The sequence below is a fragment of the Aminobacter sp. BE322 genome (genome assembly GCF_050433525.1).
Taxonomy (GTDB): Bacteria; Pseudomonadota; Alphaproteobacteria; order Rhizobiales; family Rhizobiaceae; genus Aminobacter.
In genome coordinates this window covers 281,448-338,700 of record NZ_JBNPXB010000002.1, presented here as the reverse complement: position 1 = coordinate 338,700, position 57,253 = coordinate 281,448, and the positions used below count along the sequence as shown (strand labels likewise).

The 57,253-nt window shown below is 66.0% G+C and carries 51 protein-coding genes (1 of these 51 running past the window's edge); 35 read left to right on the top strand and 16 right to left on the bottom strand.

The window, feature by feature from the left end:
• The 3 genes from J2X50_RS05640 to J2X50_RS05630 form a co-directional block, all read right to left on the bottom strand.
• On the bottom strand, positions 1-627 hold the beginning of the coding sequence (locus J2X50_RS05640) for a TRAP transporter large permease (RefSeq protein ID WP_429092616.1). Its footprint begins 1,119 nt before the window's first position; 627 of the gene's 1,746 nt are visible here — the first part of the coding sequence; the start codon lies at positions 625-627; its stop codon lies beyond the left edge, outside the window.
• The gene (locus J2X50_RS05635) at positions 624-1,208 is read right to left on the bottom strand and encodes a TRAP transporter small permease subunit (protein ID WP_429092613.1); all 585 of its coding nucleotides are present in this window, start codon (positions 1,206-1,208) and stop codon (positions 624-626) included. The genes J2X50_RS05640 and J2X50_RS05635 overlap by 4 nt, the downstream gene beginning before the upstream one ends.
• 208 nt (positions 1,209-1,416) lie before the next feature.
• Positions 1,417-2,322, bottom strand: a complete 906-nt coding sequence (locus J2X50_RS05630; RefSeq protein ID WP_429092843.1) for a branched-chain amino acid ABC transporter permease — start codon at positions 2,320-2,322, stop codon at positions 1,417-1,419.
• 93 nt (positions 2,323-2,415) lie between these two features.
• Here J2X50_RS05630 and J2X50_RS05625 point away from each other — a divergent pair, with 93 nt between their 5' ends.
• The 17 genes from J2X50_RS05625 (at position 2,416) to J2X50_RS05545 (ending at position 23,126) form a co-directional block, all read left to right on the top strand.
• Positions 2,416-3,018 carry a CGNR zinc finger domain-containing protein gene (locus J2X50_RS05625; RefSeq protein ID WP_429092610.1) on the top strand — a complete coding sequence of 201 codons (603 nt, stop codon included), beginning with the start codon at positions 2,416-2,418 and terminating at the stop codon, positions 3,016-3,018.
• The gene (locus J2X50_RS05620) at positions 3,011-3,535 is read left to right on the top strand and encodes a hypothetical protein (RefSeq protein ID WP_429092608.1); all 525 of its coding nucleotides are present in this window, start codon (positions 3,011-3,013) and stop codon (positions 3,533-3,535) included. Before J2X50_RS05625 ends, J2X50_RS05620 begins: the two co-directional genes overlap by 8 nt.
• Positions 3,536-3,737: 202 nt before the next feature.
• Complete coding sequence (locus J2X50_RS05615) at positions 3,738-7,214, top strand: indolepyruvate ferredoxin oxidoreductase family protein (RefSeq protein WP_429092606.1); 3,477 nt, start codon at positions 3,738-3,740, stop codon at positions 7,212-7,214.
• Between the two features lie 127 nt (positions 7,215-7,341).
• Positions 7,342-9,666 carry a putative bifunctional diguanylate cyclase/phosphodiesterase gene (locus J2X50_RS05610; protein ID WP_429092603.1) on the top strand — a complete coding sequence of 775 codons (2,325 nt, stop codon included), beginning with the start codon at positions 7,342-7,344 and terminating at the stop codon, positions 9,664-9,666.
• Between the two features lie 155 nt (positions 9,667-9,821).
• Positions 9,822-10,601, top strand: coding sequence for an N-acyl amino acid synthase FeeM domain-containing protein (locus tag J2X50_RS05605; protein ID WP_429092600.1), 780 nt, complete (start codon positions 9,822-9,824; stop codon positions 10,599-10,601).
• A gap of 92 nt (positions 10,602-10,693) precedes the next feature.
• Positions 10,694-11,368 carry a Crp/Fnr family transcriptional regulator gene (locus tag J2X50_RS05600; protein WP_429092597.1) on the top strand — a complete coding sequence of 225 codons (675 nt, stop codon included), beginning with the start codon at positions 10,694-10,696 and terminating at the stop codon, positions 11,366-11,368.
• A 360-nt stretch (positions 11,369-11,728) separates the two neighbouring features.
• Complete coding sequence (locus J2X50_RS05595) at positions 11,729-13,711, top strand: AMP-dependent synthetase/ligase (RefSeq protein WP_429092595.1); 1,983 nt, start codon at positions 11,729-11,731, stop codon at positions 13,709-13,711.
• Positions 13,708-14,532 carry an ABC transporter ATP-binding protein gene (locus J2X50_RS05590; RefSeq protein ID WP_429092592.1) on the top strand — a complete coding sequence of 275 codons (825 nt, stop codon included), beginning with the start codon at positions 13,708-13,710 and terminating at the stop codon, positions 14,530-14,532. The genes J2X50_RS05595 and J2X50_RS05590 overlap by 4 nt, the downstream gene beginning before the upstream one ends.
• Before the next feature lie 10 nt (positions 14,533-14,542).
• Positions 14,543-14,683 (top strand): DUF3096 domain-containing protein, encoded by a 141-nt coding sequence (locus tag J2X50_RS05585; RefSeq protein ID WP_429092591.1) that lies wholly within the window; start codon positions 14,543-14,545, stop codon positions 14,681-14,683.
• A 188-nt stretch (positions 14,684-14,871) separates the two neighbouring features.
• Positions 14,872-15,831 (top strand): branched-chain amino acid ABC transporter permease, encoded by a 960-nt coding sequence (locus J2X50_RS05580; RefSeq protein WP_429092589.1) that lies wholly within the window; start codon positions 14,872-14,874, stop codon positions 15,829-15,831.
• Positions 15,832-15,835: 4 nt separating this feature from the next.
• Positions 15,836-16,912: a branched-chain amino acid ABC transporter permease gene (locus tag J2X50_RS05575; protein WP_429092586.1), complete on the top strand. Its 1,077-nt coding sequence runs from the start codon at positions 15,836-15,838 to the stop codon at positions 16,910-16,912.
• 74 nt (positions 16,913-16,986) lie between these two features.
• A complete protein-coding gene (locus J2X50_RS05570) occupies positions 16,987-18,300 on the top strand; it encodes an ABC transporter substrate-binding protein (RefSeq protein WP_429092584.1) in 1,314 nt (437 codons plus the stop codon).
• A 169-nt stretch (positions 18,301-18,469) separates the two neighbouring features.
• Positions 18,470-19,315, top strand: a complete 846-nt coding sequence (locus tag J2X50_RS05565; protein ID WP_429092581.1) for an ABC transporter ATP-binding protein — start codon at positions 18,470-18,472, stop codon at positions 19,313-19,315.
• 138 nt (positions 19,316-19,453) lie between these two features.
• Complete coding sequence (locus J2X50_RS05560) at positions 19,454-19,702, top strand: aa3-type cytochrome c oxidase subunit IV (RefSeq protein WP_429092579.1); 249 nt, start codon at positions 19,454-19,456, stop codon at positions 19,700-19,702.
• Positions 19,703-19,973: 271 nt separating this feature from the next.
• The gene (locus J2X50_RS05555) at positions 19,974-21,299 is read left to right on the top strand and encodes a Re/Si-specific NAD(P)(+) transhydrogenase subunit alpha (RefSeq protein ID WP_429092576.1); all 1,326 of its coding nucleotides are present in this window, start codon (positions 19,974-19,976) and stop codon (positions 21,297-21,299) included.
• Positions 21,299-21,727, top strand: coding sequence for an NAD(P) transhydrogenase subunit alpha (locus J2X50_RS05550; RefSeq protein WP_429092573.1), 429 nt, complete (start codon positions 21,299-21,301; stop codon positions 21,725-21,727). The genes J2X50_RS05555 and J2X50_RS05550 overlap by 1 nt, the downstream gene beginning before the upstream one ends.
• Before the next feature lies 1 nt (position 21,728).
• On the top strand, positions 21,729-23,126 hold the full coding sequence (locus J2X50_RS05545; RefSeq protein ID WP_429092570.1) for an NAD(P)(+) transhydrogenase (Re/Si-specific) subunit beta: 1,398 nt from the start codon (positions 21,729-21,731) through the stop codon (positions 23,124-23,126).
• A gap of 287 nt (positions 23,127-23,413) precedes the next feature.
• Here the strand turns inward: J2X50_RS05545 and J2X50_RS05540 are convergent, their stop codons facing one another.
• From J2X50_RS05540 to rpsU, 5 genes are all read right to left on the bottom strand, one after another.
• Complete coding sequence (locus J2X50_RS05540; protein WP_429092567.1) at positions 23,414-24,046, bottom strand: LysE family translocator; 633 nt, start codon at positions 24,044-24,046, stop codon at positions 23,414-23,416.
• A 112-nt stretch (positions 24,047-24,158) separates the two neighbouring features.
• Entirely contained in the window at positions 24,159-24,362 is a 204-nt protein-coding gene (locus J2X50_RS05535) for a hypothetical protein (RefSeq protein WP_340036573.1), read from the bottom strand.
• Positions 24,363-24,580: 218 nt separating this feature from the next.
• A complete protein-coding gene (locus tag J2X50_RS05530) occupies positions 24,581-25,060 on the bottom strand; it encodes a DUF992 domain-containing protein (protein WP_429092565.1) in 480 nt (159 codons plus the stop codon).
• Between the two features lie 109 nt (positions 25,061-25,169).
• Positions 25,170-26,021 carry a tetratricopeptide repeat protein gene (locus tag J2X50_RS05525; protein WP_429092562.1) on the bottom strand — a complete coding sequence of 284 codons (852 nt, stop codon included), beginning with the start codon at positions 26,019-26,021 and terminating at the stop codon, positions 25,170-25,172.
• 135 nt (positions 26,022-26,156) lie between these two features.
• On the bottom strand, positions 26,157-26,411 hold the full coding sequence (rpsU, locus tag J2X50_RS05520) for a 30S ribosomal protein S21 (protein ID WP_340036576.1): 255 nt from the start codon (positions 26,409-26,411) through the stop codon (positions 26,157-26,159).
• Between the two features lie 490 nt (positions 26,412-26,901).
• Here rpsU and J2X50_RS05515 point away from each other — a divergent pair, with 490 nt between their 5' ends.
• The 6 genes from J2X50_RS05515 (at position 26,902) to J2X50_RS05490 (ending at position 33,845) form a co-directional block, all read left to right on the top strand.
• Positions 26,902-28,116, top strand: coding sequence for an MFS transporter (locus tag J2X50_RS05515; RefSeq protein ID WP_429092560.1), 1,215 nt, complete (start codon positions 26,902-26,904; stop codon positions 28,114-28,116).
• A 202-nt stretch (positions 28,117-28,318) separates the two neighbouring features.
• Complete coding sequence (locus J2X50_RS05510; RefSeq protein ID WP_340036578.1) at positions 28,319-29,572, top strand: sarcosine oxidase subunit beta; 1,254 nt, start codon at positions 28,319-28,321, stop codon at positions 29,570-29,572.
• Positions 29,573-29,588: 16 nt separating this feature from the next.
• Positions 29,589-29,969: a sarcosine oxidase subunit delta gene (locus J2X50_RS05505; protein WP_429092558.1), complete on the top strand. Its 381-nt coding sequence runs from the start codon at positions 29,589-29,591 to the stop codon at positions 29,967-29,969.
• Complete coding sequence (locus J2X50_RS05500; RefSeq protein WP_429092555.1) at positions 29,969-32,962, top strand: sarcosine oxidase subunit alpha; 2,994 nt, start codon at positions 29,969-29,971, stop codon at positions 32,960-32,962. The genes J2X50_RS05505 and J2X50_RS05500 overlap by 1 nt, the downstream gene beginning before the upstream one ends.
• Positions 32,955-33,506, top strand: coding sequence for a sarcosine oxidase subunit gamma (locus tag J2X50_RS05495; protein ID WP_429092552.1), 552 nt, complete (start codon positions 32,955-32,957; stop codon positions 33,504-33,506). The genes J2X50_RS05500 and J2X50_RS05495 overlap by 8 nt, the downstream gene beginning before the upstream one ends.
• A gap of 108 nt (positions 33,507-33,614) precedes the next feature.
• Entirely contained in the window at positions 33,615-33,845 is a 231-nt protein-coding gene (locus J2X50_RS05490; protein ID WP_429092549.1) for a hypothetical protein, read from the top strand.
• Positions 33,846-34,143: 298 nt separating this feature from the next.
• Here the strand turns inward: J2X50_RS05490 and J2X50_RS05485 are convergent, their stop codons facing one another.
• From J2X50_RS05485 to J2X50_RS05460, 6 genes are all read right to left on the bottom strand, one after another.
• Positions 34,144-34,389: a DUF680 domain-containing protein gene (locus tag J2X50_RS05485; protein ID WP_429092546.1), complete on the bottom strand. Its 246-nt coding sequence runs from the start codon at positions 34,387-34,389 to the stop codon at positions 34,144-34,146.
• Positions 34,390-34,546: 157 nt separating this feature from the next.
• Positions 34,547-35,206, bottom strand: coding sequence for a TetR/AcrR family transcriptional regulator (locus J2X50_RS05480; RefSeq protein WP_429092543.1), 660 nt, complete (start codon positions 35,204-35,206; stop codon positions 34,547-34,549).
• A gap of 107 nt (positions 35,207-35,313) precedes the next feature.
• Positions 35,314-35,799 carry a MaoC family dehydratase gene (locus J2X50_RS05475; RefSeq protein WP_429092540.1) on the bottom strand — a complete coding sequence of 162 codons (486 nt, stop codon included), beginning with the start codon at positions 35,797-35,799 and terminating at the stop codon, positions 35,314-35,316.
• A gap of 126 nt (positions 35,800-35,925) precedes the next feature.
• The gene (locus tag J2X50_RS05470) at positions 35,926-39,054 is read right to left on the bottom strand and encodes an efflux RND transporter permease subunit (RefSeq protein WP_429092537.1); all 3,129 of its coding nucleotides are present in this window, start codon (positions 39,052-39,054) and stop codon (positions 35,926-35,928) included.
• Between the two features lie 16 nt (positions 39,055-39,070).
• Positions 39,071-40,219, bottom strand: coding sequence for an efflux RND transporter periplasmic adaptor subunit (locus tag J2X50_RS05465; protein WP_429092535.1), 1,149 nt, complete (start codon positions 40,217-40,219; stop codon positions 39,071-39,073).
• A gap of 222 nt (positions 40,220-40,441) precedes the next feature.
• Complete coding sequence (locus tag J2X50_RS05460; protein ID WP_429092532.1) at positions 40,442-41,269, bottom strand: MurR/RpiR family transcriptional regulator; 828 nt, start codon at positions 41,267-41,269, stop codon at positions 40,442-40,444.
• A gap of 171 nt (positions 41,270-41,440) precedes the next feature.
• On the opposite strand from J2X50_RS05460, the gene J2X50_RS05455 reads away from it, so the two are divergent.
• The 12 genes from J2X50_RS05455 to J2X50_RS05400 all read left to right on the top strand — a co-directional run bounded on the left by J2X50_RS05455 (position 41,441) and on the right by J2X50_RS05400 (position 53,649).
• On the top strand, positions 41,441-42,259 hold the full coding sequence (locus J2X50_RS05455) for an N-formylglutamate amidohydrolase (RefSeq protein ID WP_429092529.1): 819 nt from the start codon (positions 41,441-41,443) through the stop codon (positions 42,257-42,259).
• An 18-nt stretch (positions 42,260-42,277) separates the two neighbouring features.
• Positions 42,278-43,837: an amino acid permease gene (locus tag J2X50_RS05450; protein WP_429092526.1), complete on the top strand. Its 1,560-nt coding sequence runs from the start codon at positions 42,278-42,280 to the stop codon at positions 43,835-43,837.
• Positions 43,838-43,939: 102 nt separating this feature from the next.
• Positions 43,940-45,310 (top strand): glutamine synthetase family protein, encoded by a 1,371-nt coding sequence (locus J2X50_RS05445; protein WP_429092524.1) that lies wholly within the window; start codon positions 43,940-43,942, stop codon positions 45,308-45,310.
• A 52-nt stretch (positions 45,311-45,362) separates the two neighbouring features.
• Positions 45,363-45,920, top strand: a complete 558-nt coding sequence (locus J2X50_RS05440; protein ID WP_429092521.1) for a helix-turn-helix domain-containing protein — start codon at positions 45,363-45,365, stop codon at positions 45,918-45,920.
• 19 nt (positions 45,921-45,939) lie between these two features.
• The gene (locus tag J2X50_RS05435; protein ID WP_429092518.1) at positions 45,940-46,341 is read left to right on the top strand and encodes a type II toxin-antitoxin system VapC family toxin; all 402 of its coding nucleotides are present in this window, start codon (positions 45,940-45,942) and stop codon (positions 46,339-46,341) included.
• Positions 46,342-46,357: 16 nt separating this feature from the next.
• Positions 46,358-47,746: an aldehyde dehydrogenase family protein gene (locus J2X50_RS05430; RefSeq protein WP_429092515.1), complete on the top strand. Its 1,389-nt coding sequence runs from the start codon at positions 46,358-46,360 to the stop codon at positions 47,744-47,746.
• A 20-nt stretch (positions 47,747-47,766) separates the two neighbouring features.
• Positions 47,767-48,261 carry a DUF2569 family protein gene (locus J2X50_RS05425; RefSeq protein WP_429092512.1) on the top strand — a complete coding sequence of 165 codons (495 nt, stop codon included), beginning with the start codon at positions 47,767-47,769 and terminating at the stop codon, positions 48,259-48,261.
• A 20-nt stretch (positions 48,262-48,281) separates the two neighbouring features.
• Positions 48,282-49,454: an iron-containing alcohol dehydrogenase gene (locus J2X50_RS05420; protein WP_429092510.1), complete on the top strand. Its 1,173-nt coding sequence runs from the start codon at positions 48,282-48,284 to the stop codon at positions 49,452-49,454.
• Positions 49,455-49,693: 239 nt separating this feature from the next.
• Complete coding sequence (locus J2X50_RS05415) at positions 49,694-50,800, top strand: ABC transporter substrate-binding protein (protein ID WP_429092507.1); 1,107 nt, start codon at positions 49,694-49,696, stop codon at positions 50,798-50,800.
• A 187-nt stretch (positions 50,801-50,987) separates the two neighbouring features.
• On the top strand, positions 50,988-51,782 hold the full coding sequence (locus tag J2X50_RS05410) for an ABC transporter permease (protein WP_429092841.1): 795 nt from the start codon (positions 50,988-50,990) through the stop codon (positions 51,780-51,782).
• Complete coding sequence (locus J2X50_RS05405) at positions 51,779-52,570, top strand: ABC transporter permease (RefSeq protein WP_429092504.1); 792 nt, start codon at positions 51,779-51,781, stop codon at positions 52,568-52,570. The genes J2X50_RS05410 and J2X50_RS05405 overlap by 4 nt, the downstream gene beginning before the upstream one ends.
• A gap of 14 nt (positions 52,571-52,584) precedes the next feature.
• A complete protein-coding gene (locus J2X50_RS05400; RefSeq protein WP_429092501.1) occupies positions 52,585-53,649 on the top strand; it encodes an ABC transporter ATP-binding protein in 1,065 nt (354 codons plus the stop codon).
• A gap of 1,234 nt (positions 53,650-54,883) precedes the next feature.
• Here the strand turns inward: J2X50_RS05400 and J2X50_RS05395 are convergent.
• Complete coding sequence (locus tag J2X50_RS05395) at positions 54,884-56,311, bottom strand: gamma-aminobutyraldehyde dehydrogenase (RefSeq protein WP_429092498.1); 1,428 nt, start codon at positions 56,309-56,311, stop codon at positions 54,884-54,886.
• Between the two features lie 21 nt (positions 56,312-56,332).
• Entirely contained in the window at positions 56,333-57,148 is an 816-nt protein-coding gene (locus J2X50_RS05390; RefSeq protein ID WP_340036600.1) for an ABC transporter permease, read from the bottom strand.
• Between the last annotated feature and the right edge of the window lie 105 nt (positions 57,149-57,253).

Below are 57,253 nucleotides of genomic sequence, written 5' to 3'. Positions count from 1 at the left end.
GATGTAGCCCATGTAGAGCCCGGTCAGCACGAGGCCGGGGATGAGCGCGCCCTTGTACATGTCGCCGACGGAACGGCCGAGCTGGTCGGCCAGGACGATCAGCACCAGCGAGGGGGGGATGATCTGGGCGAGCGTGCCGGACGCCGCGATGACGCCCGAGGCGAGGCGGCGGTCATAGCCGTAGCGCAGCATGATCGGCAGCGAGATCAGGCCCATGGCGATGACCGAGGCCGCGACCACGCCGGTGGTGGCGGCAAGGAGCGCGCCGACGAAGATGACCGCATAGGCGAGGCCGCCGCGGATCGGACCGAACAGCTGGCCGATCGTGTCGAGCAGGTCCTCGGCCATGCCCGAGCGTTCGAGCACGATGCCCATGAATGTGAAGAACGGGATGGCGAGCAGCGTCTCGTTCGACATCACCCCCCAGAAGCGTTCGGGGAGGGCGTAGAGAAGCGGCCAGGACAGGTTGATGGTGCCGTTGGACAGCGGCGCAAGCTCGACGCCGATAAGGAAGAACAGGAGCCCGTTCGCTGCGAGCGAGAAGGCGACCGGATAGCCGAGGAGCAGGAAGATGACGAGCGAAAAGAACATGATCGGCGCCATGTTCTGGGCGATGAACTCCATCATGAGCGCACCTCGTCGGCAATGGCCTTGCCCTCGAGTTCGGCCGCTTCATGGGCGGAGACGAAGGGGTTGGGGTCGTCCATGTCGCCGCGCATGACGGCGATCTTCTTGATGATCTCGGATACGCCCTGGAGGCCAAGCTGGAGGAAGCCGATCAGGAGCAGCGCCTTGGCCGGCCAGATGATCAGGCCGCCGGCGCTGGCCGATACTTCGCCCGAGCGGACCGACAGGCTCACATAGGGGATGAAGTAGAAGATCATCAGGACGACGAAGGGCATGAGGAAGAACAGGTGCCCGAGCAGGTCGATCCAGTGCTGCACCCTGCGAGAGAACATGCCGTAGACGATGTCGATGCGGATGTGTTCGTTCTGCTTCAGCGTGTAGGCGGCCGCCAGCATGAAGGCCGCGCCGAACAGATACCACTGCAGCTCCAGCCAGGCGTTGGAGGACATGTTGAAGGTCTTGCGGATGACCGCGTTGCCGGCGCTGACCAGGATGGCGAGCAGGATCGCCCACGCCACCGTCTTGCCGATCGCCTCGTTGATACGGTCTATCAGTCTGGATAGAGCCAGAAGCCCTGCCATGCCTTCCTCCCTTGTTGTGTTCTTGGGGTGGCCGTGTTCCCCGAATTTCTTGTTCGGCGCTCCCCTTGTGTTCATGGGTATGCCGGCCAAGGGTGCCGCGTCAACATAACGGCCGTGCGGCGTCAACCGCGGCAGCCCGCGCAAAACCTGGAAATTGTGGAATGATCCGGCGGCATTCAACCAAAGTTGAATCGGCCGGCGCGCCTGGTCAGCCCGATGCCCGCTGGTCCCTGCGATCGCCGGTGAGCACCAGCATGGCGGCAAGCAGCGCATACATCCACGCGTCGCGCCATTCGATGGGGAAATACCCCGCCCACAGCGACTCGGCCATGCCGAAGGCGGCGGCCCCGAGTGCTGCGCGGGTCGGCGCATGGTAGCTGCCGACGGCGGTGACGAAGAGAATCTTCAGCCCATAGACGAGCCCGGCGCCGAAGCCGAGATTGCCGTAGTAGAGTGCCGCCAGCACGCCGGCCAAGGCGGCGCAGAGGCCGCCCAGCAGGACCGTCCGGTTGAAGACGCGCGCGGTGTCGACGCCGCACAGCCTGGCGGCGAGGGGGTCGTCGGCGATGGCGCGCCAGTCCCTGCCGAAGCGCGACCGCGCGAGATGGAAGGCGCCGCCTGCGACAACCGCGGACGCAAGCGCGACGTTGACCAGCTGGATCACCGTCAGGGTCGCGGCAAAGCCGCCGCCGGAGGCGAAGGCGACCGGCGTCGCCAGCATCGGCGGCAGCCAGAAGTCGTGTGTGTCGGCGGAGATGCGGGTCAGTTCCATCAGCACGATGAGCACGCCGAGCGTCGCGGCGACGATCGTGTTCGGCGAGTGACCGGCGAGCGGCGCAAACACGAGGCGCGACAGCAGGCGACTGATGAGACCGGCATAGGCGAATGCGACCGCGATGCCGAAGGCGACGGTCGCCGGCAGCGTCAGCCACAGCACCTGGTAGCCGTAGACCGCGGCCAGGATCATCGTCTGGCCGCAGAAGGCGAAGATCGCGCCATGCGCCAGGTTGGTGCGCTTGAGCAGTCCGTTTGCCAGCGCATAGCCGAAGGCGAGCAGCGCATAGATCGCAGCCGAATGCAGGCCATTGAGGAGCTGTTGCAGGAAATAGAGCATGCGCGGACCGGCGCGCGGGCTCATCCCGCGCCGGTTGACGTTGCGCCTTGAAATCTAACTTGTCAAACGACGTTTACCAGTTAGATTTGGACCATGGCAGTTTCCTGGACACGGCATCGCTTCTCCGGCGGCGCGCTCGCGCTCGACGCGGCCAACACGGTCGTCCTGCGTGGCGACGCGGAGCGGAGTTTCGACCGCTTCGCCGAGCCGGCCGAGATCGCGCGTTTTGCCACGGCGGCGAGCGAGTACCGGGCGGACGAGCTTCGGGGCAGGGCGGTGGCGGTGTCAGACACTTTCGCAGTTGCGGGCAAGGTCCTCGCCATCCGCGAGGCGGCGGACAGGCTGTTCCGGCGAGGGGTGGTCGATGGCGCATTTGCCGCCCCGGACATGGCCCCGCTGCTGGTCGCCTGTGCCGAGGGGCTTGCCGGCATCACCGAGACGTTCAGCGCGGCCGCGCCCTTCGGGAAGGGCGCGCAACCGCTGGCGCTCGAGGCGGCGCTCGCCGTGTCGGCGCTCTCACTGCTCGCGTCCGAAAATCTCGGCCGCTTGCGTATCTGCCCGAACTGCAACTGGCTGTTCCTCGACCGCAGCCGCAACGGCAGCCGGCTCTGGTGCGACATGGCGGTGTGCGGCAACCGCCAGAAGGCCAGGCGGCACTATCGCCGCCGCAGCAAGGGGGAGGCGGTCGATGCCTAGTCGGTGCAGGATAGCGCTTGGCCTCGCGGCATTGGCGCTGCTCGGCCTGGCCGGCTGCCGCGAAAGCGGCGGCGAGGGCGAGCACTTCGAGCTTTCCGGCCGCCTGTTCGTGTTCAACTATCGGGTGGCGACCGTGCGTTACATGGTGACGCTGAGGCCGCTGCGGCCGATCGGCGATGGCGAGGTCGCCGTGGCGAGCTTCGAAAATCCCGCCGGAGGCGACCGGATCGTCGTGCGGCAGAAGATCTGGCCGATGAGCCAGAAGGTGACGATCGAGAGCCCGCCGCTGGAATGCGTCGCCAGGGACCGGCCCTACAAGGTGACGATCCGCATCGAGGATGCGGCGGGCGCGCCGATGCAGACCATCGAGACGACGATGGCCTCGTCGCAGGACCAGTCGGCGCTTCCCGACCAGCCGCTGGTGGTGGGGCCGTTCTACGATCCCAACCCGGCGCTGGCCGGACGTCCCGACGGGCGGCTTCCCGGCGGCCGCGGCGTGACCTGCCCGGCATCGTGACCGGCGGCAAGGGCGGCGCACGCGCCCCGGAAACGCGCGGCTGGCGAAGCCAACGGGCGAGTGTCCACGCCGTTCGGGCGCAAGAACATTTGCGCTGGAAAGCCATTGGTTTGACGCGACAGCTGGCCATGGAAAGGCTATCCCTAGACTACCCAAGGTCAGCTGCGCCGAATCCCGGGCGGTTCGGGCACAGGAAATGCGCATGACGCTCCACGACGTCGCCCTCGACGACAAGTTCGATCTCGGCAAGGAGCGCATCTTCCTGTCCGGCGCCCAGGCCGTCATCCGCATGCTGCTCATGCAACGCGAACGCGACCGGCTCGCCGGCCTCGACACCGCTGGCTTCGTCTCCGGCTATCGCGGCTCGCCGCTCGGCGGCCTCGACATGCAGCTGTGGCGGGCCAAGCAGCAGCTGGCCCGGTCGAACATCGTGTTCCAGCCCGGCCTCAACGAGGAACTGGCGGCCACCGCCTGCTGGGGCTCGCAGCAGACGGAGCTTTTGGGCGAGGGCAAGCACGACGGTGTCTTCTCGGTCTGGTACGGCAAGGGGCCCGGCGTCGACCGTTCCGGCGACGTGTTCCGCCACGCCAACCTGGCAGGCTCCTCCCGGCACGGCGGCGTGCTGGCGCTGATGGGCGACGACCATACGGCCGAATCCTCCACCAACGCGCATGCGACCGAGTTCCTGTTCGTCGACACGATGATCCCGATCCTCAACCCTGCAGGGGTGCAGGAGCTGATCGACTACGGCCTCTACGGTTTCGCCCTGTCGCGTTTCGCCGGCACCTGGGCGGCGATCAAATGCGTCAAGGACAACATCGAATCGACCGCCTCGGTCGACGCCTCGCTCGGCCGGCTGAACATCGTCCTGCCCGAGTTCGACATGCCGCCCGGCGGGCTCAACATCCGCCACGAGCTCGACCAGCTCGGCCAGGAGGCGCGGCTGCACGAATACAAGCGTGCCGCGGCCGCTGCCTTCATCCGTGTCAACGACATCAACCGCATCGTCTATTCCGGCGGCCGCAAGCCAAAGCTCGGCATCATCACGGTCGGCAAGAGCTTCCTCGACGTCCGCCAGGCGCTCGACGATCTCGGCATCGACGAGAAACGCGCCGGCCAGCTCGGCATCCGCCTGTTCAAGGTCGGCTGCCCGTGGCCGCTCGACCTCGAGCATATTCGCGATTTCGCCCGCGGGCTTGAGACGATCATCGTCGTCGAGGAGAAGCGCTCGCTCATCGAGACGCAGCTGCGCGAAGACCTCTACGGCACCTCCATGCAGCCCAAGGTGGTGGGCAAGAAGGACGAACGCGGCGACTGGCTGTTTCCGGCCAAGGGTGCGCTCGACCCCAACGACATCGCCATTGCCATCGGCGAGCGCGTGCTCAAGGTCATCGGCCCGTCTGAGGAAATCGCCGCCCGCGTCGGCCGGCTGCGCCAGTACCAGGCGATGCTGGCCGACACCAAGGATGTCGCAGGCCGTACCCCCTTCTTCTGCTCGGGCTGCCCGCACAATACCTCGACCAACGTGCCGGAAGGGTCGATCGCCGGGGCCGGCATCGGCTGCCACTTCATGGCGCTGTGGATGGATCGCAGCACGCTCGGCTTCACCGCGATGGGGGGCGAAGGGGCGCAGTGGATCGGCCAGGCGCCGTTCTCCAGGCGCGAGCACATCTTCCAGAATCTCGGCGACGGCACCTACAACCACTCCGGCACGCTGGCGATCCGCTTCGCGCTTGCGTCCGAGGCCAACATCACCTTCAAGATCCTCTACAACGACGCGGTCGCCATGACCGGCGGCCAGCCGCACGAAGGCAGCCTCACCGTCGACATGATCGCCCGCCAGGTGCGGGCCGAGGGGGTCGAGCGCATCGCCGTCGTCACCGACGAGCCGGGCAAGTATGGCGGGCGCGGCCAGTTCCCGGCGGGCACGACGTTCCACCACCGCGACGACCTCGACTTCGTCCAGCGCCAGCTGCGCGACATTTCGGGCGTGACGGTCCTGCTCTACGACCAGACCTGTGCCGCGGAAAAACGCCGCCGGCGCAAGCGCGGCACCTTCCCCGATCCCGACAAGCGGGTGTTCGTCAACGAACTCGTCTGCGAGGGCTGCGGCGATTGCGGCGTCAAATCCAACTGCGTGTCGATCCAGCCGGTCGAGACCGAGTTCGGGCGCAAGCGCAGGATCGACCAGTCGAGCTGCAACAAGGATTTTTCGTGCCTCAGCGGCTTCTGCCCGTCCTTCGTGACCGTGCATGGGGCTAAGCTGCGCAAGGCGGAGGGCATCGCGGGCGCCAGCGATCCGCTCGAAGGCGTGCCCGAACCGAAGCAGTTCCGGCTCGACCGCGACGGCTGGGCGGCGATCATCGACGGCGTCGGCGGCACGGGCGTGGTCACCATCGGCGCGATCCTCGGCATGGCCGCCCATCTCGAAGGCAAGGGCTGCGGCATGATCGACATGGCCGGCCTCGCCCAGAAGGGCGGCTCGGTGTTCAGCCACGTGCGGATCGCGCCCACGCCTTCAGACATCAACGCCATCCGCGTTTCGGCCGGCAAGGCCGACCTGATCCTCGGCTGCGACCTCGTCGTGTCGGGCGCCAAGAAGGTGCTGGCCGCGGCGCGGGAGGGCCACACCATCTTCGTCGCCAATACGGCCGAGATCATGCCCGGCGAATTCGCGCGCCTGGCGGACTTCTCGCTGCCGACGGAGCGGCTGAAGAAGTCGATCCGCGCGGCGGCGGGCGACGCCAACGCGCATTTCTTCGACGCCACGCGCACCGCCTCGGCGCTCTTCGGCAATTCGCTCGGCGCCAACATGTTCATGCTCGGCTTCGCCTACCAGCACGGCGGCCTGCCGCTCTCGGCCGAGGCGGTCGAGCGCGCCATCGAGCTCAACGGCGAGGCGGTGGCGATGAATGTCACCGCCTTCCGCTGGGGGCGCCGCGCCGCGCATGAGCCCGGCTTCGTCCGCGCCATGGTCGAGCGATCCGGCCATGGCGAGGAACCTGCCGTGGCGCAAACCGTCGACGAGGTGATTGCGCGTCGCGCGGAATTCCTGGCCGCCTATCAGGACGCCGCCTATGCGGATCGCTACAGGACCCGTGTCGCAGCCATCCGCGCGGCGGAATCAGGCGCCGTGCCGGGCTCGACCGCGGTCACCGAAGCTGCGGCGCGCAGCCTGTTCAAGCTGATGGCGATCAAGGACGAATACGAGGTCGCGCGGCTCTACACAGACGGGTCCTTCCAGCGCGAGCTGTCGAAGCAGTTCCAGGATTACGACCGGCTGGAGTTCCACCTCGCGCCGCCGATCCTCGGCAGGAAGGGTGCGGACGGCAGTCCGCGCAAGTCGAGCTTCGGCCCCTGGATGATGAAGGCGTTCAGGCTGCTGGCGGCGATGAAGGGCCTGCGCGGGACGATGTTCGACGTCTTCGGCTACACCGCCGAACGGCGCTCGGAGCGCGAGCTGCTCGCCGCCTACGAGGCCGACCTCGACCTCATCCGCGCCTCGCTCGGTCCTGGCAACGTCGAGGCAGCTGCGGCGCTCGCCTCGGTGCCGCAGCTCGTCCGCGGCTACGGCCATGTCAAGCATGCGAGCATGGGCAAGGCGGCGGGCGAACGCGCCCGGCTGGTCGCGCGCCTGCGGCAGGCGCCGCGGCGCGAGGATCTGCAGGCCGCCGAATAGCCGATACGACTTGTTTACCTGAACTCGAGATTACAGCTCCTGGCAGGTTTTCCGGAAGCTGCCGAACCCGCCGGAAGCGGGCTTTCTAAGCCTTTCTTAAGGCGCATGTGCCAGTGCTTGGTCAGCCATGCGGGCTCCGGACGTGCGCAGAAAAAACAACGAGATACCAGTCGACGTCTACATACCATTCGTGGAAACGCTTTTCCGCGATGGCTCGACGCTTGCCGTTGGTATCGTCGCGCAGACGTTCCTGATCGTTCTTGTGTGGTGGAAGACAGGCCACCCGCTCTACCTGGCCGTGGCGCTGTTCATGGTGCTGGTCGGCACGCTGCGGATGCGCAATTTCCGCAAGTACAACAGCCTCCCGTCCCCGACTACCTGGGAGGAGGCGCGCAAGCGCGAGAACGACTACATCCTGTATGGCACATTGCACGGCGGTGCCTTGGGCGCCTTCTGTCTGGCGGGCATCTATTTTGCCCATGATACGTTCGCCGAGATCGCTGCCGTTTGCGTGACGCTGGCCACGGCGACGTCGATTGCCGGTCGCAACTATGGTTCGCCGCGGATGGTCATCATCCTGATCATCGCGCTGACCTGGCCGATCTCGCTCGGCTTCCTTTTGCGCGGCGACCCCTACCATGTCCTGCTCGGACTGCTGTCGATTCCGTTCCTCTATGCGATCCGCAAGTTTGCCGACACCGTGCGTGACGTGCTTTTCACCGCCGTGTCGGAGGAGAAGAAGGCAAACCGGATCGCCCAGCGCTTCAATCGCGCGCTCAACACCATGTCGCACGGCCTGGTGATGCTCGGCCCTGACGGCCGCGTTGCCGTCGCCAATGCCGAGGCCGCGCATCTGATGTCGGTGCGCGCGCCGGAGGCGCTGCTCGGGCGGTCGATCCACGGCCTGCTCATGCGCGGCGTCGCCGCCGGCCAACTGGCGCTGAAGGATTGCCGCTACATCGAGGCGCAGCTGACACGGGCGCTGCGCGAGGGCAGGGACCGCAAGGTGCTGGTGTCGCTGTCGAACGGGCGGTTCCTCGAGTTTTCGGCCCGCGAGGGCAGTCAGGAACTCGGCGTCATCACCTTCGAGGACGTGACCGCGCGCGTCGCCGCCGAGGAGAAGATCCGCTTCATGGCGCGCTACGACAGCCTCACCGGCCTGCCCAACCGCGCCTATTTCCACGAGGTCGTGGACGAATGCATGTTCGCCGGCGACCGCGACCGGCTTTGTGCGCTCGCGGTGCTCGACCTGGACGACTTCAAGAGCGTCAACGACACGCTCGGACACCCCGTGGGCGACGGCCTGATCTACGCGGTCGCCGAGCGGCTCGCCGTCTTCGCCAGCGACAACGTCAAGGTCAGCCGCTTCGGCGGTGACGAGTTCATGATCTATTTCGACCAGGTCGACAGCGAAGCGCATCTGGGATCGATGCTCGACCGCATCTTCGTAGCGATGCAGGGTGAGGTGGACGTCGCCGGACATGTCCTGCGCATCCAGGCCAGCGGCGGCGCCGTGCTCGCACGGGTTCGCGATTCCGACGTCGACACGATGATCGTCAAGGCCGACCTCGCCCTCTACAAGGCCAAGGATATGGGCAAGAACGGCTGGCAGCTGTTCGAGTCGGTCATGGACGCGGCCTTCCGCAATCGCCAGATGATGAAGGCCGATCTCCGGAGCGCTATCGAAGCCAACGCCTTGCGCGTGGTCTTCCAGCCCATCGTTTCCATGAGCACCATGCGCATCGCCAGTTGCGAGGCGCTCTGCCGCTGGGACCATCCGGACCTGGGCCCGGTGTCGCCCTCGACCTTCATCCCGCTGGCCGAGGAAATGGGCATCGTCTCCGACATCAGCACCTTCGTGCTGCAGGCGGCCTGTGCCGAATGCTCGAAATGGCCCGACCCGATCAGCGTGTCGGTGAACCTTTCGGCCAAGGATTTCCGCAGCCGCGACGTCGTCGACAAGGTGAGGGCGGCACTTGCCGCTTCGGGTCTTGCGGCCAACCGCCTGGAGATCGAGGTGACCGAAACGGCGCTGCTCGACGACAAGTCGCAGACGCGGGCCTATGTCGAGGAGCTCAAGTCCATCGGCGTCCGCATCGCGCTCGACGATTTCGGCACCGGCTACTCCAGCCTGAGCTACCTGCACAAGCTGCCGCTGGATAAGGTCAAGATCGACCGCAGCTTCCTGGCCGACGTTGCGCAGAACCCGCGCTCGCTCCAGCTACTCAAGGGCATAGTCGACCTGTCGCGCCCGCTCGGGCTGACGGTGACCGTGGAAGGGGTGGAAACCTTCGAGCAGCTCAAGATCCTGGCCGTCGCGGTGCAGCCCGACCTGGTGCAGGGCTTCCTGTTCGGTTCGGCACTGTCGTCTTCGGGCATAGAGACGATGTCCAACACGGTCTGGCCGTTCGCACAGGACCTGAGCCGGGCGCGCAAGGCCGCCAACCGCTGATCTTCTCCACCGCTGGAAGCTTAACGTGAAAATATGCTTAATTTTCCGTTAACTATTAACCTTAACGGAAGGTAAATGAGAACTGTCTTATTTTCATCTTTACATCATGAGGGGCCGCGCTACCCTTCTGCCAGGGCGGAAGTACGGGGAAAGCCATGACCATCCATCAAGCGACGTCCGGCGGTGGAGCCGGCGTCAAGAACGGAGACGTGCCGGACGCATTGTCGTCATTTTCGCAGCACGTCTTCAGCCTGCTCGAGCGAACCGAGTACCGTCGGTGCGACAAGGGCGAGGATCTGGAGGACATCTATCGGCTCAGGTATAAATCATACCGGTCGAACGATATGATCCCCGACAACGAGAGCCACACGATCCACGACGAGTTGGACGAGGCGCCCAATGCCTACCGGTTTGGCGTCTATGTCGACCAGCAACTGGTCAGCACGCTGCGGATCCATCATGTCACGCTGGCAACGCCGCTATCGCCATCGACCAAGGCTTTCGGCGACGTCGTGTTGCCGATGCTTGCGGAGGGGATGACCTTCATCTGTCCGAGCCGCTTCGCCTCGGATCCGGAATGGTCGCGTGTCTATCCCCAGATCCCGTACATTACCCTGCGGCTCGCGGGCATGGCATGCTTCCATTTCAAGGCGCCATATTGCCTGTCTACTATCCGCGAGGATCATGCCGGGTTCTACAAGCGCATCTATTATTCGGAGCGGATCAGCGAACCGCGGCCCTATCCCGGGGTCTTCAACAAGGTCGTGCTCTACCGCGCCGACGTGAACGCCATCCGCGAGCGCTCGTTCAAGCGCTTCCCGTTCTTCAAGTCGACGCCGATGGAGCAGCGGCTGATGTTCGGCAGGCCGGCCGCCGGCGAGCTTGCGCCGCTGACCATCCTTCCGACCGCGAAATACTACCGCGAGGCGGCGTGAGCGGCCCTGCCGCCGCGCCTTGCCATGGCAGGCGGCCGCGCCCATAAGTGGGCGATGCCGGGACGCGCGAAGCCCGGCGATTCCGAGGGCCGATGACATCCCGCAGCGAACTCGTCCGAAGCACAGTCTGGTCGCGCGACCTGGCGGAGGACGAGCTCGAGCGCGCCACCCGCGGGGTCACCGAAAAGCACTTCGTCAAGGGCAGCTACATCTGCCATCGCGGCGATCGCTGGGACTATTGGGGCGGCATCGTCACCGGCCTCGTCAAGATGAGCTCGATTGCCCGCAGCGGCAAGGCGATCACCTTTGCCGGTCTTGGCGCCGGCGGCTGGTTCGGCGAAGGCTCGGTGCTCAAGGACGAGCAGCGCAAGTACGATCTCGTCGCGTTGCGCGACACGCATCTTTTGCTGATGAACCGCGCCACCTTCTTCTGGCTCACCGAAAACAGCGTCGGCTTCAACCGGTTTCTCGTCCGCCAGCTCAACGAGCGGCTGGCGCAATTCATCGCCTCGACCGAATACGAGCGGCTGCTCGACCCCAAGGCCAAGGTGGCGCGCAACCTGTCCTGGCTGTGCAACCCGGTGCTGAACCCGCATGTGAAGAGCCTGGTCGAGATCACCCAGGAGGAGATCGCGTTGCTCGCCGGCGTATCGCGGCCGGTCGCCAACCGCAGCCTGCAGGAACTCGAGCAGGAAGGCCTGCTGCGCGCCGAACACGGCCGCATCTACGTCATCGACGCCGAAAGGCTGGGCGACTACGGCGCATAGCGATCCGCTGAGGGGGCAACTCGTCTTGCCGATGTCGGGGGAGGTCGCGGCGCGGGGACCGCGCATTTAAAAGACAACCTGCCGTCCTGTCTGTCAAGCGGCCCGTTGATCGGCCACCGTCTTCGCGCATAGCCTCACCCCAATCAAAGCCGGTGCACGATGCCGGGCAGACGGAGAAAACTCCGCGATGAAAGGGAGGAGCACGCATTGACCGATGCCGGCATCGCCGCGCGCGCGGACGTCCACCATGCAGGCGGCAACGCTGGCCGTTATGCTAAGGACGGGCTTGCCGCCCCCGCGCATCCTGCCAGAATGCCCCGCTCGACCGCCAAAGATGCGGCAAGCGGGAGGAGCTGGCGCATGGGTGCATCGGCGCATGCCGACGGCATGGATACGTTCCCGAAATTCCTGCTGCTCAACGCCGAACGGTTTGGCGACCGCCCTGCCATGCGGCACAAGGACTTCGGCATCTGGCAGAGCTGGACCTGGAAGGAGCAACTGGCCGAGATCCGCGCCTTCGCCATCGGCTTGCAGGCGCTGGGCCTCGAGCGCGGCGACCGCATCGCCATCATCGGCGCCAACCGGCCCAGGCTCTACTGGAGCTTCGCCGCCGCCCAGTCCCTCGGGGCCGTGCCCGTGCCGGTCTATGCCGACGCGGTGGCCGAGGAACTGGCCTATGTGCTCGACAATGCGGGCGTGCGCTTCGCCGTCGTGCAGGACCAGGAGCAGGTCGACAAGATCCGCTCCTTCGCCGGCGAGATCCACGCCCTGACCGACGTCATCTATGACGAGCCGCGGGGCCTGCGCGACTACGACCACAGGGGACTGCACGATTTCGGCAAGGTCCAGCAGCAGGGGGCGGCGCTGCTCGCCGCCAGCCCCGCGCTCGGCGACGCCTGGGAAGGCGCCGTCCGCGATGCGTCCGGCGACGAGATATCGGTCATGCTCTACACCTCCGGCACCACCGGCCGGTCGAAGGGCGTGATGATCAAGGCCGTCAACGCGGTCAGCGCGGCGCGCGACACCGCGGTCTTCGACCGCCTCTCCGAGAATGACAGCGTGCTGGCCTACCTGCCGCTCGCCTGGGTGGGCGACCACTATCTCAACTATGCGCAGGGCTATGTCGCCGGCTTCTCGATGAACTGCCCCGAAAGCAGCGAGACCGTGGCGCAGGATCTGCGCGAGATCGGTCCCACCTTCTATTTCGCGCCGCCGCGCATCTTCGAGGGCCTGCTCACCAGCGTCACCATCCGCATGGAGGACGCCGGCTGGCTGAAGCGCAAGATGTTCGCCCACTACATCGGCGTCGCGAAAAGATACGGCGAAGCCATCCTCGAGGGCCGCCAGGTGCCGCTCGCCGGGCGCATCGCCTACGGCATCGGCGAGTTCCTCGTCTACGGCCCGCTCAAGAACGTGCTCGGCCTTTCCAACATCCGCGTCGCCTACACCGCCGGCGAAGCGATCGGCCAGGACCTGTTCTCGTTCTTCCGCTCGCTCGGCATCAACCTCAAGCAGCTCTACGGCCAGACCGAGGCCTTCCTCTATGTGACGGTGCAGAAGGACGGCGAGGTGCGCGCCGATACCGTCGGGCCGGCGGCGCCCAATGTCGACATCCGCATCACCGACGCCGGCGAAGTGCAGTTCCGCTCGCCGGGCCAGTTCTCCGGCTACTACAACCAGGACGACAAGACCGCGGAGGCGATGACCGAGGACGGCTACGTCAAGACCGGCGATGCCGGCTTCTTCGACAAGCACGGCCAGCTCAGGATCATCGACCGCGCCAAGGACGTCGGCAAGCTCGCGACGGGTGCGCTGTTCGCGCCCAAATACATTGAGAACACGCTGAAGTTCTTCCCAAACATCAAGGAGGCGGTCGCCTATGGCGACGGTCGCGGCTTCGCTTCCGCCTTCGTCAACATCGACCTGCAGGCGGTGGGCAACTGGGCCGAGCGCCACAACATTGCCTATGCCTCCTACCAGGAGCTCGCCGGCCACCCCGAGGTCTATCGCATGATCGCCGGCAACGTCGAGGAAACCAACCGGCGCCTGTCGCGCGAGCCGATGATGGCGGGCGCCCAGATCAGGCGCTTCCTCATCCTGCACAAGGAGCTCGACGCCGACGACGGCGAGCTGACGCGGACCATGAAGGTGCGCCGCGCCTTCGTCGCCGACCGCTACGCGCCGCTCATCGAGGCGCTCTACGACGGCTCGACGGAGAAATTCGTCGACACCGAGGTGACCTACGAGGACGGCCGCAAGGGCCGCATCAAGGCGACGGTCCAGATCATGGACGTCAGGACCTTCGGCGCCGAGGGCGCGGCGGCGCGGGAGGCGGCGGAATGAACATCCACGCCAGCCCGCAGCCGGTCGCCGCGGCCGACGACGGCATCGCCCCCGGCGGCCTCCTGATGGAGGTGAAGAACGTCTCGCTGTCCTTCGGCGGCGTGAAGGCCATCACCGACATCTCGTTCGACGTGCGCAAGGGCGAGATCCGCGCCATCATCGGGCCCAACGGCGCCGGCAAGACGTCGATGCTCAACGTCATCAACGGCTTCTACGCGCCGCAGCAGGGCACCATCGTGTTCCGCGGCCAGGAGCGCCGGGCGATGAAGCCGCACCACGCCGTCCGCCAGGGCATCGCCCGCACCTTCCAGAACGTCGCGCTGTTCAAGGGCATGTCGACGCTCGACAACATCATGGCCGGCCGCTCGGTGCTGATGCGGCGCAACCTGTTCTGGCAGATGCTCTGGCACGGCCCGGCGCTGGCCGAGGAGATCGAGCACCGCCGCGTCGTCGAGGAGATCATCGACTTCCTCGAGATCCAGCACATCCGGCGCGTCCCGGTCGGCAAGCTGCCCTACGGCCTGCAGAAGCGCGTCGAACTCGGCCGCGCGCTCGCCATGGAGCCGTCGCTGCTGCTGCTCGACGAGCCGATGGCCGGCATGAACCTCGAGGAGAAGGAGGACATGAGCCGCTTCATCCTCGACGTGAACCGGCAGCGCGGCACCACCATCGCGCTGATCGAGCACGACATGGGCGTGGTCATGGATCTATCCGACCGGGTGGTCGTGCTCGACTACGGCAAGAAGATCGCCGACGGCCCGCCCGACGAGGTCAAGTCCAACCAGCAGGTCATCGACGCCTATCTCGGCGTCGCACATTGAGGAGGCTTCCATGATGGTTCCGCTCGCACCGCTCATCTCGCTGATCGCCGGCGTCCTGATCCTCGTGATGCCCAGGCTGCTCAACTACATCGTCGCCATCTACCTCATCATCGTCGGCCTCATCGGCCTGTTCCCGCAGCTGGCGGGGTGAGGCGCACGCATGTTTGAACGCTCCCCCTCACCGGCTCGGGTTGGCAATGAACCACCTTTGCCGACCCTAAAGCAATTCCAGGAAAAGTGCGGAGCGGTTTTCCGTCCGGAATTGCGCAAAAACAAAGAGATGGAGCGTTTCCGCGATTCGAAGAAAAGCGGAAACGCTGTAGATGCGGAGCCGTCGTCATGGATCTCCTGAACGCCATCCTGGTGAAGCCCTTCGGCGACATGTTCGGTGCGCCCGACTTCCTCCTCCAGGTGCTGTGGGAGGGGCTGGTGGCCGGCGTGCTCTACGCCCTCATCGCCCTCGGCTTCGTGCTCATCTACAAGTCGTCGCGCATCTTCAATTTCGCCCAGGGCATCATGGTGGTGTTCGCGGCGCTGACGCTTGTCGGCCTGCACGAGAAGGGGGTGCCGGCGCTGCTCGCCGCGCCGATGACGCTTGCTGTCATGTTCGCGCTCGCGGTCGCCATCGAGCGCGTCGTGCTCAGGCCGCTGGTCAACCAACCCGACATCATCCTGTTCATGGCCACGATCGGCATCACGCTGTTCCTCGTCGGCTTCGGCGAACTCATCTTCGGCGGCGAGAACAAGGTGATGATCACCGAGCAGCTGTTCATCCCCACCGGCAGCTTCGAGTTCGAACCCTTCGGCGGCTTCGTCTCCATCGAGCAGAAGGACGTCACCGCCGTCATCGGCGCGGTGCTCCTGGTCGCCGGGCTGATCCTGTTCCTCAACCGCTCGAAGATGGGCCGCGCCATCCGGGCGCTGGGCGACGACCACCAGGCGGCGCTCTCGGTCGGCATCTCGCTGTCGACCATCTGGGTGCTGGTCTGGTTCATCGCCGGCGTCATAGCGCTCGCCACCGGCATCGTCTGGGGCGCACGGGCAGGGGTGTCCTTCGCGCTCGAGGTCATCGCCTTCAAGGCGCTGCCGGTGCTGATGCTGGGCGGGCTCGAATCCGTGCTCGGCGCCATCGTCGGCGGCATCGCCATCGGCGTGCTGGAGAAGCTGTTCGAGATCTACTGGGGCCAGCCGCTGCTCGGCGGCAACACCGAAACCTGGTTCGCCTTCGTCTTCGCCCTCGTCGTTCTCCTGTTCCGGCCGCAGGGCCTGTTCGGCGAACGCATCATCGAGCGGGTGTGAGGCCATGCTCTATCGCACAGCCGGCCAGTTCAAGACCTCCTACCATGCCGACCACGCGCTGTTCCCGGTCAGACAGGACGCGCTGCTGCTCGGCTTCATCCTCTTGCTCGCCTTCGTCGTCTTCCCGATGACGGCCAGCGAATTCGTGTTCAAGGCGCTGCTCGTGCCGGTGCTGATCTATGCGCTCGCGGCGCTGGGGCTCAACATCCTAACCGGCTTCGCCGGCCAGCTGTCGCTCGGCACCGGCGCCTTCATGGGCGTCGGCGCCTATGCCTGCTACAAGCTGGTCAGCATCTTCCCCGAGCTGAACATCGTCGTGGCGATCGCGCTGTCGGGCTTCTTCTCGGCGGCGATCGGCGTCGCCTTCGGGCTGCCGTCGCTCAGGATCAAGGGCTTCTACCTCGCCATCGCCACGCTCGCCGCCCAGTTCTTCCTGGTCTGGCTGTTCGAGAAATGGGCCTGGCTCTACAACTACAATTCCTCGGGCGCGATCCAGGTGCCCAACATCGACATGTTCGGCATCACCGTCGCCGGCCCGAACGCGAGCGCGGTGGTGCAGTATTATTTCGTGCTCTGCGTGGTCGCGCTGGTCACCTTGTTGTCGATCAACGTCACCCGCGGCCGCGTCGGCCGCATCTGGAAGTCGGTGCGCGACATGGACATCGCCGCCGAGCTCGTCGGCATCAACCTGATGAAGGCGAAGCTGTCGGCCTTCGCCGTGTCGTCCTACATCGTCGGCGTCGCCGGCGCGCTGTTCGTGTTCCTGTGGCGCGGCGCGGCCGAGCCGGTGCTGTTCGACATCCCGCTGTCGTTCCGCGTGCTGTTCATCGCCATCATCGGCGGCCTCGGCTCGATCCTCGGCAACTTCCTCGGCGCGATCCTGATCGTGGCGCTGCCGGTCATCATCAGCGCCCTGCCGGCGGCGCTCGGCCTGCCGGTCAGCTCGGCTGCGGTCGAGCACCTCAACACCATGACCATTGGCGCACTCATCATCGCCTTCCTGATCATCGAGCCGCACGGGCTCGCCCGCTTCTGGGCGATCATCCGGGAGAAACTCATCATGTGGCCGTTCCCGCACTGACGCCGGGGCGGCCTTCGAGACGGGCCGGTCGACCCGATCCGAACGGAGAAAGCGACCAAGTGGAGGAGACCAGAATGAAGACGTTCCTGAAGAAGACCCTGCTGCCGGTGGCGTTGCTCGTCGGCACCGCGCTGGCGGTGCCGGCGCTCGCCGCGGAAGACGCGATCAACGTCACCAACCTGTCCTACCGTACCGGGCCGTTCGCGGCGACGGGCACGCCGCTGATGAACGGCCAGCGCGACTACATGCTGATGCTCAACGAGCGCGACGGCGGCGTCAACGGCGTCAAGCTGAACTACGACGAGTGCGAGACCGGCTACAACACCGAGAAGGGCGCCGAGTGCTACGAGAAGACCAAGGCGACCAGCATCGTCACCCAGCCCTGGTCGACCGGCATCACGCTGCAGGTGCTGCCCAAGTCCAACGTCGACAAGGTGCCGATCCTCGCCCCCGGCTACGGCTTCTCGCCGATGACCGACGGCAAGGTCTTCCAGTGGGCCTTCAACCCGCCGGCCACCTACTGGGACGGCGCCTCGATGATCCTCAAGAGCATCTCCGACGGTAATGTCGAGAACCTCAAGGGCAAGAAGATCGTGCTGCTGCATCTCGACGCGCCCTACGGCAAGGAGCCGATCCCGCTGCTCAAGGCCTATGCCGACAAATACGGCTTCACCTTCCTGCCGATCCCCGTCGGGGTGAAGGAGATGCAGAACCAGTCGGCACAGTGGCTGCAGATCCGGCGCGAACGCCCGGATTTCGTGCTGATGTGGGGCTGGGGCGCGATGAATGTCGGCGCGGTCACCGAGGCGGTCAAGACCAAGTTCCCGATGGACAAGTTCGTCGGCATCTGGTGGTCCGGCCATGACGGCGACATGAAGTCGGTCGGCGAGGCGGGCAAGGGCTATCGCTCGCTGTCGTGGAGCCTGCCCGATTCCAACTCCCAGGCGATGCAGGACATCAAGAAGTACGTCGTCGACGCCGGCAAGTCGCAGATCGGCGCCGGCGAGTTCGACTGGGTGTTCTATCAGCGCGGCGTGCTGATCTCGATGTTCACCGTCGAGGGCATCAAGGCCGCGCAGGAGAAGTTCGGCACCAAGGTGGTCAATGCAGAGCAGCTGCGCTGGGGCCTCGAGAACCTCAAGCTCGACGAGGCCAGGCTCGCCTCCATAGGCATGGCCGGCATGATCGGTCCGTTCTCCACCGCCTGCAACAACCATGCCGGCCATGCCGGCGCCTGGATGCTGCAGTGGGACGGCGCCAAGTTCGTCAAGGTCTCCGATCTCCTGTCGGCCGACCAGGACATGATCGCGCCGCTGGTCGAGGCGGAGGCCAAGAAATACGCCGAGGCCAACGCGCCCTGGCCGGTCAACGAAGAGTGCAAGATGTAGTGCGGTCGCCCGCTCCACAGGCAGGCGGGCGAAACTTGAACAGGCGAGGGGCCGGGACATCGCCCGAAATGCTCCTCCGATCCGGGCGTAGCGGCGCCTCTCGCCGGCACCCTCTCCCCGCCACCGCGGGGAGAGGGCTGGCGGCAAGGCGCTGAACGGGAGGACGAAGATGACGAGCAAGACCGGTTCCGACCTCGAGCCGAAGAACGCCCCGGCGCCGATCCTCTCGGTCAACAACATCGAGGTGATCTACGACCATGTCATCCTGGTGCTGAAGGGCGTTTCGCTGTCGGTGCCGGCCGGCGGCATCACCGCGCTTTTGGGCGCCAACGGCGCCGGCAAGACCACCACGCTCAAGGCGATCTCCAACCTTCTGCTCGCCGAGCGCGGCGAGGTCACCAAGGGCACCATCGTCTTCGACGGCGACCAGGTGCAGGCGCTGTCGCCCAACCAGCTCGTCAGGCGCGGCTGCATCCAGGTCATGGAGGGCCGCCACTGCTTCGGCCATCTCACCGTCGAGGACAATCTCCTGTCCGGCGCCTTCACCCGCCGCGACGGCAAGGCCGCCGTGCGCGCCGACCTCGACCTCGTCTACGACTATTTCCCGCGCCTCAAGGTGCGGCGCACCAGCCAGGCCGGCTACACTTCGGGCGGCGAGCAGCAGATGGTGGCCATCGGGCGGGCTTTGATGTCGCGGCCGAAGATGATTCTGCTCGACGAGCCGTCGATGGGGCTCGCGCCGCAGCTGGTCGAGGAAATTTTCGAGATCGTTCGGAAACTCAACGAGGACCAGGGGGTGTCTTTCCTGCTCGCCGAGCAGAATGCCGGGGTGGCGCTGCGCTATGCCAAATACGGCTACATCCTCGAGTCCGGCCGCGTGGTTCTCGACGGCGAAGCACAGGCGTTGCGCGAGAACGAGGACGTGAAGGAATTCTATCTCGGCGTTGGCGGCGAAGGGCGAAAATCATTCCGTGACGTCAAGCACTACAAGCGGCGCAAGCGCTGGCTCGCCTGAGCCCCTGCGTCGATATGTGCGGTGATTGCCCGACAATCCGTTGATATTCTTGTCGCACGGCGAAAGGCAATCTTTCCATTGCCCTGCCGCGCGCATTTCGCTATGTGCCCTTGAACTCGTATTCCGGAGGGGACTCTCATGGCTGACCACACGCCGACCGGCCCGATCGAACTTGGCGCAGATATGGACTACGCCGAGCACGAGAAAACCTATTCGACCTTCATCACCCTGGCGAAATACGGCACATTGGTCTGCGTGGCACTGATCGTCGCCATGGCCTTCGGCTTCTTCACGCCCGCCGGCTTCTTCTCGTCCGCGGTGCTGTTCCTGATCATCTGCGCCGTCGGCGGCTACCTGCTCCGCGACGTCCCGACCCATATCACCTGACATTTTCTCCGCGCAGCCGCGGGTTTTCCGCGTCCGCTCCCTCCTGATGGGGATGGGTTGGAACAGGCAGTCTTCGCTCTGAACGACCTGATTGCGGACCGGCGGCGTGTGCCGATGCTGCCTGCGCGCCCGGCGGGGCGCGGCTTCGATGTGATTTCTGGGACGCCGGCCTCCGGCCCCGTCCCGTGCGAATTTCGTTGGTAGAGGCCGACGCAACTTTTCGCGTCAGGCACTTTACGTTTGGTAAGGTTCCAACCGAAAGGACGTAGCGGTGGGCCAGGCAATATTCATACCGAAGGAAACAGACCCGAACGAGGGTCGCGTTGGTGGTTCGCCTGAGACGGTGAAACGCCTCGTCGGCTTCGGCTTCGAGGTGGTCGTCGAGGCGGGCGCCGGCACCCTGTCGCGCATCACCGACGCCGACTACCAGGCGGCGGGGGCGAGGATCGGCAAGGCGGCGGATGCCGGCAAGGCCGATGTCGTGCTCAAGGTGCGCCGCCCGAGCGAAGCCGAGCTCAAGGGCTACAAGGCGGGGGCCGCGGTGCTCGCCACGATGGACCCCTATGGCAACGATGCGGCGGTCGCGGCGATGGCGAAAGCCGGGGTCACCGCATTCGCCATGGAATTCATGCCGCGCATCACGCGCGCCCAGGTGATGGACGTGCTTTCCTCGCAGGCCAACCTCGCCGGCTACCAGGCGGTGATCGACGGGGCGGCCGAATACGACCGCGCCCTGCCGATGATGATGACGGCGGCGGGCACGGTGCCGGCGGCCAAGGTGTTCATCATGGGCGTCGGCGTCGCCGGCCTGCAGGCGATCGCCACCGCGCGCCGCCTCGGCGCCATCGTGACGGCCACCGACGTGCGCCCGGCGGTGAAGGAACAGGTCGCCTCGCTCGGCGCCAAGTTCATCGCCGTCGAGGACGACGAGTTCAAGCAGGCCGAGACCGCCGGCGGCTACGCCAAGGAGATGTCCAAGGAGTACCAGGCCAAGCAGGCGGCGCTGACCGCCGAGCACATCGCCAAGCAGGACATCGTCATCACCACCGCGCTGATCCCGGGCCGTCCGGCGCCGAAGCTGGTGTCGGCCCAGATGGTCGCGGCGATGAAGCCGGGCTCGGTGCTGGTCGACCTCGCGGTCGAGCGCGGCGGCAATGTCGAGGGCGCGGTTGCCGGCAAGGTCGTCACCACCGGCAACGGCGTCAAGATCGTCGGCCACCTCAACGTACCGGGCCGCGTCGCGGCGTCCGCCTCGCTGCTCTATGCCAAGAACCTGTTCGCCTTCCTCGAGACGATGATCGACAAGGGCGCCAAGAAGATCGCCATCAACCGCGACGACGAGCTGGTCAAGGCGACGATGCTGACCGACGCCGGCAAGGTGGTGCACCCCAACTTCGCCAATGCGGCGGCTGCCGCGGCGGACAAGCCCAAGCCGGTGGTGCCGGGCCAGAACCGCGGCGATGATCCGGCGACCGACGGTGCGGCCGCCAGGCCGGCGGCGAAGAAGGCCGCCGCCAAGTCCGACAAACCGGCCGCCGCCAGGAAACCGGCCGCTGCCAAGAAATCAGCCAAGTCGATCTCCGGGGGAGATGCGTGATGGAACAGACGGCTCTCGAAAAAGCGCTCGACCAGCTCGATCAGGCGGTGGCCGCGGTCCGGCTCGGCGTGCAGGAACTGGCCAATACGCAAGGGGCGGCGGAAGCCGCCGGCAATGTCGCGCATGCGGCGTCCGGCGGGGCGATCGACCCGTTCGTGTTCCGCTTCGCCATCTTCGTGCTGGCGATCTTCGTCGGCTATTACGTGGTCTGGTCGGTGACCCCGGCCCTGCACACGCCGCTGATGGCGGTGACCAACGCCATCTCCTCGGTGATCGTGGTGGGCGCGCTGCTGGCCGTCGGCATCGCCGCCTCCGGGCTCGCCACCGGCTTCGGCTTCGTCGCCATGGCGCTCGCCGCCGTCAACATCTTCGGCGGCTTCCTGGTCACCCAGCGCATGCTGGCCATGTACAAGAAGAAGGACAAGTGACGTGAACGTGAACCTCGCCTCCTTCCTCTACCTGGTCTCGGGCATCCTGTTCATCCTGGCGCTGCGCGGCCTGTCGCACCCGACCACCAGCCGCAAGGGCAACACCTACGGCATGATCGGCATGGGCATCGCCATCGTCACCACGCTGGCGCTGGCGAAGCCCTCGCTGGGCGGCCTCGGCCTGATCGTGCTCGGCCTGGCCATCGGCGGCGGCGTCGGTGCGGTCACCGCGCGCCGCATCGCCATGACCTCGATGCCGCAGCTGGTTGCGGCCTTCCACAGCCTCGTCGGCATGGCCGCCGTGATGGTGGCGGCCGCCGCCATCTATGCGCCCGAAAGCTTCGGCATCGGCGCGGTCGGCGCCATCCACGGCCAGGCGCTGGTCGAGATGAGCCTCGGCGTCGCCATCGGCGCCATCACCTTCACCGGCTCGGTCATCGCCTTCCTCAAGCTCGACGGCCGCATGTCGGGCAAGCCGATCATGCTGCCGGCCCGCCACCTGATCAACGCCGCCCTCGGCATCGGCCTGGTCGTGCTGATCGTGCTCCTGGTCACCACCCAGTCGACCACCATCTTCTGGCTGATCGTGGCGCTGTCTTTGGTGCTCGGCGTGCTCTTGATCATCCCGATCGGCGGCGCCGACATGCCGGTCGTCGTCTCGATGCTCAACTCCTATTCGGGCTGGGCGGCGGCGGCGCTCGGCTTCACGCTCGGCAACCTGGCGCTGATCATCACCGGCGCGCTGGTCGGCTCCTCGGGCGCGATCCTCTCCTACATCATGTGCAAGGGCATGAACCGCTCGTTCATCTCGGTCATCCTCGGCGGCTTCGGCGGCGAGACCACGGCTGCCGTCGACGACGGCATCCAGCGCACGGTCAAGACCGGTGCCGCCGACGACGCGGCCTATCTGATGATGAACGCCCAGAAGGTCATCATCGTGCCGGGCTACGGCATGGCGGTGGCCCAGGCCCAGCATGCGCTGCGCGAGATGGCCGACAAGCTCAAGGCCAACGGCGTGGAAGTCAAATACGCCATCCACCCGGTCGCCGGCCGCATGCCCGGCCACATGAACGTGCTGCTCGCCGAGGCCAACGTTCCCTACGACGAGGTGTTCGAGCTGGAGGACATCAACTCGGAGTTCGCCCAGGCCGACGTCGCCTATGTCATCGGCGCCAACGACGTCACCAACCCCTCGGCGCGCGACGACAAGAACTCGCCGATCTACGGCATGCCGATCCTCGACGTCGACAAGGCCCGCACCTGCCTGTTCGTCAAGCGCTCGCTCGGCTCCGGCTACGCCGGCATCGACAACACGCTGTTCTACAAGGACGGCACCATGATGCTGCTCGGCGACGCCAAGAAGATGACCGAGGAGATCGTCAAGGCCATGGACCACTGAGCCGAAGGCTCGGCCAACGCCACGCCGACAACTCGCACGGCAGACAAAAGCCCGGCTCACGCCGGGCTTTTTGCGTTTGGGACAATGCGTCTCTTCGCCGACATGCGTCGTCGCGCTGCCCCTCATCCGCCTGCCGGCACCTTCTCCCCGCAGGCGTGGAGAAGGGACAAGCGGCTGCGCCGGCGACTCCCTCCCCCTTGTGGGGAGGGATAAAGGGTGGGGTGTCTCCGCACACCTGTTCGCGATCTCCCCGGTCCAAACACCCACAAAGGGGCGAAGGGGATCTGCTACCGCTGCGCTTCCGTCACCATCCTCACCGCAAGCCCGGCCAGCACCGTGCCCATCAGCCAGCGCTGGATCTTCAGCCAGCCGGGGTTGCCGTTCAGGAACTGCGAGATCGAACCCGCGGTGAGCGCGATGATCGAGTTCACCGAAACGCTGATGCAAATCTGGATCGAGCCGAGCACCAGAAGCTGGGTCAGCACGCTGCCGGCCGCCGGGTCGATGAACTGCGGCAGCAGCGACAGGTAGAGCACCGCAACCTTGGGGTTGAACAGGTTGGTGAAGAAGCCCATGGCGAACAGCTTGCGCGGCCTGTCCCTGGGCAGCTCGCGCACATGGAACGGCGAGCGACCGCCGGGGCGGATCGCCTGCCATGCCAGCCACAGGAGATAGGCGGCACCGGCGAAGCGGATCGCGTCGTAGGCGTAGGGGACGGCAAGCACCAGCGCGGTGATGCCGAAGGCCGCGCACAGCATGTAGACGACGAAACCGAGCGCCACGCCGCCGAGCGAGATCAGCCCGGCCCTGGGGCCCTGGCTGAGCGAGCGCGATACCAGGTAGATCATGTTGGGCCCCGGCGTCAGCACCATGCCGAGCGCAATGGCCGCGAAAGCAATCAGATTGGCCGTGTCCGGCATGGATCCCCCTCGAGCGAAACAGGTCGTCGACCCGGGCCGCATGTTTGCCCCGGAACGGAGGTTTGCGAAAGGGGCAGCGCGGGGGCAGCGGTTGCGGCAGCAGGGCGAAATGTCAGCGGCGGTACGAGCACCAGCTGCGCGGGAGATGGTCCGGCCGCGCCATCTTCATGCCGGCGGCGAGCGCGTCGTCGAGGCTGTCGGTATAGTAGGCGGTGTCTTCGATGCCGCCGAAATGGTTGACGCGAATCCTGTTGCCGCGCTTGCTGATCAGAATGCCGATGGTTCGAAGCTGGTCCTGAACTTCCCGGTACCGCATGATGTCCACCCGCCGCGCCAGCATGCGCGCGCCGAAGCATCGACGCGCCGCTCAGGCCGGATGAACTGCTCCTTCCTCGGCGGAGCCCACGTACATCTGAGATGGCTGATCTTTGCGGTTTTGGCCGCCGATTGCAAGCGGCGGGCGGCGAAACCGCGTTTGCCGCACCGGCGGCGCGAGCGCCGGTGCGACAGATGTCAGGTCCTGGCGGCTTGTGGCTACTTGGCCGCGGCGCTCACCAATTGCAGCGCGCCGACGGCGAGCGCCATGTTGAGCCCGGTCTGGGCCTGGACGCTGAGCGGCTGGAGCGCGATCGAGCGGCTCGATCCGCCGACCAGCACATTTGCCCCGAGGCCCACCGCAACGGTCGCCTCGGCGCTGGCGCCGACATAGTTGCCGGCCAGCACGTCGGGGGCGTAGACGTCCTTGCTGGGGGCCAGCACCAGCCATTGCATGACCGCGCCCGACGTGGTGCCGATATCGATGCCGTATTTGTTGATCCGGCCGGAATAGCTTTGCGGCGCACGGTCGCCGAAGGACGGCTTGAAGGTGCAGTGCATGTCCTTGCTCGATCCGACGACGAAGCCGGCGCCGCCGTCGACCGTGCAGGTGAGCATGCCCAGCTTCGCGCCGAACTGGGCGTGGGCCGGCAGCGAGAGCGGCAGAAGCGCCAGTGCGGCAAGCAGCAGTTGTTTCATGGCTGGTCTCCTTTCACGGCAATAGCAACCGGTTCGCCGTCGAAAGGTTCCCGCGCGGCCGGCCGGGCTATGGCGGAATGGCGGCGGCCGGCTCGCTGCGGCGCAGCGATCAGGCGCCGCGCGTGCGCGCCAGGCCGTCGACCGCCGGCTTGTAGTTGGGGTCCAGCCGGACCGCCTCGGCGTAGGATTTGGCAGCCTTGGCCTTGTCGCCGCGGCGCTCGTAGATCAGCGCCTGGTTGGCCCAGCTCTCGGCGATCTTGCCGTCGAGCTTGATCGCCATGTTGAAGTCGGCGAAGGCATTGTCCTCGTCGTTGGTGGCGAGGTAGGAAAGGCCGCGGCCGTTGTACGGTTCGGCCGAGTCCGGCGCCAGCGAGATCGCCTTGGAGAAATCCTCGATGGCGAAGGCGTGCTGGCCCTGCTGCTGGTAGATCAGGCCGCGATTGTGGTAGGCGCGCGGGTCGGTGGTGTCGAGCTGGATCGCCTTCTGGAAGTCGTTGAAGGCGTCCTGGGTGCGGCCGGCCTTGCGGTACAGGTTGCCGCGGCCGATATAGGCCGCGTCGTAGGAATCGTTCAGCTGGATGGCCTTGTTGTAGTCCGCCAGCGCAGCGGTCTGGTCGCCCATGAAGCGGTGGATCAGCGCGCGGTTGGAATAGGCCTGGTAGAAGTTCGGGTTGAGCTGCAGCGCCCGGTCGAAATCCTGCAGCGCCTCGCGGTACTTGCCGCCGCGGCCATAGGCCGAGCCGCGCACGTTGTAGGTCTCGGGATCGTTCGGATTGCTCGAGATCACCGAGCTCAGCGAGGCGATGTTCTCGGCCGAGCCCTGCGCGGTGTCGATCCGGGTCAGTTCGCCGGCCGGGCCGGATGAGGACTGGCAGCCGGCGGCGGCCAGCGCCACAAGCACGAGAGCCGTCACGGCGCCTCCGCGCATGGAAGACTTGCGGCTGCTCGTGGCTGCATTCATCGCTGGCGTCCCTCGCTTGCGCCCCGGCAGTTGGCGCGGCGTCCGGCAGGAATCCGGACAAAACAAAAAGGTGGCGGCGATGTCTAGTCGCCCCACCTCGTCGTTATCCTTCGAAAAGGACCAAAAATTGGCGGATCAACGCGCCGGACGGGCACCGGCGGCAGGAGCCGGACGCGGGGTGCTCGGCAGCAGGCCTTCACGCTGGGCGCGCTTGCGGGCCAGCTTGCGGGCGCGGCGGACGGCTTCTGCCTTCTCGCGGGCGCGCTTCTCGGACGGCTTCTCGTAGTGACCGCGCATCTTCATTTCACGGAAGATGCCTTCGCGCTGCATTTTCTTCTTCAGCGCGCGAAGCGCCTGGTCAACATTGTTGTCGCGGACGAGTACCTGCACGTGTGATCCTGTCTTTCGTGTTCGAAATCTGAAGGCTCCGGCAATAGCCAAAACGCCTCCGCGATGGGCTTCACCGCGAATTTGTGGGCGGCTGATAGCAGAATCGGGGCCGCTTGTCCACTGCAAAGCAGCATTTGCGCGGCCTGTGCGAAACGGCGGGCGGAGGCATGGCTTCGCGCCAGCCAGGCTTGCGGCCCAAGCCTCTCTCATCTTCGCATCCGCCATGCAAGGCCTTCGACGAAGTTGCTGCGCATGGCGCAGGCGAAGGGCGAAGCGGGAGGCCGCTGCGGCCGCCGGCTTAGCCGACCAGTGCCGCATGACCCGCCGCTTCCGCGCCGCTACGGCATCACGCCCGGGGCGGTTTTTGCCCTGGCGCACGGAAATAGGGGCTCAGAGCTGGACCGCACGGTACCGCAGCGTGCACCATGAAAGCGCCCGTCGGCAGGTCTATTGCAACCTGTCCGCCGAGAATGCCGCCCGGAGTTGCGCCGTGACCGACACCGCCTTGCCCGCCCGCTCGTCCACTGCCCAGGGAACGGTGTTCGCCATCCTGCTCGCGGTCAGCTTCAGCCACTTCCTCAACGACGTCATGCAGTCGCTGATCTCGTCGCTCTATCCGATGCTGAAGACGGACTACCGGCTCGACTTCTGGCAGATCGGCCTCTTGACCACGACCTTCCAGGTGACGGCGTCGCTGCTGCAGCCGGTGATCGGCATGTACACCGACAAGAAGCCGCTGCCGTTCTCGCTGCCGTTCGGCATGTGCCTGACGCTCATCGGCCTGCTCACCCTGGCCTTTGGCCGCAGCTATGAGATGCTCCTGGTCGGCGCCGCCTTCGTCGGCCTCGGCTCCGCCATCTTCCACCCGGAATCGTCGCGCGTGGCGCGGCTCGCCTCCGGCGGGCGCTTCGGCCTCGCCCAGTCGCTGTTCCAGGTCGGCGGCAATTTCGGCTCGGCGCTCGGGCCGCTGCTGGCCGCCTTCATCGTCGTGCCCCTGGGGCAGGGCGGCATCGCCTGGTTCTCCATCGCCGCCATGGTCGGCATCGTCGTGCTCGTCCGCGTCAGCGTCTGGTACAGCCGCCACATCGCCACCGCCGCCAAGCGGGCGGCACCCACGCTGTTCAATCCGCTGCCGCGCCGCAAGGTGCTCTCGGCGCTCGTCGTGCTCGCCATCCTCGTCCTTTCCAAGCAGGCCTACACGGCGAGCCTGTCGAGCTTCTACACCTTCTACGTCATCGAGAAGTTCGGCGTGTCGGTGCAGGAATCGCAATATCTGCTGTTCCTGTTCCTCGGTTCGGCCGCCGTCGGCACCTTCCTCGGCGGCCCCGTCGGCGACCGCTTCGGCGCCAAGACCGTGATCTGGTTCTCGATCCTCGGCGTGCTGCCCTTCACGCTCATGCTGCCCTATGCCGACCTGTTCTGGACCAAGGTGCTGACGGTGGTGATCGGCCTGGTCCTCGCCTCGGCCTTCTCGGCCATCGTCGTCTTCGCGCAGGAACTGGTGCCGGGCCGCGTCGGCATGATCGCCGGCATCTTCTTCGGCTTCGCCTTCGGCATCGGCGGCATCGCCGCCGCCGTGCTCGGCGTGGTGGCCGACGTGCGCGGCATCGAGTACGTCTTCGTCATCTGCTCGTATCTGCCGATGCTCGGCCTGCTCACCATCTTCCTGCCGAACATGAAGGCCGCGCGTCTCGGCGCGGCCTGACGGCTCCTAGCTGGAGCATGGCCCCGGCGGTTGCAATGCCGCGGCTGGCCGGCCACCCGATACCTGCGGCAAAAAGGGGTGTCGCAAACAGGCGGCGCAAAGCGGCAGGGGTCGTCGCAAACAGGGCAAGGGTGACATCAGCTTTTCGCTAGTGCTACACCTCGCGCTCTGACGCTTCCGGCATCTGCGAGGCCCTGAAAAAATGCGGAAATATTCGGTTTTTGCCATAGCCCGAGAGGCGATGCGCGGCCACAAGGGCTGGGAGGAGCAATGGTCCTCGCCCGAACCGAAGAGCGAATACGACGTCATCATCGTCGGCGCCGGCGGCCATGGCCTCGCCACGGCCTATTATCTGGCCAAGGAGCACGGCATCACCAATGTGGCCGTGCTGGAAAAGGGCTGGCTCGGCGGCGGCAACACCGGCCGCAACACCACCATCATCCGCTCGAACTACCTCTATGACGAATCGGCCGGCATCTACGACCACGCCGTGAAGCTGTGGGACGGCCTCAGCCAAGACCTCAACTACAACGTCATGTATTCGGCGCGCGGCGTCATGATGCTGGCGCACAACGTGCACGACGTGCAGGTGCTGAAGCGCCACGTGCATGCCAACCGCCTCAACGGCATCGACAACGAGTGGCTGACGCCGGAGGAAGCCAAGGCCTACTGCCCGCCGCTCAACATCTCGGCCAGTGCCCGCTACCCGGTGGTGGGCGCGACCCTGCAGCGCCGCGGCGGCACCGCCCGCCACGACGCGGTCGCCTGGGGTTATGCTCGCGGCGCCTCCGACCGCGGCGTCCACATCATCCAGAACTGCGAGGTCACCGGCGTGCGCCGCACCGCCGACGGCCGCGTCTCCGGCGTCGAGACCTCGAAGGGCTTCATCGGCGCCAAGAAGGTCGGCGTCGTCGCGGCCGGCCACACCTCGGTCATCATGGACATGGCCGGCGTGCGCATGCCGCTCGAAAGCTACCCGCTGCAGGCCCTGGTGTCCGAGCCGGTCAAGCCGGTGTTCCCCTGCGTGGTCATGTCCAACACGGTGCACGCCTACATCTCGCAGTCGGACAAGGGCGAACTGGTCATCGGCGCCGGCACCGACCAGTACACCTCCTATTCGCAGACCGGCGGCCTGCACATCATCAACCACACGCTCGACGCCATCTGCGAGATGTTCCCCATGTTCACGCGCATGAAGATGCTGCGCTCCTGGGGCGGCATCGTCGACGTCACGCCGGACCGCTCGCCGATCCTGGCCAAGACGCCGGTGAAGGGGCTCTACGTCAATTGCGGCTGGGGCACGGGCGGCTTCAAGGCGACGCCCGGCTCGGGCAACGTCTTTGCCCACACCATCGCCCGCGACGAGCCGCACCCGATCAACGCGCCGTTCACGCTGGAGCGCTTCCGCACCGGCCGCCTGATCGACGAGGCGGCAGCCGCCGCCGTGGCGCACTGAATTCAGCGAGGGAAAAATGCTCCTGATCCATTGCCCCTATTGCGAGGAAGAGCGCCCCGAGCTCGAGTTCCGCAACGCCGGCGAGGCCCATATCGCCCGGCCGACCGACATCGCCGCGATCAGCGACGAGGACTTCGAGAAGTTCTTCTTCATCCGTTCGAATCCCAAGGGCGTCACCTTCGAGCGCTGGCGCCACGTCCATGGCTGCGCCCGCTTCTTCAACGCGGTGCGCGACTCGGTCTCCGACAAGTTCATGCTGACCTACAAGGCCGGCGAGCCGAAGCCCGACATCTCCAGGCTCTCCGCCGAGGGCGGGCCCGCCGCCTGGGCCAACCGCCCGCCGGACCAGCTCAACGAAAAACCCACCAGCAAGCGCTCGACCAAGGGAGAGGCATGATGGCCGGTTCCTACCGCATTTCCGGCCAGGGCCGCCTGACGCCGGCGAAGACCGCGCGCTTCACCTTCGACGGCAAGGCGATGACTGGGCTGGCCGGCGACACCGTCGCCTCGGCGCTGCTCGCCAACGGCGTGCATCTCGTCGGCCGCTCGTTCAAGTACCACCGCCCGCGCGGCATCCTGTCGGCCGGCGCCGAGGAGCCCAACGCGCTGGTCACCGTCACCCGCGACGCCGCGCGCAAGACGCCCAACGTGCGCGCCACCGTGCAGGAGCTCTATGACGGGCTCGACGTCGCCTCGCAGAACCGCTGGCCGTCGCTTTCCTTCGACGTCGGCGCGGTCAACGACCTCGCCTCGCCGTTCTTCTCGGCGGGCTTCTACTACAAGACCTTCATGTGGCCGAAGGCTGCGTGGAAGAATTTCTACGAGCCCAATATCCGCTCCGCGGCCGGCCTCGGCGTGGCACCCGACCAGCCCGATCCCGACCACTATTCGTCGCGCTACGCCCATTGCGAGGTGCTGGTGCTGGGCGGCGGTGCCGCCGGCATCGCAGCCGCCCTTGCCGCGGCCGAAACCGGCGTTCGCGTCATCGTCTGCGACGAGCAGGCCGAGTTCGGCGGTGCGCTGCGCTTCGAGAAGGGCGCGGTGATCGACGGGCAGGACGGCTGGGCGTGGGCGCAACGCGCGGTGGCGAAGCTCGCCGCCATGGACAACGTCACGGTGCTGTCGCGCACCACGGCCTTCGGCTACTACGCGCAGAACTTCGTCGGCCTCGCCGAGCGTGTCACCGACCATCTCGCCGATCCGGGCCGCGAGGCGCCGCGCGAGCGGCTGTGGCAGGTCCGCGCCAAGCGCGTGGTCATCGCCACCGGCGCCATCGAGCGCCACATGGTGTTCGCCAACAACGACCGTCCCGGCGTCATGCTGGCGTCCGCGGCGCGCACCTTCCTCAACCACTACGGCGTCGCCGTCGGCCGCAATGTCGGCGTCTACACCGCCAATGATTCCGCCTATGCGGCCGCCGTCGACCTCAAGAAGGCCGGCGTCGGCATCGCGGCCATCGTCGACCTGCGCGACAACCCCGCCGGCCCGCTGGTCGACGAGGCGCGCGCGCTCGGCATCGAGGTCAACCACGGCCGCGCCGTCACCTCCGTCAACGGCCGCCAGCGCGTCACCTCGATGGTCGTCCAGGCCAAGGCGGGCGGCGCCGAGCGCACGATCACCTGCGACGCGGTGCTGATGTCGGCCGGCTGGACGCCGTCGGTGCACATGTTCTCGCAGTCGCGCGGCAAGGTCGCCTTCGACGCCGACACCCGCCGCTTCCTGCCCGGCACCTATGCCCAGGACTGCGTCTCGGTCGGCGCCTGCAACGGCTCGGATTCGCTCGAGGACAGCGTCGCCCAGGCGCTCGAAGCCGGTGCCAGAGCTGCCCGCGAGGCCGGCGCCAAGTCGGGCAAGGGCGTTGCGATCAAGGTCGAGGGCGCCGAAGGCTGGAGCGGCGGCATGCTGGGTTCCGGCCCGGGCGCCGGCGCCGAGACCACGGTCAAGGCCTTCATCGACTTCCAGAACGACGTCACCGCCAAGGACATCCGCCAGGCGGTGCGCGAGGGCATGCGCTCGATCGAGCACGTCAAGCGCTTCACCACCAACGGCATGGCCACCGACCAGGGCAAGACCTCCAACATGCACGGTCTCGCCATCGCCGCCGAGGCGCTCAACAAGGAGATCCCCGAGGTCGGCCTCACCACCTTCCGCGCGCCCTATACGCCGGTGACCTTCGGCGCCATCGTCAACCACTCGCGCCATGCGCTGTTCGACCCGACCCGCAAGACCCCGACGCACGCCTGGGCGGAAGGCCACGGCGCGGTGTTCGAGGATGTCGGCCAGTGGAAGCGCGCCTGGTACTTCCCGCGCTCGGGCGAGGACATGCATGCCGCCGTCAACCGCGAATGCGTGGCGGTGCGCAAGACCGCCGGCCTGTTCGACGCCTCCACCCTCGGCAAGATCGAGGTGGTCGGCCCGGATGCCGCCAAATTCATGGAGCTGCTCTACACCAACCCGTGGGAGAAGCTCGAGGTCGGCCGCTGCCGCTACGGCATCATGCTGCGCGAGGACGGCTTCATCTACGACGACGGCGTGGTCGGGCGTCTGGCCCGGGACCGCTTCCACGTGACGACGACCACCGGCGGTGCTGCCCGCGTCATGAACCACATGGAGGATTACCTCCAGACCGAGTTCCCCGAGCTCAACGTCTGGCTGACTTCGGTGTCAGAGCAGTGGGCGGTCATCGCCGTCCAGGGCCCCAACTCGCGGAAAATCATCGAACCGCTGGTCGAGGGCATCGACCTCTCCGACGAGGCCATGCCGCACATGTCGGTGCGCGAGGGCAAGATCTGCGGCGTGCCCACCCGGCTGTTCCGCATGTCGTTCACCGGCGACCGCGGCTTCGAGGTCAACGTGCCGGCCGACTACGGCCGCGCCGTCTGGGAGGCGCTGTGGGCGGAAGGCGAGAAGCACGGCGCCTGTGCCTACGGCACCGAGGCCATGCACGTGCTGCGCGCCGAGAAGGGCTACATCATCGTCGGCCAGGACACCGACGGCACGGTCACGCCCAACGATGCCGGGCTCGACTGGGCGGTCGGCAAGAAGAAGGCCGACTTCGTCGGCATCCGCGGCATGGCGCGGCCAGATCTCGTCGCCAAGGGCCGCAAGCAACTCGTCGGCCTCAGGACCCGGGAACCGGCGACGGTGTTGGAAGAGGGTGCGCAGATCGTCGAGAATCCCAAGCAGGCGGTGCCGATGAAGATGATCGGCCACGTCACGTCGAGCTACTGGTCGGAGAATTGCGGCCGGTCCATCGCCATGGCGCTGGTGGCCGGCGGCCGCGACCGCATCGGCGAGACGCTCTACGTGCCGATGCCCGACCGGGTGATCGAAGTGGAAGTCACCGGCACCGTGTTCTTCGACGAGAAGGGAGATCGCCTCAATGGCTAAGGTCGCAACAGCCGTCAGGAACCCCGCGCATGCGGGCAAAAGCGTCGGCGGGCAGGGCGTTGCCCTCAAGGTGCTGGAGCCGGCGAGCCGCCTGTCGCTGCGCGCCCGCCCGGATGCCATCGCCGCCCTCTCCAAGGCGCTCGGCGTGGCCCTGCCGCAGAAGCCCAAGTCGTCGGCCGCCAAGGCCGGACGCACCGCGCTGTGGCTCGGGCCGGACGAATGGCTGGTCATCGACGAGGCCGGTGGCGACCCGGTCGCCGACTGCGCTTCGGTCAAGGGCCTGCACTCGGCGGTCGACGTCTCCCACCGCAACGTGGCGATCGCCGTGACCGGTCCCAACGCCGCCGCCACTGTCAGTTCCGGCTGCCCGCAGGACCTGTCGCTGGAAGCCTTCCCGGTGGGTGCCGCCTCGCGCACCATCCTCGGCAAGGTCGAGATCGTGGTCCTACGCACGGCCGAAGACGCCTTCCGCGTCGAATGCTGGCGCTCGTTTTCGGACTATGTCTGGGGCTTCCTGTCGGAGGCCGCGCGGGACGCCGGCTGAGCGTTCCGCCCTCAATCCCCGGAACCTTATGCGTCGCTTCGGACCCTGGAACCTCCGGGCCGAGGCGCGCGTTTCATCGTCCCGTTCCTGGAAATGAGGACGAGCAAGATGCCCAATGCCTCGCAGTCGAATGCCGGCCGCGTCCAGAACCGGCGCCAGCGCCGGGCCCGGCGCAGCGACGAGCGGCCGAAGGACCAGCAGGTGCTTCAGCAGGAGCTGGACGAAGGCCTGGAAGACAGCTTCCCGGCGAGCGACCCGGTCTCCGTCACCGTGACCTCCATTCCCGGCGCGCCGGTCAGGCCGGCCGGCGGGAAGGACGATGCGCCGCGTAAGGAATAGGGGTGCCCCAAAAGCACCCCCCCTGCGAATTCACTGGTGTCTTACCTGAGACCGGGGCGCCGGTGCCAAGGCGGGTCACCGCTTCTGCCCGTTGGTGCTGCCCCCAGCCCCGAGCAAAGAAAAAGGCCACCCATATGGGCGGCTTCTCGCGCAATTCCAGGAAAAGTGCGAAGCGGTTTTCCGTCCGGAATTGCGTCAAAACAAAGAGATAGAGCGTTTCCGCGATTCGAAGAAAAGCGGAAGCGCTCTAATTTAGCAGTCAACTGCTTTCGGGGTCGCTAACTTGCCGGTTGCTCCGTCAGTTGAACGTCGGCACGATCCAGGGGTTGATGTCTATGCCCATCCGCGGCTTCTGCGGCGCGTCGATGCTGTCGGTCGTCTGCGGTCCCCGCTCCTTGATCGATCCGGTGGGCGTGCAGTCGAGCTTCTGGCCCGTTTCGCTGCAGGTCGCGGGCGCCTGCGGCTTGGGCGTCTGAGCATCCTTTGCCGTCACCATGCCGGTCGCGGCGAGCATCGCCGCGAGCGCCAGAACTGTCCGTCTCATCATGCATCTCCGTAAGATTTATTTCGTACATGTACGGAATGCCTTACAGATACGGCCGCATCTTGCGTATTGCAAGAGGAATGGCGTACGCGTACGGATTTTCGTCGTTCAGGCACTGAATGCTGCCCGACGCGCCTCGGCCCCGAAAAGTGAGCCCTCAGCAGCGGCCGGGTTCGTCGGTGAGTGGCATGGACTCGCTTGCCGCAAGTCCGGCAAGGGCGAGATCGCCAATTCGCATCACATAGGCTTTGGGATCGCCGAACGGATAGAAGGGAAACGTGATCAGCAGCGAGATCGCCCCATGCGCCGCGGTCCACAGTACCGTGGCCATGGCGCGGGCGTCGCCCTTCAATCTGCCCGCCGAGATGCAGGCCTCGACACGTTCCATGATCACCTGGAACGCCGGGTTACCGCTTTCCATCTCGGCGAAGGTCTTTCCGACCGGCGGCTTCTGCTTTTCGGTCATGAACACGGTGCGGTATTCGTTCGGGTTGTCGAGCCCGAACGCGGCATATTCGGTGAGCGCTGCGCGCACCGCCTCGAGCGGGTCGTCCGGCCGGTTGCGGCGCATCCGCCGAGCCAGGTCGGCGAAGGCATCCTCGGCAAGCGCCATCAGGATCTCTTGCTTGTCGGCGAAGTACGAATAGACCGACATCGGCGCGTAGCCGACCTTGGTGGCGAGCTTGCGTATGGTGAGGCCTTCGTAGCCTTCTTCGCGCACCAGCGCGTGAGCCGCTGCCACCAGTTCGGCCCTCAGTTCGGCCCGCTGGAGCTCACGTCGGTTTGCGGCACTGCTCTGCACGTCTACGCCTACCATTCACCCACTCGAGGGGAAAATTCTATATCCGGGTCCAACGGGCGGCAAGGCAGGCGCCATAGCTCATCCGTACTAGACAATGCGCGCCGGGGCAGGCGTTCGGCGGCTCAGGCGGTCTCGCGCTTGGGTTCGACGAAGGTCATCGTCAGCCAGCGGGCGGTCAGCGCCGGCTTCTTGGAGTTCTCGATCTCGATGGTCACGTCATGCGTCGCCTGGATCCAGCCCGAGGGACGGATCTTGAGGCCGGACAGCACGAAACGGGTGCGGATGCGCGAGCCGGTCTTGACGGGTGCGACGAACTTCAGCTCCTCGAAGCCCTGGTTGATGCCCATGCTGCCGCCCTCGACCGGGGGCAGGGTCTCGTAGGTCATCGCCGAGAGCAGCGACAGCGTCAGGAAGCCGTGCGCGATGGTGCCGCCGAAGGGCGTTTCGGCAGCCGCCCGGTCGGGGTCGCAATGGATGAACTGGTGGTCGTCGGTGGCGTCGGCGAACTGGTCGATCATCCGCTGGGTGACGGTGCGCCAGGGCGAAACGCCGATTTCCTTTCCCAGGCTCGCCTCAAGTTCGTCCATCGTGATCGGTTTCAGGCCCATGGCATCCCGTCCTGACAATAAATCTGAAGCCCCGCGCTGATTGGGAGGACTGATACAAAATCGAAGGCCCCGTGTCATCGCTTGCTGCGGCAAATATGTCGCGCATCGACCGGTAAAATGTATGAACTATTCCGCGGCTTCCACGCCCGTATAGGCCGCTTCCTCGAGTTCGCGCTTGAGACGCGTTTCCTCCGCCACCTTGGGCGTGATGAAACGGCCGAGCAGCAGATAGGCGACCGGGGTGAGGAACAGGGTCGAGAGCGTGGCGAGACCGAGGCCGCCGACGATGACCCAGCCGAGCGCGATGCGGGCCTCGGCGCCGGCACCCTTGGCCAGCACCAGCGGCAGGCCGCCGAGCACGGTGCAGATCATCGTCATCATCACCGGGCGCAGGCGGATGGTCGCCGCCTGCTCGATCGCCTGCCGCACGCCGATGCCGCGGTCGCGCAGCTGGTTGGCGAATTCCACCACCAGGATGCCGTTCTTGGCCATGACGCCCACCAGCAGCACCAGGCCGATCTGGCTGTAGGCGTTGAGCGAGGTGCCGGTCAGGATCAGCGCGAAGACGGCGCAGGCGAGCCCCAGCGGCACCGTCGCCATGATGATGATGGCGGAAACGAAGCTCTCGAACTGGGCCGCCAGCACAAGCAGGATGATGACGAGCGCGAAGCCGAAGATGGTCAGCATGCTGCCGCTCGTCTCGTCCAGCGTCGCCGCCTCTGCGAGCGGCAGCACCCGGCTTCCGGCCGGCAAGAGCGGGCCGGCGATCTCCTCAGCCCGCTTCAGCGCGTCGCCGAGGGCGAAGTCGGGGGCTAGCCCCGAGGTGATCGCCACCGAGCGCTGCTGCTGTTCGCGCGACAGCGACGGCGGCACCGCCCGCTCGCTCAGCGAGGCGATGGTCGACACCGGCACGAAGCGGCCGTCGCCGGCCCTGACGAAGATGTTCTCGAGGTCGGTCGAGTCGTTGACCGGATTGGTGGTCGACACCAGCTTCACGTCGTAGGAGCGGTCCTCGATGAAGACGCTGGCGATCTTGCGGCCGTCGAGCATGGCCTGCAGCGCCGGCGACAGACCCGATATGTCGATGCCGAGGTCGGAGGCGCGCTCGCGGTCGATGGTGACGAAGAGCTGCGGCTGGGTCGATTCGGTCGAGAGGCGGGGCTGGCGGAAGCGCGGGTCCTTCTCCATCTCGGCCAGCACCTTGGCGGCCGCGTCGCCGAGTTCCGCATAGCTGTTGCCGATCAGGGCGAACTGCAGGCCGCTGCCGGCGCCGCGGATGCCGAGGCTGTTGGGCTGCATCAGGGTGGTGCGCACGCCGGGCACCTGGATGGTGCGCTGGGTGATGTCGGCGGCGATGTCCTGCTGGCTGCGGGTGCGTTTGTCCCAGGGCGCCAGCGACAGCACCATGAAGCCGCTGTTGTTGCTGTTGCCCATGCCGGCGCTGACGAAGGTGCTCTCGATCTCGCCGGACTTGCGCATCGGCTCGATCAGCGCCTCGATCCGGCGCAGCTGCGAGGTGGTGTAGTCGAGGCTGACGCCCTGCGGGGCCGAAACCCTGAGCATGATCAGCGAGCGGTCCTCGTTGGGCGTCAGTTCCTGGCGCACCGCGCCGAAGGCGAAGTATGCGGCGGCCGCGAACAGCACCGAGACGAGAATGACGATCGCCGGCGCGTCGAGGCAGGCGTGCAGGCAGCGCTTGTAGGTCGCCGCCAGCCTGCCGCCGATGCGGCTCAGGATGCCGGACTGCGTGTGGTCGATGCTCTTCTGCGTCAGCATGCGCGAGGCGAGCATCGGGCACAGCGACAGCGCCACCACCGACGACAGCAGCACCGAGATCGCCAGCACGAAGCCGAACTCGCGGAACAGGCCGCCGGTCTGGCCGGGCAGGAAGGAGATCGGGATGAACACCGCCGCGAGCGTCGCGGTGGTCGCCATGACGGCGAAGAACACTTCCTGGGTGCCGAGCACGGCCGCGGCGCGCGGGCCCATGCCCTCGTTGCGGCGGCGCACGACGTTCTCGAGCACGACGATGGCGTCGTCGACGACGAGGCCCGTCGCCAGCACCAGCGCCAAAAGCGTCAGGATATTGACCGAGAAGCCGGCGAGATAGATGCCGGCGATGGTGCCGATCATCGCCACCGGCATCGCCAGGCCGGGGATCAGGGTCGCGCGCCAGTCGTGCAGGAACAGGTAGATGACCACGAGCACGATGGTCACCGCCAGCACGAGCGCGATCTCGACCTCGTCGATGGCCCCCCTGACGAAGGTCGCGTCGTCGCTGGTCACCCGGATCGCCATGCCCTGCGGCAGGGTCTGCTGGATCCGTTCCGCCGCGTCGCGGACGCCCTTGGAGATGTCGAGCGTACTCGACTGCGCCTGGCGGATGATGCCCAGGCCGATGCCCGTCTTGCCGTCGGAGCGCAGCGAGGTCGTGCCGGGATCGCCGCCGAGCGTCACCTTGGCGACGTCGCCGAGGCGCGTCTTGCCGTTGATGATGATGCTCTCGAAGGCTTCGGGCGTGTTCACCGCGGCGCTGGCGCGCACGATGATGTCCTGGTTGCCGACGTTCAGCGAGCCGGCCGGGGCGTCGAAGGAAACGGTCGCCAGCGCGTTCGAGATGTCGCCGAGGGTCAGGCCGAGGCTCGCCACCTTCGACTGGTCGATGTCGACGCGGAACACCTTGGCGCGGTCGCCATAGACCTGGACGTCGGCGACGCCGTCGACGGCGGCCAGCGCGTCGACGATCTGGTCCTCGACCAGGATGGTCATGTCCTCGACCGGCATGGTGTCGGAGGTGACCGCCAGCCGCATCACCGCGTCCGCATTGGCGTCGGCCTTGACGATGCGCGGCGCATCGGCGTCGTCGGGCAGGCTGTTGGTCACCCGCCCCACCGCGTCGCGCATGTCGGAGGCCGCGACGTTGAGGTCGACACCGTCGTTGAACTCCACCGTCACCCGGCTGTTGCCGTAGGACGAGGAGGACGAGATCGCCTTCACGCCGGTGACGCGCGCTGCGGCGCCCTCGACCACCGCCGTCACCTCGCGGTCGACGATTTCGGCGGCCGCGTCGGAGTAGGTCGTCGACACGCTGATGACCGGCCTGTCGACGTCTGGCAGCTCGCGCACCTCGACGCCGTAGAAGGCGGCGAGGCCGGCCACCGTGATCAGCGCGTTGACGACGAAGGCCAGCACCGGCCGGCGCACCATCAGAGCGGAAATGCCCTGTTCGGCCTGTTCGTTCTGGCTCACCGACATGCCCGCCGCTCCCCGGTCAGGAGCCGCTGCGGGCAGCGCCGTCGCTGCCGGCGATGAGCAATTGTGCGCCTTCGCGCACGGTGTGTATGCCCTCGGTCACCACCTGATCGCCGGCGACCAGCGCCGCCTGCACCAGCACGCTGTCGGTGTTGCGCTGGACGATGCGCACCGGCACGCGCTTGGCCTTGCCGTCGGCCAGCGCCCAGACGAAGGCGCCGTCGCTGCCCCACTGGATCGCCAGCGGATCGACTGAAGGATAGGTGTCGCCGGGGAAGCGCATCGCCACCTGGAACGACATGCCGGCGCGCAGTGCGTCGCCCTCGTTGTCGAGGCGGGCCTGCACGCGCAGCGTCCGGCTCTGATCGTCGAGCCTGTTGTCCACCGCACTGACCACGCCGTCGAAGACCTGGCCGGGGCGGACCACGGAGGTAGCCGACAGCGGCTGGCCGACCGCGATCAGGCCGGTGAAGCGTTCCGGCACCCAGAAGTCGACGATGATGCGCGAGCGGTCGTCGATGGTGGCGATCGTCGTCTGGCTGGTCACGTAGTTGCCGGCCTCGACCGGCAGGATGCCGACGATGCCCTTTATCGGCGCGGTGATGGTGCGGCGGTCGAGCGCAAGGGCCGCGTCGCGCACGGCGAGCCTGGCGTTCTCGACGGCGAGGTCGGCCTCGCGCAGCTGCACGGCCGTCGCCGTGTTGGTGGCGCGCAGCGCCCTGATGCGCTCCAGCGAGGCCTCGGCGTCGCCCTGGGCGATGCGGGCGCGCTCGAGCGCGATCTCCTCGGAATCGGCGTCCAGCCTGGCGATCACCGCGCCGGCCTCGACCTTCTCGCCGGCCTGGACGGCGATTTCGGTCAGGCGGCCGGCGGCATAGGGGTTGATGACGACGGAATTGAGCGCGCGCCCGGTGCCGATCGCCGACAGCCGGTCGTTGATCGTGCCGGTCGTCACCGGCCGGGTCACCACCGGCGTCTGCGCCGTGCCGCGGCCGCGCTCGCGGTTGCCGCCCGCCTGTGCCTGCTCGGTCTTGCCGGCGGAGGCCTGGGCCCAGTCGATGCCCCAGCGTGCCAGCACCTCGCGCGACCCGGGAACGAACAGCACCCAGCCTGCGGCTGCCGCGAGCACAATGACAATTGCCAAGACGATCTGTTTCCAGGCGGCCATCCGCACTCCAGTCCTGCTGCTAGTCCCGGGCCCCGCAGTCCGGCCGGGGCGTCGGCTCTGCCATGCGGCCTCATCGCGCTGCGATGCTTTGCGCAGAACAGCAGCGAGCCTGTCCTGGCGACCGCATTATAGCTCAGTTCGATATGCGAGCCTTATGGCAAATCTCTGCGTGCCGCACATTAAATCTGCGTAATCTTTGCAGGAATGGCGCTTGCGGCGGGTTCAGCGCAGGTCCTCGATGGCGCGGATGCGGCCCGCGCCCTCGTCGTCGAGCTTGCGCGTCAGGGCGCCGATCAGCGTCTCGGCGGCGACGAAGAGGGCGGCGGAGGAATCCCATGCCGAGGGCACGGCCGTCCGGCCGGCGATGACATGGCGGGCAAAGCGCGCGATCGGCGACAGCCACTGGTCGGTGAACAGCACGATGGTGGCGCCGCGCTGGTTGGCCTTCTCGGCGAAGCGCACCAGGCTCTCCTGGTAGCGGCGGATGTCGAAGATCAGCAGCGTGTCGCGCTTGCCGATGTCGATCAGCCTGTCGCGCCACAGGCTCTCCTGGCCGTAGAGGTGGGTGACGTTCGGCCGGATCAGGTTGAGGTGGGCCGCCATGTAGCGCGCCAGCGGATCGGTGAAGCGGCCGCCGACGAGGAAGACGTGGGCGCGCGGGTTGGCGAGCTGGGCGACGATGTCGGTCAGCTGGCGGTCCGACAGGTGGCGGAACGTCTCGCGGATGTTTTCGAGCACCGCCTCCAGTATCGGCGCGGTCGAGGCGGGCAGGGGGGATGGCGCGGCGAAGGTGCGCGAGGCCGGCGACTGTAGTTGCTCGGCGAGTTCGTCCTGCAGCGCCGACTGGAATTCCGGATAGTTCTGGAAGCCGAGCCGGGCGACGAAGCGCAGGATCGTGGGCGACGAGACGCCCGCCTGCTGCGAGAACTCGGCGACCGTCTTCAGCCCGATCACCGGATAGGCGGCGATCAGCGTCTGGGCGGCGCGGCGCTCGCCGGCAGGCATCGTATCGATCTTTTCGCTGATCAGTTCGGCAACGCTCGAAACCATCCGATCCCCCGCCCGGCACCTGCGCCGCATCACCGTTCCTGGCTTGTCGCGCAGTCCGGTGGACGCCGCCCAAATGCCATTTGACAAACTCCGGTAATGTGTATGAAATCATCCGTAGGGGCGCAATGAACAAAAATACGTAACATACGATACGGCCCCGGGGATGAGTGAATGGGAACGGGCCAGGCAAGCTTTGCCATGTCGAATGCCGTCCGCGTGACGAACCGCGACGGGCGCAGTCCTTACGTCATCCTCTGCGATCACGCCTCCAACCATCTGCCCGCCGCCTATGGCACGCTCGGGCTCGACGCCTCCGAGATGCTGCGCCACATCGCCTGGGATCCGGGCGCGCTGCCGGTCGCCCGGCGCATGGCCGAGGGGCTCGACGCGACGCTGGTCGAATCCTGCGTGTCGCGCCTCGCGATCGACTGCAACCGGCCGCTCGCCGCCCACGACCTGATCCCCGAGATCAGCGAGACCACCGTCATCCCCGGCAACGCGGGCCTGTCGGCGGCTGAACGCGAGGAGAGAATCGCGCTATCGTGGCGGCCGTTCCACGAGGCGATCGGCGAAGTCGTTTCCGACCGCCTGCGCGAGGGGCGGGAGACGCGGCTGGTGTCCGTCCATTCCTTCACCCCGGTCTACAAGGGCGTCCGGCGTCCCTGGCAGATCGGCATCATCCACGACGAGGACGAGCGGCTCGCCGCGCCGCTGATCGCCGCGTTGCAGGCCCTCGACGGACCCGTGGTCGGGGTCAACGAACCCTATTCGCCGGCCGACCGGGTCTACTTCACCTTGGAACACCATGGCAGGTCGCGCGGCCTGCCGTGCGCGATGATCGAAATCCGCAACGACGAAATCGCGGCGCAGGCCGGGCAGCGGAAATGGGCGGATCTGCTCGCGGGAATCTTGTCCGACCTCGTGCCGGAGGCGGGGGAAGCCGTCCCCTACCGGCCGGGCGCGGGCATGGCGGCTCAATCAAAGGCATAACGACAAGGGGACACTGAAATGGCATCACCTGGTTATTCCGAGCATGACAAGCACGAGGACGTCAAAGTCCTCCACAGCATGGGCTACGCCCAGGAACTCGAACGGCGAATGAGCCAGTTCTCGAACTTCGCCGTTTCCTTCTCGATCATCTGCATCCTGTCCGGCGGCATCAACTCGCTGGCGCAGGCAACCTCGGGCGCCGGCGGCGCGGCAATCGGCATCGGCTGGCTGATCGGCTGCTTCGTGTCGCTGGTCTTCGCCGTCGCCATGGCCCAGATCAGCTCGGCCTACCCGACGGCGGGCGGCCTCTACCACTGGGGCTCGATCCTGGGCAACCGCTTCACCGGCTGGCTGACCGCCTGGTTCAACCTGCTCGGCCTGGTCACCGTGCTGGGCGCCATCAACGTCGGCACCTACTACTTCTTCATGGGCGCCTTCGGCACCAGCTATCTCGGCCTGGAGGACACCACCACCACCCGCATCGTCTTCCTGGCCATCATCACCGGCCTGCAGGCGCTGGTGAACCACATGGGCATCGGCCTCACCGCCAAGCTCACCGACTTCTCGGGCTACCTGATCTTCGCCACCGCGATCGCGCTCGCCGTCGTCTGGCTGATCGCGGCCGACAGCTATGAGGTCGGCCGGCTCTTCACCTTCGCCAATTACTCGGGCGCCGCCGGCGGCAACGTCTGGCCGGAGACCTCGTCGGTCTGGGTGTTCCTGCTCGGCCTGCTGCTGCCGATCTACACCATCACCGGCTACGACGCCTCCGCCCACACTTCGGAGGAGACGCTGAAGGCCGCGCATTCGGTGCCGCGCGCCATGATCAGCTCGGTGCTGTGGTCGGCGCTGTTCGGCTACATCATGCTGGCCTCGTTCGTGCTGATGCTGCCGAACATGGACGACGCCGCGGCCCAGGGCTGGAACGTGTTCTTCTGGGCCAACGACCAGCAGGTCAACCCGGTGATCAAGGACGTGCTCTACCTCGCCATCTTCCTCAGCCAGTGGCTGTGCGGCCTGGCGACGGTCACCTCGGTGTCGCGCATGATCTTCGCCTTCTCGCGCGACGGCGGCCTGCCGGCTTCCGGAGCGCTCGCCAAGGTCAGCCCGACCTACCGCACGCCGGTGGCGGCGATCTGGACCGGCTCGATCCTGGCCGTCCTGTTCGTCTGGTTCTCGTCGCTGGTCTCCATCGGCGACACGCCGGTCTACACCATCGTCGTGGCCTGCACGGTCATCTTCCTGTTCTTCTCCTTCACCATCCCGATCGCTCTGGGCCTGTTCGCCTGGGGCACGTCGAAGTGGGACAAGATGGGCCCCTGGGACCTGGGCGAGGGCACCTTCAAGCTGTTCGCGGTGCTGTCGATCCTCGCCATGGTGCTGATCTTCGTGATCGGCATCCAGCCGCCCAACGACTGGGCGCTCTACATAACGGTCGGCTTCCTGGTGCTGACGGCGATCATCTGGTTCGGCTTCGAACGCGGCCGCTTCCAGGGCCCGCCCATCGGCGACGAAGTCGCCAGGCGCGCATCGGTCATCGCGGCGGCGGAACGCGCCGTCGGCGAAACCGGGAACTGATCGCCCCCAAAATGGCCGTGGCCGGCCATGCGCCGGCCACGTCTCGTTTCAACCCTCAATCAATCTCTAATCTGAAGTGGCATCGCCCGGATCGGAACCAAAATGGCTGGAAATCTCTCCTTCGATCAGTTGAAAAGCGCGGTTGCCGCCGGCGAGATCGACACGGTCCTCGCCTGCGCGGTCGACATGCAGGGCAGGCTGGTCGGCAAGCGGTTCCTGGCCAAGTATTTCGTCGAATCCGCCTATGACGAGACGCATGGCTGCAACTACCTGCTGGCCAACGACATCGACATGGAGCCGGTGCCCGGCTACAAGGCGGCCAGCTGGTCGAAGGGCTACGGCGACTTCGTCATGAAGCCCGACCTCGGCACGCTGCGCCGCATTCCCTGGCTCGAGAAGACCGCGCTCTGCCTGGTCGACGTGCTCGACCATCATGACCATTCCGACCTGCCGCATTCGCCGCGCGCCATCCTCAAGAAGCAGGTCAAGCGCCTGCAGGAGCGCGGCTATCTCGCCTATTTCGCCTCCGAGCTGGAATTCTACCTGTTCAGCGAGACCTACGACTCGGCTCGTGCCAAGCACTGGCAGAACCTCGACACGGCATCGCCCTATATCGGCGACTACCTGATCGGCATCACCACCAAGGAAGAAGGCGTGATGCGCCGCCTGCGCAACGAGATGGAAGCGGCGGGCGTGCCGATCGAGAACTCGAAGGGCGAGTGGGGCCCGGGCCAGGAAGAGATCAACGTCCGCTACGCCGAAGTGCTGGAGATGGCCGACCGCCACGTCATCCTGAAGAACGGCGCCAGGGAAATCGCCGCCTCCGAAGGCAAGGCGATCAGCTTCATGGCCAAGTACAATTACGGCCTCGCCGGCAACTCCAGCCACATCCACAATTCGCTGTGGAGCGCCGACGGCAAGACGCCGCTGTTCTACGACAAGGGCGCCGAATGGACCCTTTCCAAGCTCGGCCAGCACTGGGCGGCCGGCCAGCTCAAATACGCCAAGGAGTTCACCTGGTTCCTGGCGCCCTACATCAACTCCTACAAGCGCTTCCAGGCCGGCACCTTCGCGCCCACCAAGATCATGTGGAGCGAGGACAACCGCACCGCCGGCTTCCGCCTGTGCGGCGAGGGCACCAAGGGAATCCGCATGGAGTGCCGCATCGGCGGCGCCGACCTCAACCCTTACCTTGCCTTCGCGGCACTGATCGCGGCCGGCCTTGCCGGCATCGACGAGAAGCTTGAGCTGCAGAAGCCATTCGTGGGCGACGCCTACCAGGCGGCCAACCTGCCGGAGATCCCCAAGACCCTGCGCGACGCAGCCGACACGCTGGAGGGGTCGGTCATGCTCAAGGCCGCCTTCGGCGAGGACGTCGTCGAGCACTACGTCCACACGGCCCGCTGGGAGCAGCTCGAATACGACCGCCGCATCACCGACTGGGAATTGCACCGGGGATTTGAGAGATATTGATAAAATCACAACATTTCGATATGTTGCGATCTCTGGAATCGGAGATCACGAAATGAGTGACAGCCGGGGCAAGCAGTGGTTTGTGGACCGAATGAATGCACTGGATCTCAGTCTTAGTGAGGTGGCGCGACGGATGGGCATCGACAAAGGCGCGTTGTCCCGAGCGCTTGATGGAGGGCGTGGGATCAAGCTTCCGGAAATTGACAAAATCGCAACAATCTTGGGGACGACACGCGAGGAAGTGATCGATCACGGTGAGGAGATTGCCAAGAATGCCGCCTCCCGCAAAAAGGGCCGCCTGAAGGAAGGCGCCCGAGCGGATGCCGTTCCGGTGTCGGGACAATCGGGGGAGGTTCTGCAGGGCGGGGCGGGTTTCATGGAGGAGCAGACGGGATTTCATGGAGCGGGTCACACGAATGACGAGGCGGAAAACGTACTTGGCGAACCGTCGATACATGCAGGTCGTGTGCCGCCGCCGCGCAGTCATCCGCTATTCGGTCGTCTGAAGGGGATGGTCACCGTGCTGCCCGGTGTCGATCTGACGGAGCCGGCCGATCCGGATTTGGCAGACTATCTGGACCGGAAATACGGTCCGGTGGGAAAAGATTGACCAGATGCCGGGAAGCATATTGATCGACACTTGTGCCGCTATCTGGATCACCGAGGGGGCAAAGCTCGACGCGAAAGCCCGAGCAGAGCTCGATCATAGTGCTCAGGCGCGTATGCCTGTCATGGTTTCACCGACCAGTGCATGGGAGATGGGGATGCTGGTGGCGAGACAAAAGGTATTGACCGCGGTCTCAGCGCAATCCTGGTTCGCTAATCTGGTAATCCCTCCCTTTTCCGCGCTGGCGCCGCTCACGGCCGAAATTCTGATAAATTCGTCGTTTCTTCCCGGTGTGCCGCCAAGGGATCCCTTTGACCGACTTTTCATCGCAACCGCGCGCGAGCACGGCTACCGCATCATGACGCGCGATAGCAAAATCCTGGCCTACGCAGAACAAGGCCACGTGCAGGCAATTCCCTGCTGAAACGAATGGAACCATCATGACAGAAACCGTCAAACTCAAATCCCCCGTCGATGGCTCGATCTATGTCGAGCGCCCCGTCGCCAGCGACCAGGCGGTCAATGCCGCGGTCGAGCGTGCCCGGGCGGCGCAGGCCGACTGGGCTCGCGTGCCGGTCGCCGAGCGCGCCGCCTACATGCTCAAGATGCTCGAGGCGCTCGTCGGCATGAGCGACGAGATCGTGCCGGAACTCGCCTGGCAGATGGGCCGCCCGACCCGCTACGGCGGCGAGTTCGGGGGCGTCAAGGAGCGCACCCAGTACATGGTCGAGATCGCCGAGCGCGCGCTGGCGCCGGTGCCGGCGTCCAACCCCAAGGACGGTTTCCGCCGCTACGTGAGGAAGGACCCGCTCGGCGTGGTCATGGTGATCGCGCCGTGGAACTATCCCTATCTCACGGCCGTCAACACCATCGTGCCGGCGCTGATCGCCGGCTCGACGGTCATCCTCAAGCATGCGGCGCAGACGCTGCTCGTCGGCGAACGCTTCGCCAAGGCCTTCGAGGCCGCCGGCCTGCCGAAATACGTCTTCCAGAACCTCGTGCTGAACCACGCCCAGACCGAGAAGCTGCTCGGCTCGGGCAAGATCGACCACGTCAACTTCACCGGCTCGGTCGCCGGCGGCCGCGCCATCGAGAAGGCGGCCGCAGGCACCTTCATGACGCTCGGTCTCGAACTCGGCGGCAAGGACCCGGCCTATGTGCTGCCCGACGCCAAGCTCGACCATGCGGTCGCCAACCTCGTCGAGGGTGCGTTCTTCAATTCGGGCCAGTGCTGCTGCGGCATCGAGCGCGTCTACGTCCACGAAAAGATCTACGACCAGTTCGTCGAGGGCTTCATCGCCGAGACCAGGAGCTACGTGCTCGGCAACCCGCTCGAGCAGGCGACCACCATGGGCCCGATGGCGCAGGCGCGCTTCGCCGACTTCATTCGCGAGCAGAAGGCGGAAGCCCTGCGCAAGGGCGCGGTCGCGCACATGAACACCAGGGACGCCCAGGACAAGGAGGGCTCGCCCCACCTGCCGGCCGAGGTGCTGACCAATGTCGACCACCAGATGTCGGTCATGCGCGAGGAGAGCTTCGGCCCCATCGTCGGCATCATGAAGGTGCGCAACGACGAGGAGGCGATCGCGCTGATGAACGACAGCCCCTACGGCCTCACCGCCTCGATCTGGACCTCGGACACCGAGCACGCCATCTCGATCGGCGACCGCGTCGAGACCGGCACCGTGTTCATGAACCGCTGCGACTATCTCGATCCGGCGCTCGTCTGGACCGGCGTCAAGGACACCGGCAAGGGCGCTGCCCTGTCGCAGATCGGCTACGACAACCTGACCCGGCCGAAGTCCTATCACCTGCGCGAGAAGGTCTGAGAGAGCACGCGTTTAGCCGGATGACCATCGCCCAGCCCCCCACAGCCGACGACGAACCCAAAGGCCTGGGGGGCTGGCTGATTCTTATCGTGGTCATCCTTGTGATGGCTCCGATCTCGGGCGTGTTCGCCTTGACCGACTATGGGCAAGTCTTCCAGAGCTTTCCGCTCCTGACTTGGCCACAGATATCGCTGATGTTGATGGAAGTGCTTTTCCTGATCGTTCTGGAAGTCATAGCGCCTACCGTCCTGCTTTATCTGATGGTGAAGAAGCTCGACATTTTTCCGGGCGCGTTCATGCTCTGGCTGTTGGCGGCCATCGGTGCGCTCGGCATTGATGCCGCCCTGGGGTACCTCTTCTTTTCCGAAGCCCTCGAGGCGAATGGCACGCCGTTCTTCAGCAGCGATTTCGTCTGGAAGGCCGCCAAGGCGGTCGCCTATGCGCTGATATGGATCCCATACATGTACAACTCGAACCGGGTTCTAAACACCTTCGTCAACAAGCAGCCGGTCTGACGGCATAGAGAGCAGAATAGATGTCCAAACTCGTTTCCAAGTGGAATTACCCGACCACCGTCCGCTTCGGCGCCGGCCGTATCTCCGAGCTGCCCGAGGTGCTTGCCGCCACCGGCATCAACAAGCCGCTGTTCGTCACCGACCCCGGCCTCGCCAAGCTGCCGGTCGTCGCCTCGACGCTGAAGATCCTCGACGACGCCAAGGTGCCCTATGGCGTCTTCTCCGACGTCAAGCCGAACCCGGTCGAATCCAACCTCACCGCCGGTATCGCCGTGTTCAAGAAGGGCAAGCATGACGGCGTCATCGCCTTCGGCGGCGGCTCGGCGCTCGATTTGGGCAAGCTGATCGCCTTCCAGGCCGGCCAGACGCTTCCGGTCTGGGACTTCGAGGACATCGGCGACTGGTGGACCCGCGCCAATTCCGACGCCATCGCACCCATCATCGCCGTGCCGACCACCGCCGGCACCGGCTCCGAGGTCGGCCGCGCCGGCGTCATCACCAACGAAGAGACCCACACCAAGAAGGTCATCTTCCATCCCAAGCTCCTGCCGGCGATCGTCATCGCCGATCCGGAACTTTCGGTCGGCATGCCGTCCTTCATCACCGCCGGCACCGGCATGGACGCGTTCGCCCACTGCCTCGAGGCCTATTGCGCGCCCGGCTACCACCCGATGGCCGACGGCATCGCGGTGGAGGGCATCCGGCTGGTGTTCGAGAACCTGCCCAAGGCCTTCGCCAACGGCAGGGACCTCGTCGCCCGCGCCCACATGATGAGCGCGGCCGCCATGGGTGCTGCCGCCTTCCAGAAGGGCCTCGGCGCCATCCACTCGCTGTCGCACCCGATCGGCGCGCTCTACGACACCCACCACGGCATGACCAACGCCGTGTTCATGCCCTATGTGCTCGCCTTCAACCGCGACGCCATCGAGGACAAGATCGCGCGCCTGTCGGCCTATTGCGGCATCAAGGGCGGCTTCGACGGCTTTGCCAAGGCGGTCATCAAGCTGCGCAAGGAGCTCAAGGTGCCGCACGCGCTGCCGGGCCTGATCAAGGGGCTCGACATGGACAAGAAGCGCAAGGCGCTCATCGCAGACATGGCCGTGGTCGATCCGACCGCCGGCGGCAATCCGGTCAAGCTCACCAAGAAGGCCGCGCTCGGCTTGCTTGAAAACGCCATCGAAGGGACGGTTTGAGACAAGTGGAGTCGGGCGAACTCGACTTCTAATCAACACCAAAAGACGGAGGGGCAAGGGCAGGGGGAGCCCGAATTATTTAGCCGGAAAACAACGGCACCGATTGCGACAACCGATTAAAAGTAGTTAACTTTTTGGCGCTGCAGAAGCGGGCTTCACGTAACCTTCATGTGACTGTCACATGAAGCCGGTACCGCATCGCAGGCGTCTCATGGCGTCAGTTCAACGGAGAGAACAACATGTTCATGTTTGCAGGGAAGGTACTTTCCCTAAGCGCGGCGTCGCTCATGGTGACGACGGCCATCGCGTCGGCCCAGGATATGGCCGCGCTCGAGGCTGCCGCGAAGGCTGAGGGGCAGCTGACCACCATCGCGCTGCCGCACGACTGGTGCGGCTACGGCGCTGTTTTCGACGGTTTCAAGAAGAAGTATCCCGAGATCACTATCAACGAGCTCAACCCGGACGCCTCGTCCGGCGATGAACTCGAAGCGATCAAGGCCAACAAGGACAACAAGGGCCCGCAGGCTCCTGATGTCATCGATGTTGGCTTCGCCTTCGGCAAGACGTCCAAGGATGCCGGCCTGACACAGCCATACAAGGTCGCGACCTGGGACTCGATCCCGGAGAACCTGAAGGACCCGGAAGGGCATTGGTACGGCGACTACTACGGCGTCATGGCCATGCTGGTGAACAAGGATCTGGTCGCCAACACGCCGACCGATTGGGCTGACCTGCTCAAGGACGAGTACAAGAATTCGGTTGCGCTCGCAGGTGATCCGCGGGGCTCCAACCAGGCTATCCTGGGTGTCTATGCTGCAGGCCTGGGCGCCGGCTCTGCGGCCGGAAAGGCGGCCGGCGAAGCCGGTCTCAATTTCTTCAAGGAACTGAACGCCAAGGGTAACTTCGTTCCGGTCATCGGCAAGCCGGCGACGCTGGCGCAGGGCCAGACCCCGATCCTGATCACCTGGGACTACAACGCCCTTGCTGGTCGCGACAACCTGAACGGCAACCCGCCGGTCGAGGTCGTCGTCCCGAAGTCCGGCGTCATGGCGGGCGTGTATGTGCAGGCGATCAGCGCCTACGCGCCGCACCCCAACGCAGCCAAGCTGTGGATGGAGTATCTCTATTCCGACGAAGGCCAGTTGCTGTGGCTCAAGGGTTACTGCCACCCGATCCGTTTTGACGACCTCGTCAAGAAAGGCAAGGTCTCGCAGGAGATGCTCGACAAGATGCCGCCGGCAGCTGCCTATGAGAAGGCCGTGTTCCCGCTCCCTGCGGATCTCGATGCGTCAAAGGAAGTGGTCACCAAACAGTGGGATTCGGTTGTTGGCGCCAACGTCAAGTAATCGGACTTTCTGACAGCGGGCGGCCCGTCGCGGCCGCCCGTACTTTCTCCAGCGACGGCGCCCCATGACCCAGGCCAGTACAATCACCACGGCTGATGCCACCCATTCCGCTCCGCCGGACGCGCGTAGCGGTTTCCGCCTGCCCACTCATTGGCTTGGCGTTGCGCCGTTCTTCATCTTCGCCCTGATGTTCCTGATCCTGCCGACACTCTATCTTATCATCGGCGCGTTCCAGAATGACCAGGGCCAGTATACACTCGACAACATCCGCCAGCTGTTTGTCGACGCCTCGATCCGCGATTCCTACTGGGTGTCGATCAAGATCAGCTTCTGGTCGGCTACCATCGGCGCACTGATTGGTCTCGCCATGGCGATTGCCATCGTCCGCGGCGGCCTGCCGTCTTGGGTGCGATCGTCGACCATGACGTTTTCCGGCGTCGCCTCCAATTTCGCCGGTGTGCCGCTGGCCTTCGCGTTCCTCGCGACGCTCGGCCGTCTCGGCCTTGTGACTGTTATCCTGCGCGAAGTTTTTGGTATCAACATCTATGCCATGGGCTTCAATTTCTTGACGTCCACGGGCTTGATCATCGTTTATCTGTACTTTCAGATTCCGCTGATGATCGTCATCATCACGCCGGCAATCGATGGGCTGAAGCGGGAATGGGGGGAGGCAGCCGCAACGCTGGGTGCCACGACATGGCAATATTGGCGCATGGTCGTCATCCCGGTTCTGTGGCCGAGCTTCCTCGGCACCGTCATCCTGCTGTTCGCCAATGCCTTCGGCGCCATCGCCACGGCCTATGCCTTCACCGGCCCGTCGCTCAATATCGTGCCGATCAAGCTCTATGCGCAGATTCGGGGCGACGTGCTGCACAACCCCAATCTCGGCTATGCGCTGGCCTTCGGCATGATCGTGATCACCGGCCTCGCCAACATCTTCTACATCTGGTTCCGCACCCGCAGCGAGAGGTGGCTCAAATGAAGACCGGTCGCTTCTGGGCCTGGCTCACCTTCGCCGTCGGCGCTGCCTATTTCTTCATCCCGCTGATCTCCACCTTCGAATTCTCGCTGCGAATGAAGCGTGGAGAGTATTCCTTTGAAGCCTACAGGGTTGTACTGGGCGACCCGCGCTTCCAGGAGACCTTCCTCTATTCGGTGGTCGTCGCCGTCTTCACCATCATCCTCGGCGTGCTGCTGGTGGTGCCCACCGCCTACTGGATCCGCCTGCGCCTGCCGCAGCTCAGGCCGGTGGTCGAGTTCATCACGCTTCTGCCGCTCGTCATCCCGGCGATCGTCATCGTCTTCGGCTACATCCGCATGTACGGCTCGTCCTCGCCGCTGCCCTTCCTCGGCTCGGCGCGCGGCACCGATGCGCTCTTGGTCATCGGCTATTCGACGCTGGCGCTGCCCTACATGTATCGCGCCGTCGACACCGGCCTGCGCACCATCGACGTGCGCACGCTCACCGAGGCGGCGCAGATCCTGGGTGCCGGCTGGGCGACGATCATCGCCCGCATCATCCTGCCAAACGTGCTGATCGCGGTGCTGTCGGGCGCCTTCCTGACCTTCGCCATCGTCATCGGCGAGTTCACGCTGGCGAGCCTGCTCAACCGGCCGGCCTTCGGTCCCTACCTGCAGCTGATGGGCGCCAACCGCGCCTATGAGCCGGCGGCGCTGGCGATCATCGCCTTCGCCATCACCTGGGGCTGCATGTCGGTCATCCAGGTCCTCGCCCGCTTCGCGCCGAAATCGGCAAACCGCCCGAACTGAAAAGAGCACAGCCAATGGCCGATCCCTTCCTTTCCATCCAGAGCGTCAAGAAATCCTTCGGCAACGTCGCCGTGGTCAAGGACTTCAATCTCGACGTCGGCACCGGCGAGTTCGTCTCCTTCCTCGGGCCGTCCGGCTGCGGCAAGACCACCATGCTGCGCATCGTCGCCGGCTTCGAGGAGCCGTCCGCCGGCAAGGTCTTCGTCGGCGGCAAGGACGTCACCAGCCTCAAGCCCAACCAGCGCAACATCGGCATGGTGTTCCAGGCCTATGCGCTGTTCCCCAACCTCACCGTCGCCCAGAACATCGGCTTCGGCCTCAAGGTCGCGGGCGTCGCCAAGGCCGAGGCCGACCAGCGCGTCGCCGAGATGCTCAATCTGATCAAGCTGCCCGACTTCGGCGACCGCTACCCCTACCAGCTGTCCGGCGGCCAGCAGCAGCGCGTGGCGCTCGCCCGGGCGCTGGCGCCCAAGCCCAAGCTGCTTTTGCTCGACGAGCCGCTGTCGGCGCTCGATGCCAAGGTGCGCATCTCGCTGCGCGAGGAAATCCGCTCGATCCAGAAGAAGCTCGGCATCACCACCATCTTCGTCACCCACGACCAGGAAGAGGCGCTGTCGATGTCCGACCGCATCGTGGTGATGAACGAGGGCCGGGCCGACCAGACCGGCACGCCGTTCGAGATCTACAACCGCCCCTCGACCAAGTTCGTCGCCAATTTCGTCGGCACGCTCAACGTGCTCGAAGGCACGGTCTCCGATGCCGCGTCCGGCAAGGTCCGCATCAACACCGAGGAGATCGGCCTCCTGGGCAAGCTCAACGGCTCGCGCTCGGGCGACACGCTGTCGCTCGCCCTGCGCCCCGAGGCGATCTCGCTCGGCCGCCGTCCCGGCACGGACACCAGCCTCAGCGGCCAGATCGCCGACGTGCATTTCCTGGGCTCGGTCATCCGCGTCCGCGTCGGCGTCGGCCAGAACATGGTCTCGCTCGACACCTTCAACAATTCCTCGACCCCGCCGCCCGTCGTCGGAGAGAAGACCGAGATCAGCTTCTCCTCCGGCGACGTGCTGGTGCTTCACTAGGCGGTTCGCGCCGGCCACCGGATTGCGTCGGGGCGGGATTTCCCGCCCCGATCGTTTTTGTGGCCGTGGAAACAGTCTCCACGGCCGGCGATCTTTCTTCGTCACCGCCGCATTCCTTTCCCCCTCCGGGCTGCCCGCGCTCGTCGCCTTCGGCGACCACGCCTGGGCAGGCCAATCGCCTGTGAACTTACCCCCACCCCTGACCCCTCCCCACAAGGGGGAGGGGGATTCTGTGGCATCGCCGTCACGCGCCAACCGTCGGCGATTTTGGTGGCAAGGGCGGCGAGCAGGTCCCCCTCCCCCTTGTGGGGAGGGGTTAGGGGTGGGGGTACAGGCGGTAAAAGCCCATGAGGGCATGCGATTGCGCGCTCCTCAATGGGGGAGATTGGCAGTTCCGGCGTCTCGCCCCGCTGGCTCTCAAGCAACGTCCTTGAACGGTTGTGATTGGCCGGGAGGTCGATGGCGGCCTGATCTCCCCCCTTGCGGGGGAGATGGGCGGCAGCCCAGAGGGGGGTGGGAAGGATCGCGACGTGGCCGCGCGGCACGTACAATTGTCAGTAACTCTGTCAGCAATCAGCGTGGAGAAATTCTCCCGTTTTTCCACCTCCTGGAGAACCTCCCGTATCATTCTCCTCGCGATCTTCCACGGGACCCCGGTGCGCACCGGGCAGCGGGGGGAAGCGCCGGTGCCGGGCTGGCGGGAGGTCGGTTCTCCTCGCTGGGTGATGAGCCCCCAAGCCCGGGCCTTGCGGCGGCCAGCGGTGCAAAGGCATCGCGGCGACTGAGCGGGGCAAGCAGCCGGGCGGGGCGCGGACGTCGCGCCACGTTATCAGACTATCGGCAGGCTCGGCCTCGCGCCCCGCTTCCCGAACTTTTTTCCTCACAATGGCCAGACCGGAAACGGGGCGTGGCGATGGAGAGGTGCGAAATGTTGGAAAGCCGCATTCCCTCGCGCCCCCTCTGTCCTGTCGGACATCTCCCCCGCAAGGGGGGAGATCGGCAGCGTCAGGCGTGCTGCCCGTTCTGCAATCTGGCAACAATAAGAGGTTGGTGGTTGGCGAAAGCGGAAGTGACGGCTGATCTCCCCCCTTGCGGGGGAGATGTCCGGCAGGACAGAGGGGGGTGGGAAGAAATGAGAGCGGGCAGTTTGGTTCTGCCCCTCACCCGGCCGCTTCGCGGCCACCCTCTCCCCGAAAACGGGGCGAGGGGACAGTGTTCTTCTTCCACCTCGCGCCTATCCGTGCGCGATCATCACATGGCGGACGGCGGTATAATCCTCCAGCGCATAGACCGACATGTCCTTGCCGTAGCCGGACTGCTTGAGCCCGCCATGCGGCATCTCGTTGGTCAGCATGAAGTGGGTGTTGATCCAGGTGCAGCCATATTGCAGCCGGGCGGCGGTCGCCATGGCGCGCGAGATGTCCCTGGTCCACACCGACGACGCCAGGCCGTAGTCGCTGTCATTGGCCCAGCCGACCGCCTCGTCGACATCCGTGAAGCGGGTCACCGAGACCACCGGGCCGAACACTTCGCGGCGGACGATCTCGTCTTCCTGCAGGGCGCCGGCCACCACCGTCGGCTGGTAATAGAAGCCGCCGCCGTCGCCCGGATGCCCGCCGGTGGTGATGTCGATGTGCTTGAGCTCGGAGGCGCGCTCGACGAAGGAGGCGACGCGGTCGCGCTGGCGGCGCGAGATCAGCGGCCCGATCTCGTTCTCGGTGTCGTCGGCCCGGCCGTAGCGGATGGTCGAGACGGCCGACGACAGGTCGGCGACGAGCTTGTCGTAGATCTTCTTGCCGGCGTAGACGCGGCAGGCGGCGGTGCAGTCCTGGCCGGCATTGTAGTAGCCGAAGGCGCGCAGGCCGTTGACCACCGCATCGACATCGGCGTCGTCGAAGACGATGACGGGGGCCTTGCCGCCGAGTTCGAGATGGGTGCGCTTCACCGACTTGGCCGCCGCCTGCAGCACCTTCTTGCCGGTGGCGACGTCGCCGGTGATCGATATCATGCCAACCTTGGCATGGTTGATCAGCGTGTTGCCGACGCTTTCGCCGCGCCCGAGCACGACGTTGACCACGCCCTCGGGCAGTACGTCGGCGAGGATCCTCGCGAGCTTCAGCGCCGTCAGCGGCGTCTGTTCGGAAGGCTTGAAGACGACCGTGTTGCCGCCGCCGATGGCCGGCGCCAGCTTCCAGGCCATCATCATCAGCGGATAGTTCCACGGCGCGATCGAGGCGACGACGCCGACCGGGTCGCGCCGGATCATCGAGGTGTGGCCGGGCAGGTATTCGCCGGCGACGAGGCCGGGCATCGAGCGCACCGCGCCTGCGAAGAAGCGGTAGCAGTCGACGATCGCCGGGATCTCGTCATTGAGCACGGCGTTGATCGGCTTGCCGCAGTTCAGCGCCTCGAGGCGGGCGAATTCGGCCGCCTCTGCTTCGATCCGGTCGGCGATCTTGAGCAGGTAGCCCGAGCGCTGGGCGGGCGTGGTCTTCGACCAGGTCGCGAAGGCCTTCTCGGCGGCAGCCACCGCCGCCTCGATCTGGGCCGGCGAAGCCTCGGGCAGGTTCAGGATCGTCTCGCCGGTGCGCGGGTTGAGGATCGCCTCCTCTGTTTCGGTTCCGCGCTCGAATTTCGAGCCGATCAGCATCTGGGTGTCCATGTGAGCTCTCCCTTTCGAATCTTATTTGCCGGCCCCGGCGATCTGGTCGCCTTCGCGGGTCAGGTAGTAGGCGGCGAGGATCGGCAGCAGCGTGACGAGCACGACGACCATGGCGACGACGTTGGTGACCGGCCTCTGGCGCGGCCTGACCAGTTCCTCGAGCATCCAGATCGGCACGGTCTCCTGCTGGCCGGCGGTGAAGGTGGTGACGATGACCTCGTCGAAGGACAGCGCGAAGGCGAGCATGCCGCCGGCGAGCAGCGCCGTGCCGATGTTCGGCAGGATCACGTGCCGGAAGGTCTGGAAGCCGTCGGCGCCGAGGTCCATCGAGGCCTCGATCAGCGAGCCCGAAGTGCGGCGGAAGCGGGCGACCGCGTTGTTGTAGACGACCACGACGCAGAAGGTCGCGTGGCCGAGCACGATCGTCCAGAACGAGAACGGGATCTCCGCCAGGCTGAAGGCCGAGCGCAGGGCGATGCCGGTGATGATGCCCGGCAGTGCGATCGGCAGGATGACGAGCAGCGAGATCGCCTCGCGGCCGAAGAACCGCGTCTGGCTGACGGCCGCGGCGCAGAGCGTGCCGAGCACCAGTGCTATCGTCGTCGAGATCGCCGCCACCTGCACCGACAGGCCGAGCGCCTGCCAGACGTCGGGCCGTCCCCAGGTCACCCCGAACCACTGGGTGGTGAAGCCCGGCGGCGGCCACTGGTAGCTCTTCTCCTCGGTGGTGAAGGCGTAGACGAAGATAAGCAGGATCGGCAGGTGCAGGAAGGCGAGGCCGGCCGCTGCGGCGATCTTGAGGCCGCGCGGGGCCGATTGCGAACGGTCAGAGCGCATGGGCCGGGCTCCTCTTGCATTCCTCGATACCCCCACCCCTAACCCCTCCCCACAAGGGGGAGGGGGACTTTTTCTGTAGTCCCACCGGATTGCCCCGAGTATACG

Bases quoted from the DNA above. Each gene is read 5' to 3' on its own strand.
- J2X50_RS05500 (WP_429092555.1), top strand. From the start codon at position 29,969: ATGGCCGGTTCCTACCGCATTTCCGGCCAGGGCCGCCTGACGCCGGCG.
- J2X50_RS05495 (WP_429092552.1), top strand. From the start codon at position 32,955: ATGGCTAAGGTCGCAACAGCCGTCAGGAACCCCGCGCATGCGGGCAAA.
- J2X50_RS05565 (WP_429092581.1), top strand. From the start codon at position 18,470: ATGACGAGCAAGACCGGTTCCGACCTCGAGCCGAAGAACGCCCCGGCG.
- J2X50_RS05605 (WP_429092600.1), top strand. From the start codon at position 9,822: ATGACCATCCATCAAGCGACGTCCGGCGGTGGAGCCGGCGTCAAGAAC.
- J2X50_RS05415 (WP_429092507.1), top strand. From the start codon at position 49,694: ATGTTCATGTTTGCAGGGAAGGTACTTTCCCTAAGCGCGGCGTCGCTC.
- J2X50_RS05625 (WP_429092610.1), top strand. From the start codon at position 2,416: ATGGCAGTTTCCTGGACACGGCATCGCTTCTCCGGCGGCGCGCTCGCG.
- J2X50_RS05635 (WP_429092613.1), bottom strand. From the start codon at position 1,208: ATGGCAGGGCTTCTGGCTCTATCCAGACTGATAGACCGTATCAACGAG.
- J2X50_RS05460 (WP_429092532.1), bottom strand. From the start codon at position 41,269: ATGGTTTCGAGCGTTGCCGAACTGATCAGCGAAAAGATCGATACGATG.
- J2X50_RS05560 (WP_429092579.1), top strand. From the start codon at position 19,454: ATGGCTGACCACACGCCGACCGGCCCGATCGAACTTGGCGCAGATATG.
- J2X50_RS05570 (WP_429092584.1), top strand. From the start codon at position 16,987: ATGAAGACGTTCCTGAAGAAGACCCTGCTGCCGGTGGCGTTGCTCGTC.
- J2X50_RS05420 (WP_429092510.1), top strand. From the start codon at position 48,282: ATGTCCAAACTCGTTTCCAAGTGGAATTACCCGACCACCGTCCGCTTC.
- J2X50_RS05445 (WP_429092524.1), top strand. From the start codon at position 43,940: ATGGCTGGAAATCTCTCCTTCGATCAGTTGAAAAGCGCGGTTGCCGCC.
- J2X50_RS05475 (WP_429092540.1), bottom strand. From the start codon at position 35,799: ATGGGCCTGAAACCGATCACGATGGACGAACTTGAGGCGAGCCTGGGA.
- J2X50_RS05510 (WP_340036578.1), top strand. From the start codon at position 28,319: ATGCGGAAATATTCGGTTTTTGCCATAGCCCGAGAGGCGATGCGCGGC.
- J2X50_RS05400 (WP_429092501.1), top strand. From the start codon at position 52,585: ATGGCCGATCCCTTCCTTTCCATCCAGAGCGTCAAGAAATCCTTCGGC.
- J2X50_RS05615 (WP_429092606.1), top strand. From the start codon at position 3,738: ATGACGCTCCACGACGTCGCCCTCGACGACAAGTTCGATCTCGGCAAG.
- J2X50_RS05620 (WP_429092608.1), top strand. From the start codon at position 3,011: ATGCCTAGTCGGTGCAGGATAGCGCTTGGCCTCGCGGCATTGGCGCTG.
- J2X50_RS05550 (WP_429092573.1), top strand. From the start codon at position 21,299: ATGGAACAGACGGCTCTCGAAAAAGCGCTCGACCAGCTCGATCAGGCG.
- J2X50_RS05455 (WP_429092529.1), top strand. From the start codon at position 41,441: ATGGGAACGGGCCAGGCAAGCTTTGCCATGTCGAATGCCGTCCGCGTG.
- J2X50_RS05530 (WP_429092565.1), bottom strand. From the start codon at position 25,060: ATGAAACAACTGCTGCTTGCCGCACTGGCGCTTCTGCCGCTCTCGCTG.
- J2X50_RS05585 (WP_429092591.1), top strand. From the start codon at position 14,543: ATGATGGTTCCGCTCGCACCGCTCATCTCGCTGATCGCCGGCGTCCTG.
- J2X50_RS05410 (WP_429092841.1), top strand. From the start codon at position 50,988: ATGTTCCTGATCCTGCCGACACTCTATCTTATCATCGGCGCGTTCCAG.
- J2X50_RS05535 (WP_340036573.1), bottom strand. From the start codon at position 24,362: ATGCGGTACCGGGAAGTTCAGGACCAGCTTCGAACCATCGGCATTCTG.
- J2X50_RS05485 (WP_429092546.1), bottom strand. From the start codon at position 34,389: ATGAGACGGACAGTTCTGGCGCTCGCGGCGATGCTCGCCGCGACCGGC.
- J2X50_RS05390 (WP_340036600.1), bottom strand. From the start codon at position 57,148: ATGCGCTCTGACCGTTCGCAATCGGCCCCGCGCGGCCTCAAGATCGCC.
- J2X50_RS05580 (WP_429092589.1), top strand. From the start codon at position 14,872: ATGGATCTCCTGAACGCCATCCTGGTGAAGCCCTTCGGCGACATGTTC.
- J2X50_RS05525 (WP_429092562.1), bottom strand. From the start codon at position 26,021: ATGAATGCAGCCACGAGCAGCCGCAAGTCTTCCATGCGCGGAGGCGCC.
- J2X50_RS05505 (WP_429092558.1), top strand. From the start codon at position 29,589: ATGCTCCTGATCCATTGCCCCTATTGCGAGGAAGAGCGCCCCGAGCTC.
- J2X50_RS05470 (WP_429092537.1), bottom strand. From the start codon at position 39,054: ATGTCGGTGAGCCAGAACGAACAGGCCGAACAGGGCATTTCCGCTCTG.
- J2X50_RS05590 (WP_429092592.1), top strand. From the start codon at position 13,708: ATGAACATCCACGCCAGCCCGCAGCCGGTCGCCGCGGCCGACGACGGC.
- J2X50_RS05610 (WP_429092603.1), top strand. From the start codon at position 7,342: ATGCGGGCTCCGGACGTGCGCAGAAAAAACAACGAGATACCAGTCGAC.
- J2X50_RS05600 (WP_429092597.1), top strand. From the start codon at position 10,694: ATGACATCCCGCAGCGAACTCGTCCGAAGCACAGTCTGGTCGCGCGAC.
- J2X50_RS05395 (WP_429092498.1), bottom strand. From the start codon at position 56,311: ATGGACACCCAGATGCTGATCGGCTCGAAATTCGAGCGCGGAACCGAA.
- J2X50_RS05450 (WP_429092526.1), top strand. From the start codon at position 42,278: ATGGCATCACCTGGTTATTCCGAGCATGACAAGCACGAGGACGTCAAA.
- J2X50_RS05480 (WP_429092543.1), bottom strand. From the start codon at position 35,206: ATGGTAGGCGTAGACGTGCAGAGCAGTGCCGCAAACCGACGTGAGCTC.
- J2X50_RS05490 (WP_429092549.1), top strand. From the start codon at position 33,615: ATGCCCAATGCCTCGCAGTCGAATGCCGGCCGCGTCCAGAACCGGCGC.
- J2X50_RS05630 (WP_429092843.1), bottom strand. From the start codon at position 2,322: ATGCTCTATTTCCTGCAACAGCTCCTCAATGGCCTGCATTCGGCTGCG.
- J2X50_RS05425 (WP_429092512.1), top strand. From the start codon at position 47,767: ATGACCATCGCCCAGCCCCCCACAGCCGACGACGAACCCAAAGGCCTG.
- J2X50_RS05440 (WP_429092521.1), top strand. From the start codon at position 45,363: ATGAGTGACAGCCGGGGCAAGCAGTGGTTTGTGGACCGAATGAATGCA.
- J2X50_RS05595 (WP_429092595.1), top strand. From the start codon at position 11,729: ATGGGTGCATCGGCGCATGCCGACGGCATGGATACGTTCCCGAAATTC.
- J2X50_RS05465 (WP_429092535.1), bottom strand. From the start codon at position 40,219: ATGGCCGCCTGGAAACAGATCGTCTTGGCAATTGTCATTGTGCTCGCG.
- J2X50_RS05540 (WP_429092567.1), bottom strand. From the start codon at position 24,046: ATGCCGGACACGGCCAATCTGATTGCTTTCGCGGCCATTGCGCTCGGC.
- J2X50_RS05405 (WP_429092504.1), top strand. From the start codon at position 51,779: ATGAAGACCGGTCGCTTCTGGGCCTGGCTCACCTTCGCCGTCGGCGCT.
- J2X50_RS05575 (WP_429092586.1), top strand. From the start codon at position 15,836: ATGCTCTATCGCACAGCCGGCCAGTTCAAGACCTCCTACCATGCCGAC.
- J2X50_RS05430 (WP_429092515.1), top strand. From the start codon at position 46,358: ATGACAGAAACCGTCAAACTCAAATCCCCCGTCGATGGCTCGATCTAT.